Origin of the sequence: Rhodococcus sp. IC4_135, from assembly GCF_011602025.1 — a bacterium.
GTDB classification, from domain to species: domain Bacteria; phylum Actinomycetota; class Actinomycetes; order Mycobacteriales; family Mycobacteriaceae; genus Rhodococcus_F; species Rhodococcus_F baikonurensis.
Genome location: NZ_JAAOLG010000001.1, coordinates 225,736 through 282,130 on the forward strand (window position 1 = coordinate 225,736; position 56,395 = coordinate 282,130).

The window sequence follows — 56,395 nt, forward strand, 5'->3', positions numbered from 1 at the left end:
ACGGACGTACGCTGTTCGTCTGCGCCGCACCGGACTTCAACGAGCACGCTCGTAAGGTCGCCAACGAAGGAAAGCTGTTGTCGATTCGCCTGGAGCCGTTGGGCTGACATGGAATTGGTGACCTCGCTACCTGCCGACACTCCGCTGCGGCAGATAGCTCAGCACGTCGAACGCATCGAGAAACTCGGTTTCGACACGGTGCACATCTCCGAGACCGTCCGCGATCCTTTTGCGGTGGCAGCACTCGCCGTCGAACACAGCACCACCCTCACCGTCCGGACGTCGATGGTTGTCGCATTTGCGCGCAGTCCCATGGTGACGGCTTTGGCCGCGTGGGATCTGGCGGACTTCTCCGGTGGACGATTCCAATTGGGGCTTGCGACGCAGGTGCGGGGGAACATCGTCGGACGGTATTCGATGCCGTGGACGGATCCTGTTGCGCAACTGCGTGATTACGTCGGCGCTGTGCGTGAGATATTTCGCGTGTTCCAAACGGGCGGCAAACTCGACTATGCCGGTTCGCACTACACTTTCAACAGGCTGCAACCCTATTTCAGCCCGGGGCAGATCGGTGTTCCGGCTCCGGAGATCTGGACCGGGGGAGTGAACTCACGGATGTGCTCCCTCGCGGGCGACGTCGCCGATGGATTTGTGGCTCACCCCACGAGCTCCCATCCGAAGGTGCTCGCGGAGAGGATCATTCCGTCATTGACGGGCGGTGGGAGGAAGCCGAGACTGATTGTCGTTCCGAAGACGATCACCGGCAAAGATCGGGCCGCGATCATCGCGCAGCGAGAAGCGGTGCGCAGCGAACTCGCCTTTCTCTACTCCACTCCGGCGTACCGAGTCGCGCTGGAGGTCCTCGGATTGTCCGAGATCGGGGAGGAGCTGACAGTGATGGCGCGGGCAGGTGACTGGGCCCAGTTACCTGCCGTCCTCACCGACGATGTTCTCGACATCTTGATCACACAATGCACTTATGCGGAACTCCCCGACGTGGTGAGTTCGAAGTACGCGGGCCTCTGCGACGGGATTGCACTGTCGGTGCCGACGGATCCTGCAGACGACGGTGCCTTCACGGCGATGTGTGAGGAGCTTCGAGCTGCAGCGTCTGCCGAATGACCTCCGTCGAGTGAGGTCTGCTCGATGTGATCTGCCTGCTCTCCGGGGGTTCAGTTGCCATCTCACCTGTGACGGGTGATGCGCGAATTCCGTGTGGCCACCAGATTGGCTGCAGAGGGTTCCGCGTGAGGTCACGTCCGATGGCGTCGCGTGCTTGCGTGGGCGAGAAGACGAGAATCGGAGGAAAGTGCTCATGGGTGCTGAGACCAAGCCTGCAACGCCGTTCACGGTCGAGGTCAACCGCGCGGCAGTAGATGACTATCCGATGTCGGACCGAGCAGATTTCGGCGATGCCGACCGCGGATTCATCGCCGGGTGGGACAACGACCAGGTCTTCAACGACAACGGCGATTTGATCCACGACGGTCAACCGCTCGAATACATCGGCGATGACAAACAGGCTCCGGAGACGGTAAACCCGAGTCTGTGGAGGCAGTCGCAGTTGGTGAGGCGCTGTGGGCTCTACAAGGTGGTCGACGGTCTGTACCAGGTCAGGTTCGCAGTAAACCTCACCATCGTCGACGCTCCCGACGGACTCGTCGTCATCGACACCACCACCAGTGCCGATCTCGCCAAGGCGGGCCTTGCGTTGTTCCGTCGTGAACTGGGCAACAACAAGCCTGTCGTCGCGATCATCTACACCCACACGCATTTCGACCACTACGCCGGAGTCAAGGGCCTCGTCGACGAGGCAGACGTGGTTTCGGGCAAGATCCCGATCGTCGCGCCCGGAACCATCGAGTCGTTCAACAAGTTCGCGATCGGTGAAAACGTCATCACCGGCAATGCGATGTCGCGACGCATGGGGTATACCTTCGGTTTGATTCTGCCGCAATGTGATTGCGGTCTGGTGACAGTTGGTCTGGGTTCGGGTGCCGACAACATGAACATTCACATGACCTACATCCCGCCCACCGACGGCATCACCAAGACCGGTGAGGTGCGCAACCTCGGTGGGTGGGACTTCGAGTTCCTGTACGCCCCGGACACCGAGGCGCCGGAGGAGATGCACATCTGGATTCCCGCCATCAAGGCACTCACCTGTGCCGAGAACGCCAATCACTCGATGCACAACATCCAGACGATCCGTGGTGCGCGCACGCGAGATGCACGAAATTTCGCGCGGTACCTGGACGAGACATTGGTGCGGTGGGGCGACGACGTGGAAGTGCACCACGGCCCGCACACGTGGCCGGTGTGGGGGAACGCCACGGTAGTGGAATTCCTTGAATCACAACGAGACATGTACAAGTTCATCCACGACCAGGCGCTCCGATTCGCGAACCAGGGTTACACGCCGCTCGAAGCTGCAGAGGTAGTGCGACTTCCGGAAGCCATCGGCCAGAAGTGGTACAACCGTTACTACCACGGCGGACTACACCACAACGTGCGCGCGGTTTTCCACAAGGAACTCGGTTTCTGGGACGGCGATCCTGCGACGATCTTGCCGTTGTTGCCCGAGGATCACGCCAAGCGGCACGTCGACTTGATCGGGCGGGACAAGATACTTGCCGAGGGCCGCAACGCCTTCGACGCGGGTGACTATCGTTGGGCTGTACAACTTCTGCATCATCTGGTCTTCGCCGACCCGGCTGACGACGAGGCGAAGAATCTACAAGCCGATGCCTACGAACAACTCGGGTATCAGCAGGAAGTACCGCAGTATCGGTCGATCTTCCTCGCCACTGCGATGGAACTGCGGAACGGGGTGACTGGCGCCGGTCAGGTCAATACCGACAGCACCGACACGATTCTGGCGATGCCGATCGATCTGCTCTTCGACTACGCGGGAGTACATCTCGTTGCGGAAAAGGCCGATGACGTCGACATTTCCGTCAATTTCAGTTTTGCCGACACCAAGCAGGACTGGAACATGTGGGTGCGTCGAGCGGTGCTGAACGCCCGCTCCGGACGTGCTCCCGACGCACAACTGACTCTCACCGGCCCGAAGGCGCTACTTGCCGGAATTCTGCTCCAACCAGGCAAAGCGTCCGCCATTCTCGACAGCGGGAAGGTCACGTACGACGGCGATGTCTCGACTCTGTCGCGTTTCGCCGACATCATGGACGTGTTCGACCCGAATTTCAACATCGCGACACCGTGAGAAGGAGAATGGGGCAACCGATTACCATTCGGCTGCCCCATCATCTGCTGCTCTACGATCTAGTGCGTCACTTCGCCATGTCCTGGGCTGCTCGGTAGGAGAAGACCATGGCAGTACCGAGCGGAACTCCGGGGCCGGGGTAGAAACGCCCGCTCAATGAAGCACTCGTGTTGCCGGCGGCGTACAGACCGTCGATGGCGCTGCCGTCGGCGCGCAGGACACGGCCGTCGACGTCAGTGACCAATCCGCCCTTGGTGCCGAGGTCACTGAGGACGATGCGGGCTGCGTAGAACGGACCGTTCTCGACGGCCGTCAGTGCCGCATTCGCGCCGCCGTTGGGTGGGCAGAAGAACGCGTCGTACGGGTCTTCGCCGCGGTGGAACTCTTCGTCGACGCCCAGTTTTGCCGCATCGTTGAACTTTTCGACGGTGCTGCGCAGCGCGTCGGCCGGCAGTCCGGTCTTGGCGGCGAGTTCTTCGAGCGTATCGGCGGCGACCCACGTCCCGGCTTCGAGATGCTTGGCGGGTGCGGTATTCGGGATACAAATGGCGGGCAGCCCGCCACCCTCGCGCGAGTCGAAGATCATGAACGACGGTACGGCCGAACCGTTGTCGTCGTGCGCATCCATCGCTCGCCCGAACTGGTCGTACGGAAGCGACTCGTTGAGGTAGCGCTCACCAGCGTTGTCGACGACAAGTCCGCCGCGAACGCCGACCATGAAGGCGGCACTGCCGTCCGGCTGCTCGACGCCGGGGCAGAACCACGCCTGATCGAGCAAAGCGGTTGCGCCACCGACAGCGATACCGGCAGAGATCGCATCGCCGGTGTTGGCGCCGAAGGGACCCATACTCCAGATCGCCTTGCCGGGGGTGCCGGCCTGCTCACGCATCTCGGCGTTGCCTTCGATGCCGCCCGCTGCCATCAGGACACCGCGGTTCGCCTTGATTCGCTGGGTTTCGCCGCCGGATTCGACCTCGGCCCCGACGACTCGTCCGTCCTCGACGATCAGGGACGTGAGAGTGGATTCGGTTCGAAGTTCTGCCTTGCCCGTGCTCTGGACTGCGGCCAGCAGACGGCCGATCAGTGCGCGCCCACCGATCATCGGGCCGGGCGCATGGCCTTGACCGGTCCGGTCTTGGTCGAGTTCGGGACGCACCTTGCCGGCGAGTTCACCGATGTCCGCCGGATCGAGATCCAGTGGGTTGATGGAGCGTCCCGTGTCCATCCTGCCTTCGGCTTTGTAGTAGTCGGGGAACGCGCGGAACTCGAATTCGATGTGCGGGTTCTGCTCGAGTAGGGCGACGACATCGGGAGCGGTCTCGACATAGGCGTTCTGGCGCTCGGACTCGGAATCGCCGAGCAATGCGCGTAGATAGGTGCGTGCGTTCTCCGTCGAGTCGGGGAGTCCCGCACGTTCCTGTACCTGGGTTCCCGGCAGCCAGATGGATGCGCCCGAGTACGCGGAAGTTCCGCCGAAGCGATCGGTTTTCTCAAGGACGATCGTCGTCAATCCTCGAGCTGCCGCGGTGTATGCGCCGGTCAGCGCGCCGCCGCCGGAGCCGACTACCAACACGTCGCACTCGGTGGTCCAGTCCTGCATCATTGCGTCCTTACTCCAAGAGGGTGGGGTGTCCACGGAATACCGCACGGCGAGAGAAGGCCATGCCAGGTCCCACTGAGCGGGCAATATGCCGAGATGGGTGGTCGAGATGAGAGAATTGGCGAGGTCGTTCGCGACCGGGACACAGAATCGATGATGGGGGCGACGTTGCCGAGAATTGCCGAGGTCAGGGACGCTGCAGAGCCCAGTTCGGACGAGCAGCGGGCGCGCCATGTGCGGATGCTGGAAGCGGCCGCCGAATTGGGGACCGAGAAGGAACTCTCACGGGTACAGATGCACGAGGTCGCCAAGCGGGCGGGCGTGGCCATCGGCACTCTTTATCGCTATTTCCCCTCGAAGACGCACCTCTTCGTCGCTGTGATGGTCGAGCAGATCGATCAGATCGGTGCCAGCTTTGCCAGGCATCAGGTTCAGTCGGACAATCCACAGGATGCGGTGTACGAGGTATTGGTTCGCGCCACTCGCGGGTTACTGCGTCGGCCGGCTCTCTCGACTGCGATGCTGCAGTCGTCCAGTACCGCCAACGTCGCGACGGTGCCGGACGTGGGCAAGATCGATCGCGGATTCCGGCAGATCATCCTCGATGCGGCTGGGATCGAGAACCCCACCGAAGAAGACAACACCGGGCTGCGTCTGCTGATGCAGCTGTGGTTCGGGGTTATCCAATCGTGCCTCAACGGTCGAATCTCCATCCCCGATGCGGAGTACGACATCCGCAAGGGATGCGACCTGCTCCTGGTGAATCTCTCACGACACTGACGTGACCTCGCCCCGCCTCGGGGTGGGTTCGTCATGTCTTCAAAATTGAAATCAATTCTATTTTTGGATCGGCACAGGTTCAGAGTTGATGTCAATCCGGACATTGCCCTGACATCATTAATAGAATAAATTACAGAAAATTGAACGGTGAGCCAGCTCACCGACCGAAAACTCCACGAAGGAGCGAACATCATGGGTCATGCAGTCATCGTCGAGGCCGCTCGGACACCGATCGGCCGTCGTCGCGGCGCCCTGGCGGGACTGCACCCCGCCGAAATTCTGGGAGCAGCGCAGCTCGGCGTTCTCGAGCGGGCAGGCGTCGCACCGGAAGACATCGGACAGATCATCGGTGGCTGTGTCACCCAGGCGGGTGAGCAGTCCAACAACGTCACGCGGCAGGCGTGGCTGCACGCCGGATTGCCGTACAGCACAGCGGCAACCACTATCGACTGCGCCTGTGGATCTGCCCAGCAGGCAGTGCATTTGATCTCCGGCCTGATTTCCTCCAATCAGATCTCGGCCGGTATCGGCTGCGGCGTCGAGGCCATGAGCCGTGTGTTCCTGGGCCAGGCAAATGCGCCCGGAACGGGGAACCCGTACCCGGACGACTGGACCATCGACATGGGTGATCAGTTCACCTCGGCGCAGCGCATCGCCGAAAAACGCGGCATCACGCGCGCCGACGTCGACGCCTTCGGTCTCGAGTCGCAGCGCCGCGCAGCCCAGGCCTGGGCGGAAGGCCGCTTCGACCGCGAGATCGTTCCTGTCAAGGCTCCGGTGGTGGACAAGGAAGGCGTGCCCACTGGTGAGATTGCCACTGTCACTCGCGACGGGGGACTGCGTAAGACGACGGCAGAAGCGCTCGCTGGGCTCAATCCGGTTATCGAGGGCCACATCCATACCGCCGGAAACTCGTCGCAGATCAGTGATGGCGCCGCTGCGGTACTGCTGATGAGCGAAGAGCGCGCACAGGAACTGGGATTGAAGCCCCGCGCGCGGATCATCGCGTCCGGCATGATCGGATCCGACCCGTTCTACCACCTCGACGGTCCCATCGAATCCACCCAGATGGTGCTCGACAAGGCCAAAATGACCTTGGACGACATCGATCTCGTCGAAATCAACGAAGCATTTGCATCCGTCGTGCTCTCCTGGGCGCAGGTTCACGGCGCCGACCTGTCCAAGGTCAACGTCAACGGTGGTGCGATCGCGCTCGGGCATCCCGTCGGCTCGACGGGTGCTCGTCTGATCACCACTGCGCTGCACGAACTCGAGCGCTCGAACAAGTCGACGGCTCTGGTCACGATGTGCGCCGGTGGCGCTCTCTCGACCGCCACCATCATCGAACGCATCTGACCCGTACTGACACTGTCGAATTGACGAGGTAGACATGACTATTGGATTGAGTGAAGAAGATCGTGACCTCCGCGACTCCGTACGGGGCTGGGCGGCGCGTCACGCAACACCCACCGTCATCCGTGAAGCGGTCGAGGCGAAGGTCGAAACCCGCCCCCAACTCTGGAACGGGCTTGCCGAGCAGGGACTTCTCGGACTGCACGTAGCCGAGGAATTCGGCGGTGCCGGATACGGATTGGTCGAACTCGCTATCGTCGTCGAGGAACTGGGACGCTCGATGGTTCCCGGACCGTTCCTGCCGACGGTAGTGGTCAGCGCCGTACTCAGCGATGCCGGGGTGACCGGCAGGCTACCGGCGCTCGTGGACGGCAGTACTCTCGGAGCTGTTGCACTGCAGCCGGGTTCACTGAAGATCACACGCGACGGTGGTGTCGCCACTCTGAGTGGTACGTCCAGCCACATTCTCGGCGGTCATGTCGGCGACGTGTTCCTGCTCGCGACCGACAGCGGATTCGTGTTGCTCGAACGCGATCGTCTCGAGGTCACGGACTTGGCCAGCTATGACGTCGTGCGTCGTAACTCCGAGGTCACCGTCGACGGCTTGGTCCTCGCTGATTCCGAGATCCTCGCCATCGATGCCCAGCGTGTACTCGACATTGCCGCAACACTGTTCGCGGCCGAGGCATCAGGCTTGGCCGACTGGGCAGTCACGACCTCGGCCGACTACGCGAAGGTGCGTCAGCAGTTCGGTCGCGCGATCGGCCAGTTCCAGGGAGTCAAGCACAAGGCCGCCCGCATGCTCGCTCTTGCCGAGCAGGCTCGTGTCTGTGCTTGGGACGCAGCGCGTGCGCTGACCCCCGCCAATGGCGTCGACGCCGAAGAGGCCTCTCTCGCAGCAGCAGTCGCCGGGGCCACGGCCCTGGAGGCAGGCTTTTCCGTCACGCGTGACTGCATCCAGGTGCTCGGCGGAATCGGTTACACGTGGGAGCATGACGCGCACCTGTACCTGCGCCGCGCGCAGTCCTTGCGAATTCTGCTGGGTTCCACGGCATCTTGGCGTCGTCGTGTTGCGGAGCTGACCATTGCCGGCACCCGTCGCGTGCTCAGCATCGAGTTGCCGCCCGAGGCCGAGGCGATCCGCGCCGACGTTCGCGCCGAGATCGCTCCTGCACTCGAACTCGAAGGTGCCGCGCAGAAGACGTATCTTGCGGAAAAGGGCTACACCGCACCGCACTTCACGGCTCCGTGGGGCAAGTCCGCCGATGCTGTCAGCCAGCTCGTGATCGCCGAGGAATTGCGCGCGGCGAAGATCAAGCCGCACGACATGATCATCGGCAACTGGGTCATCCCGACGCTCATCGCGCACGGCAACGAAGAGCAGCTTGCCAAGTTCGTCCCGCCGTCACTGCGCGGCGGCATAGTCTGGTGCCAGCTCTTCTCCGAGCCCGGCGCAGGTTCCGACCTCGCGGCCCTGAGTACCAAGGCCACCAAGGTCGACGGTGGCTGGAAGTTGCAGGGCCAGAAGGTATGGACGTCGATGGCACGCGACGCGCACTGGGGAATCTGCCTCGCGCGCACCGACGCTGACGCACCCAAGCACAAGGGCCTGTCCTACTTCCTCATCGACATCAAGAACAGTGGCCTCGACATTCGTCCGCTGCGCGAGATCACCGGTGAAGCACTGTTCAACGAAGTCTTCTTCGACGACGTCTTCGTTCCTGACGAGTGCCTGGTCGGCGAGCCAGGCGACGGCTGGAAGCTCGCTCGCACCACGCTGGCCAACGAGCGTGTCTCGTTGTCCAACGACTCCTCTCTCGGATCGGGTGGCGAGGCTCTTCTGAGCCTGGTCGACGGACTGCCCGGTGGCATCGACGACGAGCAGTTGACCGTTCTCGGAAAGGTGCTGTGCGACGCGCAATCCGGCGGTCTGCTCGGTCTGCGCACCACGCTGCGCTCGCTCACCGGCGCGCAGCCGGGCGCCGAGTCCTCGGTGGCAAAGTTGATCGGTGTCGAGCACATCCAGCAGGTCTGGGACGTGGCAATGGAGTGGGCCGGACCGAGTTCACTTCTGGGCGAACAGCATCGGATGTCTGCAACTCAGATGTTCTTGAACTCGCAGTGCATGTCCATCGCGGGTGGTACAACCAATGTTCAGCTCAACATCATCGGTGAGCGAATCCTGGGTCTGCCTCGCGACCCCGAACCGGGAAAGTGACCTGCACATGAGCAATCGCACCTTCGTCATCGGCGTGGGCATGACCAAGTTCGAGAAGATCGAGACCCGCGACTGGGAATACCCCGACATGGTGACCGAAGCCGTCTCGAATGCCCTGGCCGATGCCGGGATCGGCTACGACCAGATCCAGCGCGCTGCAGTCGGTTACGTGTTCAATGCGTCGACAGCAGGACAGCGAGCTCTCTACGAGACCGGTCTGACCGGCATTCCGATCTTCAACGTCAACAACAACTGCGCCACCGGCTCGACGGCACTGATGACCGCGCGAGAATGGGTCCAGGCCGGGCAAACCGAGTGCGCTTTGGCCGTCGGCTTCGAGAAGATGACCAAAACTGCACTGACCGGCACCGGTGAGATGCCCAAGGTCACGACTTTGGACTCGCAGCTGAAGATCATGGTCGAGGACTACGGCTTCGCGCGCTCACCCATGACTGCGCAGCTGTTCGGCAATGCTGCCGTCGAACACATGAAGAAGTACGGCACGACGGTCGAACAGATTGCAGCCGTGGCGGTCAAGAACCACAAGCACTCGGTCAACAACCCGTATGCGCAGTTCCGTGACGAGTACACCCTCGAACAGGTACTCGGTGACAAGATGATTCACGATCCACTGACACGTTCGCAGTGCTCGCCGACTTCGGACGGCGCCGGAGCCGCGATCGTCGTCAGTGAGAAGTTCGTCCGTGAGCACGGACTCGAGGGCCGAGCGATCGAGATCGTCGCTCAGGCCATGACCACCGACACCGAGGCAGCATTTGCCGAGAGGTCGATGATCGACGTTGTCGGCGCGCCGATGACGGCGGCGGCCGCCGAGCAGGTCTTTGCCGAAGCCGGCATCAGCATCGAAGACGTCGACGTCATCGAACTGCACGACTGCTTCGCGATCAACGAGATCATCACCTACGAGGGCCTGGGGATGTGCGCTGTCGGAGAGGGCGGAAAGCTCGTCGAATCCGGCGCGACCACGTACGGCGGCCAGTGGGTCGTCAACCCGTCGGGTGGTTTGATCTCGAAGGGACACCCGCTGGGCGCGACGGGGCTGGCCCAGTGCGCCGAACTCACGTGGCAGCTTCGCGGGACCGCGGACGCTCGCCAGGTCGAGGGCGCACGAATCGGATTGCAGCACAACCTCGGACTGGGCGGCGCGTGCGTCGTGACGGTCTACCGAGCCGGAACTTTGGAGAACTGATGGCTATCGATCTCGATGTGGCGTTGTCCGCCGAACCGACAGTGCGCGAAGCGTCGTGGACCGACCGCGACGTCATGCTCTACCAGTTGGGACTCGGAGCAGGAGCGAATGCTCTGGATCCCGCAGAACTCACCTGGGTGTACGAAAAGGGTCTGAAGGTACTTCCGACGTTTGCAATGGTTGCAGGCCAGGGAGTTTCGGCGGGTGTGCTGCCCGCACCGTCGATGAGTATGCCGGGAATCGACATCGACCTGCGCAAGATTCTGCACGGTGGGCAGTCGCTGACACTTCACGCGCCGATCCCGTCGACGGGTGCTGCTCGTATTTCCTCTCGGGTCGCCGACGTCTGGGACAAGGGAAAGGCAGCTGTGATCGTTCTCGAGACCGCGGCGCACGACCTTGACGGGAACCCGTTGTGGACCACCGGAATGCAGATCTGGGCGCGCGGCGAAGGTGGCTTCGGCGGCAGTGCCGGTCCCGAAGTTGTTGCCGGGGTGCCCGATCAGGCGCCCGACAAGGTACTGACGTCGAGCACGAGTCCCTCGCAGGCGCTGGTCTACCGACTCAGTGGAGACATGAACCCGCTGCACGCCGATCCTGCCTTCGCGAAGATGGCGGGCTTCGACGCTCCGATTCTGCACGGCCTGGCGTCGTACGGCATCGTCTGCAAGGCAGTGGTGGACGGAATCCTCGACGGAGATCCGACGAGGGTGAAGAACTACTCGGTGCGGTTTGCCGGTTCGCTGTTCCCCGGCGAATCCATCACCACCTCGGTATGGCAGGACGGCAACACGTTGACGTTGGCGGCGACCTGCCCCGAGCGCGAGAACTCCCCGGTTCTCACACACGCAACAATGGAGATCAACTGATGGACCTCGGTACACACCCCACGGCAGCCACACACCCGGGCGGCGCGATTCTGACGTCGCCGCCGCAAGACGCCCCGGTCGACCGGGCCACGGCAGCAGCCCGACGCGTTGTCGACGCGATGCTGCGGACCGACCGCGAAAACGCTAACCTGGACCGGGTTGCGGAGGAGCTCAACAGCATTGCCGAGCACCTCGAGCAGCACTCACCCGAGGTGGCTGAGCGTTTGATCGACATGTGGAACGGTGAGGGCGTGACTCGTCACGATCCGGTGACCGGCCCCGAGAATGCCATTGCGCCGCCGCTCGTTCTGGAAGGGCTCGCTGACGGGTCGGTGCAGGGAGTGGTCACGTTGACGCTGCCGTACCAGGGCCCTCCCGGCCATGTACACGGCGGTGTTTCGGCGCTGCTGCTCGATCACGTTCTCGGCGTCGCGAACGCCTGGGGCGGAACTTCCGGCATGACAGCACAATTGAGCACTCGGTACCATCGCCCGACTCCGCTGTTCGAGCCCCTCACGATCAGCGGCAAATTCCTTTCCAAGGACGGCCGCAAGATTCACACCGTCGGTGAGATCAAGACTGCGGACGGCGAATTGTGTGTGTCGGTAGAGGGCCTGTTCATCGACAAGACCGTGCCGCGCCCCAGGTAGGGGTTCTGACGAAGGAGGGCCCAGTGGGCAAGCTCGACGGACGTGTAGCAGTGGTCACCGGTGCCGGTATGGGCATCGGGCGCGGAGTGGCGGGCGCGTTCGCGCGTGAAGGCGCGTCGGTGTTGGTTGCCGAGATCGACGAGGCAGCGGGCCTCGAAACCACCCAGTGGTTGCGGGACGAATGGGGCGCGGAGGCTGAGTTCATCCGTACCGATGTCACCGACAAAGCGCAGGTTGTCGCCATGGTGGACCGGGCCGTCGAGCGGTTCGGGCGCCTCGACATCCTGGTCAACAATGCTTGGCGGACTTTCGGTTTCGCTCGGCTCGAGAACATGACCGACGAGCAGTTGCGCGGCGGTTTCGACATGGCAGTGATGGCCGCTTTCTGGGCCATGCAGGCCGCGTTGCCGGAACTCGAGCGTCACGGCACGGGCCGCGTGATCAACATGTGCAGCCTCAACGGGGTGAATGCTCACATGTACTCGGTGCAGTACAACGCGGCCAAGGAAGCATTGCGAACGCTGACTCGCACTGCTGCCCGCGAGTGGGCCCCCAAGCATGTGAACTGCAACGTCATGTGTCCCGGTGCGCAGAGTGCGGCGTACAAGCGTGTCGCCGAAGCCAATCCGGAGAACGTGGCAGTGATGGCCGCACAGAACCCGATGGGGCGGATCGGCGATCCCCTCGACGACATCGGCCCCGTTGCGGCCTTCCTGGCGAGTGACGACAGCCGCTACGTCACCGGCAACACCCTCTTCGTCGACGGCGGCGGGCACATCAACGGTGTGCAGTGGGCGCCGACCGTCGACTGATCGGCAGTTGTTCGGCTCGAGATTCCGGTGTCTATTTGGCCGTGAAGCCGGCGTCGACCGGCAACGCGATACCTGTGACGTATCGAGCCTGATCCGAAACCAACCAGGCTATCGCGTTGCTGACGTCGGCAGCCTCGATCAGCCCGACGTTCAAGAGGTTGCCCACGTCGGCTCCGCTCGATGTGGGGGAGTCCGCAAACAGTTTCGCGACGGCGTCGTTGACGACCATCGGTGTATTCGCGCCCGTCGGGTGCACGGAGTTGACACGAATATTGTGGGGAGCAAGCCAGTGCGACCACGTGCGACCAAGCCCCACGATGGCATGTTTACTCGCGCAGTAGCCGTCGGACCCGCCGGTGCCGTCACCTCCGCGACCGACAAGTCCCAGTGTCGATCCGGTCAGGACGATTGCGCCGCCTGTCCCTTGCTCGATCATCGGGGGCGCTGCGGCCTGGACGGTATTCCAGACACCGAAGAGATTGACCTCCATCTGGTCGCGGAAGGCGCGAGCATCGTCGACGTCCGGAGACATCATGCCGATACCGGCGTTGGCCAGGACGATGTCGAGGCTGCCCAACTCCGCAATTCCTTCGGATACTGCAGCTTCTAGCGCAGGTAAATCGCGAACGTCGACTTCTCGCGCGACGACATGTCGCCCGAGGGCCTCGACCATTGCCGTTGTCTGCCTCAAATCGTCGTCGGTTCCCATCGGGTAGGCCACCGATTCGATCTGACGGCAGATGTCGAGCGCAATGATGTTCGCGCCCTCCTGCGCCAGTCGCACGGCGTGGCTTCGGCCCTGACCTCGGGCGGCTCCGGTGATCAGTGCGGTTTTGCCTTCCAACTGTCCGGGCATGGGTGCTCCGTCCGTCGAGATACATGATTACTCGGTCATGAGTAATGACTCGAGCGGAAGGCGAAACTCGTCGCCGGCGACGTAGTCTGAGTTCAGATACAGCGGGAACTCGCTTCGGAAGAGAAGGGGCTCGGTATGTCCGATTGGGAGAAGAAGTTCGAAGCTGAAGCCAAGGGCCTCCTGGCAGAGGTTGAAGAAGAGCTGACCGTCCTCGAAGGTGTCGACACCATCGATCCGTTTGGTGAAGACGATCCGTCAGCGGGAGATGACGACACCAAGCCGACGTCAGATTGACCCCGGCGACACGTCGACGCACCTCGGCACCTCAGAACGGTGGCGGGTCGTCTCCGTAATCGATGGGTTCTCGATGGGTTCGCGGTGATTTCCGCCGCTTGCATTGAACGTGCTCCTCAGCTCGTTTCTGTATCCGTCGGCGTTGACGATTGCGTTCGGACTGGATACGGGCGGCCTTGTTCTCCGCCTGGGTCCGCCGATCTCGACCGCACTGCGGCGGTATCGGGCCGTGCGGCCCGGCCATCAACCCTGCGGGGCGTGTTCGGTAGCAATGCCCAGTCGGCGATGTCAGCGACATGGTCCGATCCTGGTTCGACGCGAATCGCCACCGGTCGGAATGCTTGAGGCGATGGTGGTTGCGGCAGAACGCACTCATATTCGATTCGACTGTCTTGCCGCCGCGTTCGGGGTCGCCATGATGGAACGGTTCATTGTGGTCCAGATCGGAATTCCAGGCCGGGACATCACAATGCAGCCATTGGCAGCTGCCCGCGATGATCCGCAACCAGGTATCGAGAACTGAACCAGGCCGGTAGACGTACGCCGAACCGGGCACCGATTCGGTGGCGGTATCAGCGGGTACTCGGACGTTTCGAATTACGGCGTCTTGGGCGATGTCGCGAGCATGCTCAGCGCTGATCACCCCGTACCCGTCGAGGTGAGCGGGCTCGCCGCCTCCGCGCAGAGTGGAATCAGTCATCACGACGTGAACCACGGGCCGACGAACGACAACACCACCGCTACGATCCTGCGGGCAATCAGCTCGGCCACAGTTGCACGGCAAGAACGGTGATCCGTTGGTCAACTCGAAGAGCGCGTCGGCTCGTCGCTGCTCGTACGTTCGGGAGTCGTTTCGGCATACCGACATTGCCAACTCGCGTAGTCGGCCGTCGAATGCCCGAGCCTGCTCTGCCGGAATGCTGCCCAAGATCTTTGCCATCCCGTCCTCGGCAGCGCTGACCCCGACAAACCGATCGGTGAGCGCACGACGTCGGCGTTCTCGCATACCTTCTGGGTCCACCATCGCCACGATCCGATCGATCGCCGCTGTAAGTCGTCTGCCCGTCAGGCCCGTTCCGCCGGCTACCGGTGGGGCGAGAACTTGTTCGAGCAGTTGTCGTTCCACCTCGTCGATCAGCTCGTCTTTCACGTTCGCGGTCGCGGAATCGATCAAACCGACTCGGTACAGATCCAACTCGCCACGCGCCATCGCTGCTCGAGTGCGGTGCAGCCGAGTCTTCAACGAGAACCCCAACCCGATCAACTTCCCGGCTGCAGCGCGACCCATCGTGAGCGTCGCGCCGACTTCCGATTCCGCCAACTCGTGTGCGGTCGACGACCACGCACCACCGGCGACATGCTCTGAGCTTCGCCGCGAAAAGAACTCGGCAATCACAGCGAGCTTGCGTTCGACCGGCATCGCCTCGCACGCATGCAGATCTGTCATGAGATCAACCAGCGCACAATCAGTTTCGGTACCGGTCAGCTGTGCCGAGATACCGAAAAGCTCTGTCGCGGGGTTGAACATGCATCAACCATATTCGAATGCATGTTCGAGTGAAGCTGAATCTTCAAATCAGTCGGAATAGTCCGAATCGTGAACCTCAAAGCATTTCAAGGGTTTGGCGTAGTGCTGTCAGCGGATCCGAGGCATCTCGACGCCCACGCGGGCCAGGCCCTTCGGGGTTGACGAAGCGACCCTCGTCCGAGCGGGTCCACTCTCGTACGGCCCATCGCTCCTTGATCGCCCAACGACCGTCGCGTCGCTCCATGTGGTCGATGAATCGCGCACCGCTGGTGAAGTTGACCATCCCGATGCCTTCGGGACCGCCCCAATGTGTGGACATCGAATACGCCTCGCTGATCGCCTGGTCGCCGTGTAGTTCGACCAGGTGGTTGCCGATGTGATGCATCGTGCCGCCGATCGCCGAGAGTTTCGGTGTGACCCAGGCGATGTACTCGTCTATGTTGCCGTCGAAACCGGTGTGGTGGTCGATCGCGTCCGGATGGTAGGCGCTGCGGACGAGATCGAAGTCGAGGCGGTCGATGCCGCGACAGTACGTCAGAACTACCTCACGGATTGCCTGCTTGTCGATGAGATCTTGCAGTGCCCGGTCCATGTCACGCCTCCTTGATGCTGCTCATCCAGTCGAGTAGTTCTGGTAGTTCTTCTGCTGCGCAGTCGAATACGGCAGGTCGAAAGACGACGACGGACGCGCCGCGGTCGAACCAGTCCCGGGCTTTGTCTGCCGTTGCCGAGAGGTCGACGGACCCGTTGTCGCGTCGAATCGGTGCTGCAGATACTTGCACACGTGCGGTATCCGGGTCACGGTCGTGGGCCTCGAACGTGTTGCGCAGCAATGTGACACTGTCGGAGAACGTTCCCAGATCGGTCGGGTTCACGGTCCAACCGTCGGCGACGCGTGCGATGCGGTCGAAGTTCCGCTGACTTGGTCCGAACCCGAAGAGCACTGGTACTCGGGGCTGGATCGGCAGTGGGAGGCTGTGGTAGTTCTCGAAGGCGAAGTCGCGTCCCTTGAAGTTGGCCGGGGCATTGGTCCACAGTTCGCGACACGCTGCGACAGTCTCCTCCATGCGCCCGAATCGCGCATCGAAAGGCATGTTGGTGGCAGTGTATTCGGCTTCTTGCCAACCGACGCCGAAGCCCATCACAGTTCGACCTTCGGACAGTGAGTCGAGTGTGGCAACCTGTTTGGCGAGCAGAGCCGCCGGACGAACAGTGGCGATCAGAACCGACACCCCGAGGCGAGCACGTTCCGTCACTGCAGCGATCGAGGACAGCAATGAAATCGGTTCGTACCAAGGGTGATCCAAGGGGAACAAGAAGTTGTGTTCGACTACCCGCCGAGCGTGTGCGTCGGCATTGAAGCCGAGGTGATCGCCGGTGCAGATCAGATCGACTCCGGCACGGTCAGCGCGCGCGGCGAAGTCCAGAACCGGGCGAATCTTGCCGTCGAACAGGGCCTCGAGGCCCAGAATGTTGACGCCGATTTCCACAGTCGTTCCTCTACAGCGCACGCTTGGCATGAGCGGACATGTCGCCCATGTTGTCCATACAGAAGAGTCTCGAGCTGAACTGCCACGATCCGTCGACGCAGCTGAAACGATCGAAGTAACGCCCCGACAGGATGGGTTGCAGGGCAAGTGTTTCAGTGCCTTGTATGACCGTGATGTACGAGAGCGCCGACGCCGATTCGCCGTCGACTGCGATCCGCGTGTTTGTCAGCAGGTGCTTGGTTCGTGGAATCGGAGGATCGCCGTACATGCGAATGAAGCCACTGCAGGCTGCGAACACGGCATCGGCGTCGGATGAAATGAGCGTGGTGGCAATCCCGTCCGGCCCGCACTGCCCGTAGTCGGACCGGGCGAACAATGCGGCGACTTCACGCAATCTGCCCTGATCGATCAGATGCGTGTACTCGCAGAGCAGGTCACGGATCGCCGACTCGGCGACGATCCGTGACAGCTCCGTGGTCATACGGTGATCTCGCGCCGAACCATCTTGCCGGTTGCGTTGCGAGGCAACAGATCATTGGTGATGCGCCACTTCGACGGCACCTTGAAGTAGGACAGGCGCTCGGCGGCGTAGTCGCGCAACTCGGCCTCCGTGGTGTCCGCTCCGGGACGCAGGACCACCACGGCGGACACTTCCTGGCCGAGGTCGGGGTGCGGCATGCCGATGACAGCGCACTCGATCACGTCGGGGTGTTCGTCGAGCGTCTGCTCGATCTCGGTGGGGTAGACGTTCTCGCCGCCACGCAGGATCAGGTCGGAACGACGGCCCGTGAGACGGAGACGACCGTTCTCGATGACGCCGAAATCGCCGGTGCGGAGCCAGCGTCCGGGTGCGATTGCAGACTCGGTGGCCTCGTCGTTCTCCCAATATCCGAGCATGACGAACGGACTGCGTACGCACACTTCACCTTCGATGCCGTCCGGCAGCCACTCGCCGAAGGGATCGCGAATCTCCATCGAGACGGTGATGATCGGACGTCCGAGAGTGCCTGGGAACTCTTCGAGTTCGGCGCCGACGGCGACTGCGATGGCGGTGCTGCATTCGGTGAGACCGTAGCTGTCGACCAGAGCATTGCGTGCGAACGGCACCTGCTCCTTGAGTCGTTCCTTGAAAGCGGGTGACGACGGCGCCGACGCCAGCGAGAATGCAGTCAGCGAGGAGACGTCGTACTTGGCGATGTTGCCGTGTTCGAGTAGACGCGACGCCATCGTCGGCACCGCACCCCAGTTGGTGACGCGCTCGCGTTCGACCAATCCGAGAACCTTGTCGACGTCGAAGCCGCCCTCGGTCAGGATGACGGCACTGCCCGTCGCGAGACGGGGGACCACCAGGTTGTGCAGGCTGGCGATGTGGAAGAGCGGGGAGGTGAGTAGATAACGCAGTGGGCTCGGCTTGGAAGCGTCGTACTCACGGCCGGTGAATGCTGCGCCGATCGCGTCGCTGTACTTGTGGTAGTCGACGACGGCCATCACGTTGCGGTGCGAGTGGAGTGCGCCCTTGGGGCGGCCGCTGGTACCACTGGTGAACAGGATGACGGCGGGATCGTCCTCGTCGATGTCGGTGCTCGGCACGTCGGAGCCTGCATATTCCGCGATGAGCGCGGGCAGATCCTCCTCCATGGTGAGGACCGTGATGTCTGCCGGCAGTTCGGGGAGGGCGGCGCCGCGCTTGGCGTCCACGACCAGAACCTTCGGACGTGAGAGCTCGATCCCGTGGGCGACCTCGCGCGGAACCCACCAACCGTTGAGACCGACAGCGATCGCGCCGAGCGCCTGCGTCGCGAAGAACGTCATGACCCATTCGGGAGTGTTGGCAGCGAGGATGCCCACACGGTCGCCCTTGCGGACGCCGTACTTGTCCCGCAGAGCAGTTGCCAGCGCGGCGACGGAATCGGCGTGCTCGGTGAACGAGATTCGACGATCGCTGGTGACGAGATAGTCGCCGTCGCCCCAGGCGCGAGATGCCGAGATGAGTTCACCGATGGCGTGACCACGGTTCTTCATCACGGGCATGACGGTGCCGAGAACCTCTTCTTCGACGATCTCGAATGGCCCACCTGGACCGGTGAGGCGTGAGACCGCCTGGTCCAGAAGCAACTGCGGATCTGCGGGGGCAGTCATGGAATGGCCTTTCGTATTGTGGCGCTTTTCACGTCACAAAATCTCACGAGAAAATCATATCTGTGGCGGCGGTTACCACTGAGCGAGACTGAGACGGTTCCGGCTTTGAGGCGTCGATACGTTCGAGTCGTATCGCAGTTGGAGTAATCGACATTCCGATATCGACTAGGACACAGGACACGATGACGAACACCGCCACCGAAGCATCTTCGAATGCAGCTCTTGCAGCTCCTCAGCGCGAGGACGTCGCGCAGATGTTGATCGACCGTCTTGGTGATCAGCACCTGGGTCTGCGGACGCGGACGCAGGACTGGAGCTGGGACGAAGTGGTGCGCGAGAGCGCAGCGCGTGGCTCGCTTGCGAAGTCGCTTCGCGCGCCTGGACCGTTTCACATCGGAGTCCTTCTCGAGAACGATCCCGAGTTCCTGTTCTGGCTCGGCGGCGCGGCCCTGACCGGAGCCACGATCGTCGGCATCAATCCGACCAGGCGTGGAGCCGAGCTCGAGGCAGAGGTCCGGTACGTCGACTGCCAGCTGATCGTCACCGACAAAGCGGGCTACGAGAAGTTGTCCGGCCTTGACCTCGGACTGACCGAAGACCGTTTCGTGCTCGTCGACGACGCGTCCTACCCGGACAAGATTGCAACGCATCACGTCGAATCGCCTCAGATCGACCTCGGCGTCGACGCGTCGACCCTGTTCCTGCTTCTCTTCACCTCGGGTACCACCGGAATGTCCAAGGCAGTGCGGTGCAGCCAGGGGCGTCTGACACGGTTGGCCTACGCGAACTGCGCCAAGTACGACATCGACCGCGACGATGTCTGCTATTGCTGCATGCCGCTCTTCCACGGCAACGCGCTGATGGCCCTGTGGGCGCCAGCCCTTTCACAAGGAGCCACCGTCTGCCTCGTCCGCAAGTTCACCGCTTCGGGCTTCATGCCGGACGTTCGGTTCTACGGCGCAACCTATTTCACCTACGTCGGTAAGGCCTTGGGGTATCTCATGGCGACGGCAGAACAACCGGACGACATCGAGAACACCCTCACACACGGATTCGGGACCGAGGCCTCACCGGGGGACAAGGCAGAATTCATCCGCCGTTTCGGTGCACAACTTTTCGAGGGATACGGCTCGAGTGAAGGTGCCGGTTCGGTGGTGCTCGATCCGAACCAACCGGCCGGAGCGCTGGGCCGACCCGCGAACGAGAACATCGTCATCGTCGATCCCGACACCCGCGAAGAGCGCCCCCGCGCGATCCTCGACGAGCACGGTCACGTGCTCAACCCCGACGAATCGATCGGCGAGATGGTCGACAAGGCCGGATCGAAGAAGTTCGAGGGGTACTACAAGAACGAAGACGCCATCGCGGAGAAGATTCGCCACGGTTGGTATTGGACAGGCGATCTCGGCTACGTCGACGAGGCCGGCTTCATCTACTTCGCCGGACGCAAGGGTGACTGGATCCGGGTCGACGGTGAGAACACCTCGGCGCTGATGATCGAGCACATCCTGCGTCGTCATCCCAAGGTGATTGCCACGGGTGTCTTCGCGGTGCCGGATCCGCGTTCGGGTGATCAGGTGATGGCTGCGATCGAGGTTGCCGATCTCGCCGATTTCGATCCGGTCGAGTTCGCTGACTACCTTGCCGCGCAGGCGGATTTGGGTACCAAGGCGGCGCCACGATTTGTTCGCGTTTCGACCGACCTGCCCGTCACGGGCTCCAACAAGGTTCTCAAACGTGAGCTTCAGGCCGATCGCTGGCGTACCGACGAGCCGGTGTTCCACTGGGTGGGCCGCGGCACTCCCGAATACACGTTGATGACCGAAACTGACGTGGTGAATCTGGAGAAGGAGTTCGAGACACACGGCCGTTCGCGGTTCCTGTGAGTGGAGTTGCGCTGGTCACCGGCGCTTCCCGGGGGATCGGCCGAGAGTGCGCGCTTGCATTCGCGCGCGCCGGATTCGACGTAGCAATCACTGCTCGCACCGTTCGTGAAGGAGAGGGGCGGGCAGCCCCGCGAACCAGGCAAGGCGAGCAAGTGATTCCGGTGCCCGGCAGCCTGGAGACGACGGTTGCCGAGATCGAGTCCTTCGGTGTGCGCGCATTGGCCGTTCCGATGAACCTGCTCGATCTGACATCCGTCCGCGGCGCCGGTGAACGGGTGCTGGCAGAGTGGGGACATGTCGACGTGCTGGTGAACAACGCCTACGCGCAGACGGTCGGGAACATGGACCGGGTGCTCGACATCGAGATCGACGACGCTCAGGCGATGGTGATCGGAAATTATCTGCACCAACTCGCTCTGGTTCAGGTGATACTCCCGTCGATGATCAAGCGGGGCAACGGCGTAGTGGTCAACCTGGCATCGGGTTCGGCGACCATGGATCCGCCTGCGCCGCCCGGCGAGGGTGGTTGGGGTTTGTCGTACGCCGCGTCGAAGGCGTCGTTCGGACGTATCGCCGGAGCGATCAACTCCGAGTATCGAAACGCCGGAATCAAAGCGTTCAACCTGAGTCCGGGATTTGTCATCACGGAATCAGGTAAAGCCCGCGGTGGCGCGGAAGCAATAGTGGAAGCCGGATTTGCGGCCACACCGGCATCCGTACCCGCTGCAGCGGCGGTGTGGCTTGCAACAGATCCCGATGCGGACCGGTTCGTCGGTCGCGTCGTGGACGGTCCGAAATTGATGGCGACACTGGAGGAAACGGTATGAAGCTCGGCGTGGTCGTTCCGGTCGAACTGGGTCGAAGCGGAGACCCTGATTGGATTCTGCAATTCGCCCGTGCGGCTGAATCGCTGGGTTTCGACGAGATCTCGGCAGTGGAGCACTCGGTGGTCATCGCCGACACCGAGAGTGAATACCCCTATTCTCCGACCGGCAAATCGCATCTTCCCGATGACTGCGACATCCCGGATCCGCTTGAACTGCTCTCGTTCGTGGCGGGTGCGACAACCACGTTGGGCTTGTCCACTGGAGTTCTGGTGCTGCCAAATCACAATCCGGTAGTGCTCGCCAAGCGATTGGCGACGCTCGATCGCCTTTCGGGTGGGCGATTGCGCATCTGCCTCGGTCTGGGGTGGATGAAGGAAGAGATCGAAGCGTGCGGCGGTGACTTCGAGCGCCGCGGCAAGGTAGCCGATGAGGCCATCGCGGTGATGCGTGCACTCTGGGTGGGCAAGGAAGCAGTCGATTTCGACGGCGATTACTTCTCGTTCAAGGGTGCGTACAGCTGGCCGAAACCTCATCGCGAGTCCGGAGTTCCGCTCTACATCGGTGGACACAGTCTTGCTGCTGCTCGGCGTGCCGGCCGGTTGGGTGATGGTTTCCAGCCGCTGGGACTCGCCGGTGAAGATCTCGACAAGGCCATTGCAGCGATGAAAGCTGCTGCGGTGAAGGCAGATCGAGATTCTGCCGACGTCTCTCTGGTACTCGGTGCGAGCCTGCCCAGGCTCGACGAAGCGAAACTCGAGTGGGCACGCGGGTTGGGAGCCGATCGAATCGTGTTGTCCGCGAGCCGTCGTGGCACGTCGCTGGAACTGATCATCGACGAAATGGCCGAATGCTCGAAGCGGCTGGGGCTCGTAGCGTAATTCGCCCCGTCTGATCAGGGATGGGCCAGCCCGTTCAGGAGCATCGCGCCGACGAAGGCTGCGTTGTCGGCCGGGCTGTCGGCTCGGCGGGTGAAGCACCGCAATAGGAGGGTGTTGGTTATTCCCGCGGCGATGTCCATCGGAGCACTGATGGTCGACAAGACTCCGTTGTCCTGGCCCCGCTGCACAATCGGCGCGATGATCGAGGGAATGTTGAGTTTCTCTTTGAGTGACAGCAGGCTCTCGGGCTCGCCGTAGGTGTCGTGGGCAACGGCAACCAACAGTGCATCCATGAACTCTGTTTCGTCAGAGGCTAGTTGAGCGCAGCGGAGTAGGAAGTTCTCGATGATCGCGACGTCGCCGAGACCGATCAGGATGTCGTCGGCAACGGTTTCTCGCAGTGAGTCCACTCGGCTCTGAAGGGCTGCCACCAGGATGTGGGGCTTGGTGGGAAACAGTTTGTTCGCAGCGGCGCGGGGGACTGCCGCAGTGTCGGCGATGTCGTTGATCTGCGTCATGAAGTATCCGCGTTTGCCGAATTCGCTACGGGCGGCGGCGAGAAACGCCGCTCGCGGATCACGCGGCAGCGGACGCGTCTCAGCGGGCTGGTCGATGGGACTGACAACGTCATCGAGGTGTTGGTGAAGGCCAGACGTGTCGACGACGGCACCCAATATCGCGAGCAGCGCGTCGGACATGATGTCGGGTGAGACGGAGCGGGAATCGATGCGGCTACGAATGCGGAAGCCGTCGATCACCGCATTGACCGTGACAGCGAAGGTCTTGGTGGTGAACGGCCTTCGGAGTGTTGCGTCGGTTTTCTCGAAGAGGGCCTCGTAGGCCGCGGACACGAGCTCGTCGCGTCGACGATATTCGTTTCCCAGAGCGGTGGAGGTTCGCCGGTGTGAGCCCGCAAAAATGTGTGAGAGAAGACTTCTTGCAGTCGACGCGTCGTTGACGATTGCGTCGAATGCCTCTTTGACGAGAGTGGTGACCGTCGGACGAAGCGCGTCGTCGTTTGCTACCAACTGTGCGCGCACGGTCTGCTTCACTTTGTCGGCGCTGTGCAAGGTCGATTCGGTGAGGCTGGTGATCACGGCCTCGATGAATTCGGATTTGGTTCGGAACTTGCGAAAGAACGTGGCCTGCGATGCACCGGCTTGGTTGACGACCTGTTCGCTCCGAAGTCCGCGTTCGAGAATGTCTCGAGGGGCCTCGACGAGCGTCGTCACGCCTGCATCGACGAATTGCATGGTGGACGCGTCGCGGTCAGTCATCGTCGGTCCTTCGCTCGTTCGACAGGCTCTCCCCGCGCATTACGGGCAAACAAGACTCTACCGAGGTCAAGGCCTGCTCGAGTGGTGTTCTGAGAGTGTTCACTCTCGCTCGAGAGTTATCCCAGTCAACAAACGGAGTGACCCCGCGACCACGCTCCGTTTCCATGGGAGTTCGACCGCGCTGAAAGCCTGGAAGTAAGGGACACCACCGATGAAGACTGCCGACTCACCCAGCCTCAGTAGGCGTGAAGTACAGGTGCTGTTGACCTGGATTCGCTGCGACTCGAAAGCCGAAGTCTCCCGTGAGTTGTACATCGCGGAGGGAACGGTGAATACGCACCTCGCCCGTATTCGAGGGAAGTACGACGGAGTTGGCCGGACAGCCCCGACGAAGATGGCACTGCTTGCACGCGCCCTTCAGGACGGGCTGATCGGTATCGACGAACTCTGATCGAAGCGCGAGCGATCGGGTGCGTCGATCCTGAAAGTCAGTCGAGGGCGGTGGCGTCGGTTGTCGGTGTCTTGGTGCCGGGAGTCGCTTCGATGTCGAGAACGACCTGGCTGTCGGTGGCTTCTTCGGGGAAGACGTACCGACGCATGGCCCACCAGCGGAAGGCCGTGGCCAGCAGGGTTCCGATGATCGATCCGCTGATGAAGTCCGCGAAGTTCTCCATGAAGAGGGAGACGTTGGGCTGGCGCAGGTGGAACACGTAGCTGGAGATCCACAGCGGAACCTGGTTGATGGCCAAACCGATACCCGCGACGATGAAGAACAGCGCGGCCTCGTGATGGCGCTGTCTACCACCACGCTGAGCAAACGACCATTCGCGGTTGAGCACGTAGGACAGAACCGTCGCGATGAGGACTGCGAGGATGTTGGCCGTCACCGGGTGCTGAGGCAGGACCGTCCACTTGATACCGAAGAACAGAACCGTGGTGACGATGAAGGCGATGCCGCCGACCACCAGGAACTTGAGCATTTCTGCGTGCGGCAGGACGCGCACGAGGACCCGCTCAGGAAGCCTATTGACCATCTTTCCGACAAACGCCATTGTTCGAGGCTAACCCTGAATACGGCCGACGGCACAAATCGTCCACCCACGTGTCGGCAAGATCATCAGAATCCGTACCCGAGAATTGCGGGCTTCTGCGCGTTGAAAGCGAAGTCGAAATTCCGGATCTCCTGCGGATCGGACGCGTGGAGCCGGTGCGCCGCCGCGAAGGACTTGGCCTGGTGCTCGCCCAGGTACAAGCTGCTCAGAACATCAGAGGGCATCGTGATCGCAGGCTCCGCGTCAGTGACCGTACAGGTGGCCTTGCCGCCCTTGACCTGAAGCGCGAAAGTTCCGCCGGCCTTCAGGAACGGATCGTCGACCTTGATGACTGTGTCCAGGTCAGCAGCATATTCACGAGCCTCGAGAGCCGCGGGCACGTTCATGATGCGCAGCCACAGTCGATCGGAGCGCGTCGTCGTCCGGGCAAGGCGGTAGTCCGTGAGCATCAGCCGGAGTGGATCGGCAGGATGCTGGCGTGTCTCGATCCGGGTAACGAGGTCGAGGCCGCAGATCGTTCGCCACAGCGCCGCGTGCGCATCTTCGGTGATCGTCACGAACTCGTCGATCCGGGCGATGCTGTCGCGGCCCTCGCTCGTGTGCCGGTAAGCGATGTATCCGTCCGCGTGTGTCAGAAAGAACAGTCCGGAGGCGCCGTCACGATCCTCGGACGGGTCGGCGAACATATGGTCCCAGAGCGGTTGCGGACGCACTTGAGCGCCGGGTGTCTGCAGCCGCCAGCGGTCGTAGATCTCGGGTAGAAGCGTCGAGGCAGCTTTGATGTCGACGATGGACACGCCACCGTTGTCGGGCACCTCGGGGCGGAACCGCGCGAAGCGGCGATCGAGGGTGATGCCCTCGCTGAAGGTGGCGGGGCCGTATCCGAAGCGGTTGTAGATGCCGGCTTCGCTGGCCGTCAGGGCGGCCAGTGGTGCTCCGGTCGACTCGATGTGGGCGTGAAGTGCAGTGAACATCGAGCGTAGGACGCCACGACGACGGTGAGTCGGGGCGACGGATACCCAGGTGATTCCGCGCGTGGGGAGTTGGCGTCCGCCGGGCACGGTGAATTCCATGTCGATTTCGATGGCCACGCCGACGGGTAGGTCACCGTCGACGGCGAGGATGATGTCCTCGGGCTTGTAGAGAGCCTTCGTCAGTTCGCTGACCGCGGGAGACGGGTGAAAACCGAACCCCACCGAGTCGAGTAGTTGGAGAGCCGGCCAGTCACTCTCGGTAGCGGTGCGGATGGTGATCTTGTTTTCGGGGCTCACGTATATCGACTCTGGCATAGATTGCGTGAAGACGCACATGAATATCGGGGCTGACGTTTCCTCACCGGCTCCCAGGGGTACCGCCCGACGGACCAGTCCTGCGGCACGGAGAAAACCGATACGGAGAAACACTGTGGCGATCACCGACATCAAGGAATATGCCCATCTGACCGAGGAAGACGTCGAGGCGCTCGGGCGCGAGCTGGATGCCATTCGGCTCGACATCGAGGAGAAGCGCGGCGCGCACGATGCTCGATACATCCAGCGAACGATCGCGTTTCAACGCTCATTGATGGTGGCCGGCCGCATCGTCTTGTTCGCCAGCAAGAAGAAGCCTGCCTGGATTCTGGGGACTGCGCTCCTGGGGGCCGGCAAGATCATCGAGAACATGGAACTCGGCCACAACATCATCCACGGTCAGTGGGACTGGATGAACGATCCCGAGATTCACTCGAGCAGCTGGGAGTGGGACAACACCTGCCCGTCCTCGGGATGGAAGCACTCGCACAACTTCACTCATCACAAGTTCACCAACATCGTCGGCCTCGACAACGACGTGGGTTACGGAATCATGCGCGTCACCCGTGATCAGAAGTGGCACGCCGACTATCTCTTTCAACCGATCACGAATTTCGTTCTCGCGACACTGTTCGAGTGGGGCGTGGCACTGCATCACCTGGAAACGGACAAACTCCGCAAGGGTGAGGTGAAGTGGTCCGAGAAATCGGAGATGGCCAAGGACGTCGGAAAGAAGATCGCGCGGCAGGTGACGAAGGATTACATCCTGTTCCCCGCTCTGACCGGTCCGGCGTGGAAGACCACGTTGACGGCCAACGTCGTTGCAAATCTCATCCGCAACTATTGGAGTTACGCCGTCATCTTCTGCGGGCACTTCCCAGACGGTGCCGAGAAGTTCACGCTCGAGGAATTCGAGAACGAATCGCGCGCTCAGTGGTATCTGCGACAGATGCTGGGGTCAGCCAACTTTCACGCCGGTCCGGTCATGGCATTCATGAGCGGCAACCTCTGCTACCAGATCGAGCACCACTGCTTCCCCGACTTGCCGAGCAACCGGTACTCGGAAATCGCTGTGCCGCTGCGCGACCTGTGCGACAAGTACGACCTCCCGTACACCACCGGCCCGTTGTGGAAGCAGTACGGATTGACGCTGCGGACAATCTGGAAGTTGTCTCTGCCCAACAGGTTTCTCTCCGCGTCTCAGGACGATGCTCCGGAGACGCATTCGGAGTTGAAGTTCCGCATCCGCGGCGGAATCAAGGAAGTCTTCGGTGTCGATCCGCAGACAGGTAAGCGGCGCGGCCTGCGAACTGCGATCGCGATGGTCTCGAGCTGAACGGTTACCGCTTGTGCGCCATTGAACGAACTACGAGATCGCCGGTCGACTGGATTGCCTGGACCAGCACGATCAAGATCACGACTGCGACGAACAGCACCGGGGTGTTGAATCGTTGGTAGCCGTACTTGATCGCGAAGTCGCCGAGACCACCGGCGCCGATGGCGCCTGCCATGGCCGAGAAACCGATCAGCATCACCGCCGTCAGGGTTGCTCCGGCTACCAAGCCCGGAACCGATTCGGGCAGTAGTACTTTGACGACGATGTCCTTGTCGGTAGCGCCCATGGACCGTGCGGCCTCGACGCGTCCGGAATCGACTTCACGCAGAGCGTTCTCGACGACGCGCGCGAAGAATGGCACCGAGCCGATGGTCAGCGGCACGATAGCTGCCGTGGCACCGAGCGCTGTCCCGACGATCGCCCTCGTCGCCGGGATGAGCAGAACCAACAAGATGACGAACGGCAGCGAACGGCCGATGTTCACCACGGTGCCCAGTACCGAATTGAGGACGCGGTTGGGACGGATTCCGTCGGGCGCGCTCGCGTGCAACAGAACGCCGAGGGCGATACCGATGATCACGGTGAGCACGAACGAGACGCCGACCATGTAGAGCGTGTCGAGTAGGGCTTCCCACGCTTCGCCGAGGGAATCCTGCCAGGACGTCTTGTTCATGAGAACGTCACCTTCACTCCGCGCTGCGAAAGATGTTCTTCGACAGCCTTTCTTGTCTCTTCGTCGCTGACGAGTCCCGTGTGCGAGGCGAACTCCACGCGAAGACGGCCGACCTGATGGGCTCCGATGTCCTCGATCCCGCCGGAGATCACGGTGACGTCGACGTCGAGATCCCGTGAGAGTTGGGAAATCACGGGCGAGGTCGACAGTGAATCGACAAAGGTGAGGAGCGCCGGAATTCCGGTCCGGGATGTTCGCACCGTTCCGGTCGGCAGCAGTGCTTCACCGAGAGGCGAGTCCGGGTCCGCGACCAGTTCGGTGAGAGTTCCCTCGTCGACGATGCGTCCCTGATCGATCAGAGCAGCGCGATGGCAGATCCGTCGAACCACGTTGAGCTCGTGGGTGATCAGAACAATGGTGACACCGAGTCGTCGATTGAGGTCGGCGAGCAGGTCGAGGATCGAGTCGGTCGTGTCCGAGTCGAGGGCGCTCGTGGCCTCGTCGCACAGGAGGACATCGGGTGAAGCCGCCAAGGCTCTCGCGATGCCGACGCGTTGTTTCTGGCCACCGGACAGTTGCGAAGGGAACGCGTCGCGTCGGTCTTCCAGACCGACCAGCTCGATCAGTTCGTCGACGCGGGCACGTCGATCTGCCCGCGAATACCCCGCCACTTCGAGAGGAAACGCGATGTTGGCGGCGACGGAGCGGGAATGCAGCAGATTGAAATGCTGGAACACGACACCGATCCGCTTGCGTGCATCGCGCAATTGCGCCGGGCTCAGCGCAGTCAGATCGGTGTCGCCCAGCAGAATCCGGCCGCTGGTGGGGCGTTCGAGCAGGTTGAGGCAGCGCAGCAGAGTGGACTTGCCGGCGCCGCTCTTGCCGATAATGCCGAAGATTTCGCCGTCTTCGATTTTCAGGGACACGGAATCGAGTGCATGCAGAACTTTCGTGCCGCTGCGGTATTCCTTGGAGACCGATTCGATCGAGAAGACCATGACGGGTCTCGATCAGGTGGCGCTGGCCGGAATGACCGAGCCCTGGTAGGTCTGCTCGATGAATGTCGCGACGTCGGTGGACGTCAATGCCTCAGCCAACTTCTGCACTCGCGCATCGTTTTCGAGGGAGGTACGAACCGTCAGGACGTTGGCGTACGGGTTGCCTTCGGCCTTCTCGAGCACCAGTGCGTCCTTGGCCGGATTGAGCCCGCCTTCGATTGCGTAGTTGCCGTTGATGATTGCGAGATCGACGTTTCCGTCATCGAGCGTGCGCGGAAGCTGCGGGGGATCGACCTGGGTGAACGTGAGCCCCTTGGGGTTGTCGATGATGTTCTTCTCGCTGATCTGGGTGATGTCGGTGCCGGGGGCACCCAACTGCTGATCGAGCTTGATCAATCCGGCCTGCTGCAACAGGTACAACCCACGGGCGAAGTTCGTCACGTTGTTGGACAAAGCGACCGTTGCGCCCTGGCGTAGGTCGGCCACGTTGGTGACCTTCTTGGAATATGCACCGAGGGGCTCGACGTGGACCTTCGCCACGGCGACCAGGTCGTCGACACCCTTCTCCTTCGACCACGATTCCTGGTACGGCACGTGCTGGAAGAAGTTGGCGTCGGTGTCTCCGGCTTCGAGCACCTCGTTGGCGTCGAGATCGCCGGTGATCTCGCTGACCTCGATCTTGGTGTCGCCGAGCAGGCCCTTTTCTTCGACGAACTTCAGGATCTCGGCATGCGGAACAGAAGAAGCGACGATGCGAAGGGGTGCGTTCTCGTCGGAGGAGTTGTCGCTCGAGCACGCTGCGACGGTTCCGACTGCGACGGCGGCCACTGCGAAGGCAGCGAGGAATCTTCTGGTGCGCGAGCGTGACATGTGAATCTCCAAGACATAGCCGAACGCCACGCCGAGATGGCGTGACAGTTCGTGAACGCTAGCCCGGTAATCCTCCTGTGAGGAGATACAGAATCACCGCGATTTTTTCATCTACCTATTGTCCGAGGAGGATGACCGGAACGTCCTCCGCGAAATCGACCACCAATTCGCGACGCGAGAACAGCCAGGTGCCGTCGACCTTTTCGAAGCTGTCCTGATAACGGATCTCGATCCGGTTGTCCCGGTGGCCCTCGCCCCGCGGATAGATGTGGTGGGCGGAGCAGTAGGCCTCACCGTGCGCGGTGGTGGGGCTGTCGAGGTCGAGGATCTGCTGCTCGACGATGTGCCGGGTCGAGTGCAGATGTGAGACGGCATCGACCACTGAACTGCTGACAACGGAGTTCCCACGTATCTCCGTCGGTGCATCCGTTCCGTTCAATGCCGGCGGCAAGACGAATGCCACGTCGTCGGTGAAGAGAGCCGCAAGTGCGGTGGTGTTTCGGCGGTCGACGGCCTGTGCGTACCTGGCGGCCAAGTCGGTGAGAGCGACGCGATCCGATGAGTCCATGCGCATATCTCACCTTATGTGACGCCGCTCATGTTTCGGCTTCCCGCTCAACGAGACATTCACAGCGCCCACCTGGGCATCTGGTTAGCGTCCAGGCCAAGAGTTGCCAGCCATGAATGCCATAGGAGAAACAGCGATGGATCTGAGGGAATCGCCCGAGCAGCAGGAGCTCCGCAAGGAGTTGCGCGCGTATTTCGCGGCGCTGCTGCCGGAAGAGAAGCGTCGCGCGGCCGGCGAGCAAGGTGTGGGCGGCGAGTACTTCCGCGAGATCGTGAAGTTGCTGGGTAAGGACGGCTGGCTCGGCATCGGCTGGCCCAAGGAATTCGGTGGCCAGGGACGCTCCATCGAAGAGCAGTTCGTGTTCTTCGACGAGGTTCAGCGCGCAGGTCTGCCGTTCCCCTTCGTGACGGTCAATACCGTCGGACCGACGTTGATGAAGTACGGCACCGAAGAGCAGAAGGAACGATTCCTGCCCGGCATTCTGGCCGGCGACATCGTTTTCGCCATCGGATACACCGAGCCCGAGGCCGGAACGGACTTGGCTTCGCTCAAGACCCGTGCGGTCCTCGACGGTGACGAGTGGATCGTCGACGGCAACAAGATCTTCACCAGTGGCGCCAACACCGCCGACTACGTGTGGCTGGCGTGCCGCACCGACGCGGATGCCCCAAAGCACAAGGGCATCTCGATCCTGATCGTCCCCACCGAGGACGCAGGCTTCGAGTGGTCACCGATCAACACCGTCGGCGGCTTGATGGTGACGTCCACGTACTACTCCGGCATTCGTGTTCCGTCGAAAGACGTCGTCGGCGAGGTCAACGGCGGCTGGCAGCTCATCACGGCTCAGCTCAATCACGAGCGAATCGGCTTGGCAGCGATCGGTGGGCGTACTTACGGTCTGTGGAACCTGGTCCTGGACTGGGCCAAGGAAAATGGCGCCATCGACATCCCATGGGTGCAGCAGGACTTCGCTCGTACACACGCCAAGCTCGAGGCCATGCGACTGCTGAACTGGAAGATGACGGCAGCCGTCGCGCAGGACACGCTCTCCGGAGCCGACGCCGGTGCCACCAAGACGTACGGCACCGAAACTCACGTCGACGTCTATCGCACCCTCCTCGGAATTCTCGGCTCCGCCGGGCGCATTCGCCCGGAGTCCCCAGGTGCGCTGCTTGCCGGTCAGATCGAACAGATCTCGCGTCAGGGTGTCGTGAACACCTTCGGTGGCGGCGTCAACGAAGTTCTGCGTGACATGGTCGGCACCATCGGCTTGGGACTCGTTCGCGAAAAGAGGGTCAAGTGAGCGACATTTCGGCGCAACTAGACGCCTTTGTCGGCCAGACTCTGGTCCCCACCACCTGGGGGCCCGACGAGGTCAACATCCCCATGATCAGGCATTGGGCCGAGACCATGGGCGATACCAACCCCGTCTACCTCGACGACGAAGCTGCCCGCGCCACCGGACGTGACGGCGTCGTCGCTCCCGCTCAGATGCTCCAGGTCTGGATCATGCGGACGTTCACCGACAAGATGGCGGGCAACGACCCGTCGCAGGTGTGGACCGATCTGATCGCCACTCTCGACGCAGCCGGTTACAGCTCCGTTGTGGCAACCGATTCCGATCAGGAGTTCTTCGCCGAACTGCGGCCAGGAGATCGCGTGAACTACACCGAGGTCATCGAGTCGATTTCGCCGGAGAAGAAGACCGGACTCGGTGTCGGACACTTTGTCACGACGCTCAAGACCTACCGCAACGGTGACGGCGAGGTGGTCGGCACCCAGCGGTGGCGGACGCTGCGGTTCAAGCCTCAAGAAGCTGCTGCACCGGAGGCGCCGCGCGCTCTGCGTCCGCGTCCGGCTCTCAACGCGGACAACGCTTTCTGGTTCGAAGCCGCCAAGGAGCACCGTCTGGTGATCCAGCGCTGCACGTCCTGCAAGACGCTGCGTCATCCCACCGGCCCGATGTGCGGGGAGTGCCAGTCACTCGAGTGGGACACGATCGACGCGTCGGGGCGCGGCACGGTGTACAGCTTCGTGGTCAATCATCATCCCAAGATCGACGCGTTCGACTACCCGCTCGTCGTTGCGGTAATCGAACTCGAAGAGGGAACACGATTGATCGCCAACATGGTGGGTATCGCGCCCGAAGATGTCGTGGTCGACATGCCCGTGGAACTTGACTGGATCGACGCCGACCCGGATCTGACGCTTCCCGCGTTCCGGCCGGCCGTACGCGAGGAGCACTGATGGACTTCAATTTCAGCGAAGAGCAGGAAGCAATTCGCGCACTGGCCGACGAGGTCTTCACCAGCAAGGCAACGATCGAGCGCACCAAGGAGATCGAACTCTCGGCCGAGCGCGTCGACCGTGAACTGTGGCGTGAACTCGCGAGCACCGGGCTGCTCGGCATCGCACTGCCGGAGGAGTTCGGCGGCGGCGGCCTCGGATTGTCGGAGCTGTACGCACTGCTCGAACAGCAGGGACGTCACGTTGCGGCCGTGCCGATCTGGGAGACGACCCTTGCAGCATCGGCTGTCAATGAATTCGGCTCCGATTCCCTTCGCGCCGAGATCCTTCCGAGTGTTGCCGACGGCAGTCGATTCCTGACCATCGGTCTCGAAGAGTTCGGTCCGTACACGGGCGGCGACCCACTGACCACGGCTGAGCAGGACGCCGACGGCAACTGGACCGTGACGGGTGAGAAGGCCGTAGTGCCGATGACTCACGTCGCGAACCTTGCTCTCGTTTCGGCAACCGCTTCCACCGGTACGGCACTGCTGCTGGTGGATCTGAATGCCGAAGGAGTGACGCTCGAACAGACGCAGTCCACCAACTGGGAGATCTGTGCCAACGTCACCTTCGCCGGTGCGCCGGCGCAGCTCATCGGTGCGGCCGACGGTACGACGGTTCCGTGGCTGATCGACCGAGTTCAGCTGGCGTTGGCAGCAATCCAATGGGGTGTCGGATCGGGCGCAGTCGCGCAGGCCGTCACGTACCTGAACGGCCGAAAGCAGTTCGGCCGTCCGCTCGCGACCTTCCAGGCTGTCAATCATCAACTCGCTGACTGCTACATCGATCTCGAAGCGATGCGCGTGACACTGTGGCAGGCCGCCTGGCGCATCTCCGAGGGCCTGGATCTCGGCACCTCGGTACTGGTCGCCAAGTGGTGGGCAACCGACGGCGGACAGCGCGTCGTGCATCGCACCACGCATGTCCACGGCGGCATGGGCGTCGACACCGACTATCCGGTTCACCGTCACCTGCTGTGGGGCAAGCAGATTGCTGCCACCCTCGGCGGTTCCAGCTCCGACCTCGCGCGTCTGGGTGCGCAGCTCGCATCCGGTGTGGAGGTGCTCGCATGACCGTTCTTGCCGGTCGCAGTTGCGCGGACATCATGGTCGGAGAGGCACTGCCCGAGTTGGCGATCCCGCTGACCCGTACGTTGATCGTCGCCACCGCGATCGCCACCCGCGATTTCCAGGACGTGCACCACGACCCGAGCCTGGCTCAGGAGCGCGGCTCCAAGGATGTCTTCATGAACATCCTCACGAGCAACGGTCTCGTCGGCCGGTACGTCACCGACTGGGCTGGATCTGCATCGACCTTGCGCCGCATCGCCATTCGTCTCGGGGCGCCCAACTACCCGGGCGACACCATGACGATGACCGGTGAAGTCGTCTCCAAGGAAGACGGAGTGGTCGTGGTCAAGGTGCAGGGCGCGAACAGCCTGGGGAATCACGCATCCGGCACCGTCGCAGTCGCTTTCAATGAAGAGGGGAGGCCCTGATGGCGATCAGCCCGCTCTCGGGTGCCGCTGCCATCGTCGGCATCGGATCCACCGAGTTCTCGAAGAACTCCGGCCGCACCGAACTGCAGTTGGCGTGTGAGGCCATCATCGCGGCGCTCGCTGACGCCGGTATCGATCCCTCCGAGGTCGACGGTCTGTCCACCTACACGTCGGAGACGAACGGCGAAGCGATCGTGGCTCGCAACTGCGGCCTCGGTGAGCTGAAGTTCTTCTCGCGTATTCACTACGGTGGCGGCGCTGCGTGTGCCACGGTGCAACAGGCTGCTATGGCAGTTGCGACGGGTGTTGCCGACGTCGTGGTCTGCTACCGAGCCTTCAACGAGCGCTCCGGTGTGCGATACGGCCTGGGGCAGCACGATCGACCCATGGACAGCACGGCGGACCGAGCGGCATATGCGTGGATGACTCCTCAGGGATTGTCGACTCCCGCTCAGTGGGTCGCCATGTTCGCCCGTCGATACATGCACCAGTACGGTGCGACGAGTGAGGACTTCGGACGAGTTGCAGTGGTGGCGCGCAAGCACGCCGCCAACAACCCGGCTGCGTGGTTCTACCAGCGCCCGATCACGCTCGAAGATCATCAGAACTCACGCTGGATCGCCGAGCCGCTGCACCTGCTCGACTGCTGCCAAGAGACCGACGGCGGCCAGGCGCTGGTCATCGTCTCTGCCGAGCGCGCAAAGGATCTGGCCAACAAGCCCGTCGTCATCAAGGGCGCCGCTCAGGGCAGTAGCAAGGATCAGCACATGATGACCAGCTACTACCGCCCCGACATCTCCGGTATCCCCGAGATGGGCCTGGTTGCTCGTCAGCTGTACGGCCAGAGCGGCCTGAGCCCCGATGACATCAACGCAGCGATCCTGTACGACCACTTCACCCCGTTGGTGCTTCCGCAGCTCGAAGAACTGGGCTTCTGCAAGCCCGGTGAGGCCAAGGACTTCATCCGTGAAGGCAACCTGGAGATCGGCGGACGCCTGCCGTCCAACACGCACGGTGGTCAGGTGGGCGAGGCATACCTGCACGGCGTCAACGGAATTGCCGAAGGTGTGCGTCTGGTCCGAGGCACATCGACCAATCAACCGGCGGGCGTCGAAAACGTGCTGGTCACAGCCGGAACGGCAGTACCCACCAGCGGTCTCGTTCTCGGCGCTGTTTGAGAGAGGAAATGACAGTGACAACTTCGGAAGCTGCGAAGACCGCCGGTGATTGGCGCGGAGCCGATCTCGGCACCCGTACCGTGTCGTACACCGAGCGCGATGCGATCTTGTACGCACTTGCCGTGGGCGCCAAGGCAACCGAACTGGACCTCGTCTTCGAGGATCAGCTTCGGGTATTGCCGACTTTTGCGCTGACGCTGGCGCAGTGGGCTCCCGACGCTCTGGGCTCGGCTGGCGCCTTCGACACCTCGACGGCATTGCACGGCTCGCAGGAACTGAAAGTACTTGCCCCGCTGCCGCGTAGCGGGGACGTGAGCTTGAAGGCTTCGGTCGGCGAGGTGTGGGACAAGGGTGCAGCAGCGGTGTTCGAGGTGAAGGTCGAGTGCGAATACTTCGTCGCAACCTGGTCACTGTTCGCTCCCGGTGCCGGTGGATTCGGCGGAGAACGTGGACCCTCACGTCCGGCGGAGCCGACTGGCGAGCCCTCGCTCACCGGTGTGCTGACCACCGCGGAGAACCAGACGGCGATGTACCGGCTGCTGGGCGACAAACACCACATCCACATCGATCCCGAGGCTGCGGCGCGGATCAACCAGCCGCGTCCGATCATGCACGGGTTGTGCACGCTGGCCGCCAGCACACTCGAGCTTGCTCGGGTCGCCGGAGTGCATCCGGCTGATCTCGTCAGCCTCGAGGGCCGATTCGCTGCGGCAATCCATCCGGGTGAAGCGCCGTCCATCGTTGCGTGGGGAACTCCCGACGACCTTGCGTTCCAGGTCGTCAAGGGTGATCAGGTGGCGATTTCCGGTGCACGAGTGAGCTTCTCCACTCACTAGCCCCTCCATACTCAACTGCGGGGTGCTTGACCCCTCGTCGCGCCCCGCAGTTGTTCGCACGAAAAAGCAGCCCCTGAGCACATTCGCTCAGGGGCTGCTTTGCGAGTGATTCAGTCCTGATGGGTCGCCATGTAGCGAGCCGGGTATTCGCCGCCGCCGTGAACGGCGATGTCGGCGCCGTTCACGTACGAGGAGAGTGGGCTCGCCAGGAACAGGCAGGAGTTGGCTATATCGGCCGGTACGGCCATACGCTCCATCGGAATGGTCTTGGTGACCGCAGCGCCGCCGTCGGCACCGTAGACCTCGGCGGCAGCCTCCGTACGGATCAAGCCGGTGGTGATGTGGTTGATCCGGACCTTGGGCGCCCATTCGAGGGCCAACGCCTTGGTCAGAACGAGGAGGCCCGCCTTGGCCGCGCTGTACGCCGCGGTTCCGGGCTGCGGGTCGATTGCCGAGACGCTGCCGATGTTGATGATGGCGCCGCCGTCGTCCTGCGTCTGCATGACTGAGTTGGCAGCCTGGGCAACGTTGAAGGGAGCCAACAAGTTCAGTGCCACGATCTTCTCGACGAAGCGGGGCGACACCGTCGCAGCATCGGCGTCAGGGGAGCCGCCGGCGTTGTTGACGAGGACGTCCAGACGGCCGAAGCGCTCGACGGCATCCTGGACGAGGGCTGCGGCGTCGGCGGGATCGCGGACGTCAGTGGCGCGAAAGGCGGCGCTACGACCGTCGGCGGTGGGGAGAGACTCGGGCTCGTTACGGCCACAGACCAGCACGTTCGCGCCCGCGGCGAGGAAGGTTTCGGCGATCACGTAGCCGATGCCTTTGGTGCCACCGGTGACGATCACCGAGCGTCCGCTGAAATCGACGGGGTTGGGCAGTGTCACGGGGGAGCCTTCCTGGTGCGGTGCCGAGCTGAATTGCCGCCCAATGTGATTGACGCGACGTGGTCGCACACCTTAGGGTCAAGCAAGTGCTTGGTTGTTTTGTAGGTCGAGTGTAGACGACAAACGGCGGCAGTCACCAGAATCGACCGGTCCTTCCCGCAAAAGGGACCTCTGCGTCGACAGACATTGGAGTAGTCACATGGGCAAGCTCGAAGGCAAAGTTGCACTCATCACGGGTGCGGGTCAGGGAATCGGGCAGGGGATTGCCCTGGCCTTGGCCAAAGAGGGCGCCGTGATCGCCGTTGCCGGTCGCACCGAATCCAAGTTGCACACCACCTGCGGACTACTCGCTGACATCGGTGCGCGCGGTGAGGCCGTGGTCTGCGACGTCAGCAAGAAGGACGACATCGCGGCGGCCGTGGACAGTACCGTCGAACTGTTCGGCGGAATCGACATCCTGGTCAACAACGCCAACGACTGCAAGCCAGGCCCGCTCTTGAGCGTGCTCGACGAAGACTTCGAGCGTTCCTTCGCGACGGGCCCACTCGCCACCCTGCGCATGATGCAGGCGTCGTACCCGCACATGAACAGTCGTGGTGGTGGCGTCATGATCAACATGGTCACCTCGGCGGCCGTGCGCTGGGATGCCAGCAACTACGGCGCCTACGGTTCTATCAAGGAAGGAATGCGCTCGTTGACCCGCGCCGCGGCCTGCGAGTGGGGCAAGGACAACATTCGAGTTCTCAACGTCGCCCCGCACGCCAAGACTCCCGCGTTGCAGTGGTGGATGGACAAGAATCCGGAAGAGGCGGCGGCATTTGTCGCGGGTATTCCGCTGGGACGAGTCGGAGATCCCGAGACCGACATCGGGCGTGCCGTCGTTTTCCTCGTCAGTGAAGACGCCGGTTACCTCACGGGTGCCACGATCCCACTCGACGGCGGCCAGTCACGCTGGGGCTGACCGCCATCTACCCGATCAGGTCATCACGGCGCCGCCGTCGACGGCAATCGTCTGCCCGGTGACGTTGCGAGCCTTGTCGCTGAGCAAGAACGCGACCATCTCGGCGATGTCTCCGGGTGTCTGAGCTCGACCCATCGGAACCATCTGGGCGACAAAAGAATCGAAGACGTCGGAATCGGAGACATCTGCGAGCGAGGGATCGCGTCGACGCAGTTCCTTGATGGTCCGCAACCACATGTCGGTGAGGATCAGTCCGGGCATGACGGTGTTCGAACGGAGTCCTCGGGTCGCGCCGATCCGGGCGACACTGTGACTCATCTCGATCACCGCGGCCTTCGACGGTCCGTAGTGCGCGAGCATGTCACCGCCCAAGCGGGCGCCGATCGACGCGATGTTGACGATCGCTGCGGGACCCTCGGTTCTACTCACGAATTCTCGGCACATCAGGAAGCTGCCCTTGGTGTTCACCGCAAAGGTGTTGTCCCACTGGTCTTCGGTGATTTCGAGAAACGGAGTGAAGACGCCGATACCGGCACCGTTGACGAGTGCTGCCGGTCTGCCGATCGACGCAGCCACGTCGAACGCGTTCTTGACGTCGCCTTCACGTCGAACGTCGCATCGTGCCGTGTGAACCTCTACGCCAAGGCTTTCCAGGCGTGCTGCGGTGTCGGCGAGCGCCGCCTCTTCGATGTCGAGGAGAAGCAGGGTGCCGAAGTCCTCGGCAAGGCGCTCGGCAATGGCGGCACCCAACCCGGCTGCGGCGCCGGTGACGATCGCTACCGGCGCGCTCACGGCAGATGCGTTTCGAGCAGTGGTGCAAGCAGTTCGGCCGCGCGCGCTGCCGTGATGACTTCGCTCGGGTCCACCTTGGTCACCACTTTCGAGGCAGAATCTTCGTAGACGTGCTCACCGATGAGTCGACCCTGCTCGTCATATGGCCAGACGAATGCCAAGGTCCGACGTACGAGGTACCAACCGTCGGGGTCGATGTCCGACGACTGTTCGAGGACGGTGGGCGTGGATCCACCCGATTCGTGCACAGCGCCGAACACCCCGTCTCCGAGGATCGAACCGGGGACGAACTGACTGAAGAGGGTCTCGCCGGAGAACCCACTGTCGGATACGGCGAAGTCGGACTTGCCGGTCCACATGACAAGGGTGTCCGTCTCGGCGAGCGACTGGTAGAAGGTGGTGACGGCGTCCATGCCGTCCAGAACAATCGACTGCCCGTCTTCGAACAACCGGTAAACGGGTTCTTCGACGGTCATGTCGGGCGAGAGGATTTCCTTGTAACGACCGGAGACCTCGAGCAACGCGTGGCGTCGGTAGTTGCGGAGGATCTTCTGGTGCCGTGGATTGTCGATGGTTTCCAATTGCTTTTCGACGCCATCCATCATGTGCACGAATTCGTGCTCGTACTTGCTCATCACATCTCCTGGTTTCGCAGATTCGGCGGGCTGTCCGGATCTGCGACAACTGTGACCCGGCGAGGCATTCGTTGTACATGTAGAACTTCGTTCGAAAATTGCCAGTTTGCTTAACGTCGCTGTTCAGATACCGTGATGGTCATCACTTCGTGGGGCTACAGCGGCCGTAAACAACCGAATGGACGGTAATGAAAAAGGCGCGAAGAGGTGAGGATCTGAACCTGCGGTTGGTGTCCTCGTTGCTCGTCGTCGTGGCGGAAGGGCACTTCGGACGAGCGGCAGACCGGTTGTTCGTCACGGCGCCTGCTCTCAGTCAGCAGATTCGTCGACTCGAGGAGCAGGTGGGAGTCGAGTTGGTCGATCGCAGTTCGCACCCGGTGGTGCTCACCGCCGCGGGTGAGGTGTTCGTCGCGGATGCGCGGCCCGCGCTCGAGTTCGCCGTTCGCGCGATGAACGGGCTCGATGCACTCGAGCGTCGGCGGGCCAGGCGGTTGCGGATCGGATTCATCAACGGGGCTGCCGGAAGTTTGGGGCGTGCGGTGATCGATTCGTTGCATGCGGAGGTGGAGCTGGTCCAATTGGATTGGTCCCAACAGGTTTCCGCGGTGGCGAGCGCGACCGTCGATGCCGCCTTCGTGCGGCCGCCACTGCCGGTGCTCGACGGTGTGGTGCTCGAACGGATAGGCGTCGAACCGCGGGTGGCGGCGTTGCCTCGAGGACACCGACTGGCGGGTCGTACGAGCATCGAGATTTCTGAAATAGATGGGATGGTGCAGGTTTCGAGTGACGGTGCACCACTCGAATGGGTGAAATGGTGGTCGGTGGACCCGCGCCCGAGTGGTGTACCCGTCCGGTACGGTCCCTCGGTCCGCACGATGGACGAAGCGCTCGAGGTCGTCGCCAACGGTCGAGCGGTGGTCATAACGGCAGCAACCATTGCCGAGTACTACACCCGCTCGGATGTCAGTTTCGTGCGAATCTCCGACATCGAGCAGTGTTCGATCGATCTGTGTACTCGTGAGGGGGACACTGGTCCGGCGGTGTTCGAGCTACGCAAAGCCGTAGCCGCCCTGGGCCTCGGCAGGACGACGAGCGAGTGACCGAAAGGTGGAGTGATCAGCGAAACCGTTCGCGATACTGGTTCGGGCTGCACTGCCACCGGGATCGGAACCTACGCGCTGCGTGGCCGGGATCGTGCCATCCGACGGCGCGGGCAGCCCCGGAAATGCTGAGTTCTGTTGTGCGCAAGAGAGATGCGAGACGTTCGACGCGCAATGTCTGCAGATAGGACATCGGACTGGAGCCGGTGTCGGCAACGAACACGCGGCTCAATTGTGAAGGCGAGAGGGCGACCTCCGCGGCCAGCGAACCCAGAGTCCAGGGATGATCGAGGTTATTGCTCATCAACTCCACAGCCAGTTCGACCGTTGCACGGTAGCCGCGTTCTTCACGGCTATTCACCGTGTCGGAGACGAGAGGCTCGAGCACGGAGAACGCTGCGAACAGCAGGGCATACTGCTCGAAAATTCCGATCCCGAGATCTCGGGATCGGCCCGTGCCTGCTGCGAGTTCGTCGAAGAGTTCGGCCAGTTGCGCGGTGCGGTCGTCGGCATCGAGGATGAGAACAGGGCGAGGCGCGCGCGACTGCGGAGAAAACGCGGCACCCCAGCCCGGAACTCTCGTGATCCAGGACAACTCGTCGACGAACAGCGTCGGATCCAGGAAAACATTGGTGGTCAGCAGGCATTTCAATTCGAGGCTGTGGCGTGTGCCGGGAGTGAGGATCAACACGTGACCTGAACGAATATCCGTCACATCGTCTGCGCTGCGCTGGACTGCTCGGCCATCTCGTACGAGAGCCAATTCCACCACGTCGTGGCTGTGTACTTCCACGTCGTTGTCGAGGCGAAGATGCTCGGCGCGCACTCGGCGACGGGAACGCTCCGTGGTGTTCGTCGGCGTGACGCCCACGTTTCCCTCCTCCCTTGCAGTTCACGGCTTCGTCGATAGGAACTCCACATCGTCGACTGTCAGTTCGTCCAGTTCCTGAGGCGTCAGGTTCCGGCCTTCGGCGACCGCCGCGTGCATACGGGCGAAGACGTCGTCGGCCACCTCGTCGGCGTCGGCTTTGCGTTTCCAGTATCCAACGATATGCGAGTTCATCGGGGAGTAGCCGATGTCCACGCGGAGGAGGTGACGGACTCCGCGGAGCGAGCTGGCTTCTCCCGCGGCCCAGACGTAGTCAGGCTGATGTGCCGACAACGCCTGACGGAGCTCTTCGATCATCGTCTCTTCGTCGGACCCGTGGATCCACCGAGCGCGACCGTCGGCGGCCGCTTCCAACGGAATCTCATTCTCCGGGCTGTCGGTGATCAGGAGCGTGATCGCTTCCTGATCGGTAGTGAGAGACTCCAAGATCGTCATGATCGCGGGGAGCGCGGACACGTCACCGAGCAGCAGCAGGGAACGCGCCAGCTCCGGGAGTGGTTGGTTCCCTACAGCATTGGTCAGTCCGACAACGTCGCCGGGAACGGCGTTCGTGACCCACCTGCCTGCCGGCCCGTCGCTGTGGACGACGAAATCGATGTCGACCTCACACAGTTCCCGGCGGTGTGCGCGGATCGTGTACGTCCGCACTATCGGCTTGGGTGCGTCGTCGGGGTACTCGAAACCGTGTACCCCGACGGTCGGAATCGTCAGTTCTCGGGCGGCTGCGGAATGGTCGGCGTCATCGGGCAGAAAGACCTTCACCTTCGGAGCGATGCCGACGCAGTCGTAATCGCGGAGTTCGCCGAACGTCACTCGAACGAAATGAGGCCCTATCTCTCTTTTCCTTGTGACGACAGCGCGATGGGTGGTGAATCGGGGGCGGATGGCCGTTTGCGTGTCCTGCATGTGATGCTCCTTGGAAGCAATCGAAGTTAGGTATACCTATCTTCAAGCGAGACCGGTCTCGATGGTGAGGATGCAATGCGCATCTACCGGGATGAAATACGCATTGTTGCCGCATTCGTTTTAGTCAGTTAGACTAAAACCATGAAAACGACGCGCACTGCACTCGAAACGGTCGAGACGGCAAAGGTTTCGGCTGATGTGTTCGGGGGAGTCCCCAGTGATCTCGACTCCCGCCGCGCTGCAAAGCGCCGTTTTCATCGGCTCGCCTCTGCCATCCATCCGGACCGGGCGAAGCCCGAAGATCGGGTGCGGTACTCGGCGGCAACATCTCGGTTGAACGAGCTCTACCGGAGTTGGTCGGCAGAGTTCGAGTCCGCAGATTCTCGTCCCGTATATGTAGGCGAGCGGGGAGAGTATTCGTTAGGTGGATTGGTAGCCCGCGGCTCGGTCGCCAACCTGTACCGGTCCGATGCCGGTGTCGTACTCAAGATTCCGCGAAACCCTCGGGCGAACTCGATGATCGAGGCCGAACGGAATGTGTTGACGGACATCGAGAATTCATGCGAAGCCGGTTGGGCAGCGCCGTACTTCCCGCGGTTGATCGACCGAATCACTCATGTGGACGCCGGCGCGCAACGCCAGATCGACGTGCTGGACGATCTGACCGAAGGTTTCGTGAGCCTCGCCGACGTTCGTGAGGCGTATCCAGGGGGCCTCGATCCACGTGACTGGGCGTGGATGCATCGACGGCTGCTTCGGGCTCTGGCAGCGGCGCATGCGACTGGTTGGGTGCACACCGCGATCACTGCGGAGAACGTGCTGATCGAGCCTGATCGGCACGGGGTGGTGCTGGTCGGGTGGTCCTTTGCCACCCGCACCGGCAGCCGCCCGGTGGCGACGATCGGTTCCGATCGCGATTCCTACCCAAGGGAAGTCGGCGAAACAGCGTCTCCCGCGTGGGACGTTTACATGGCTCATCGCTTGATGCTGCGAATGCTGGGCGAGCAGGCTCACGAGAGAATGAAGGCTTTTGCTCGGGGCTGCCTGCAGGGCAACCCGAGACTGCGTCCCGACGCGGTCGACCTACTTGACGAGTTCGACGAACTCCTCGATCTTCTCTACGGCCGGCGGATATTTCGTCCGTTCGCCGTCCCCTCCACGAAAGGACAGTGATCATCATGGGCTACGGATACTGGGATGACAACACCTATTTGGCGGGCAAGACTTTCCGTGCCGCGCGCGGTGTCGACGACTTCGGCTACACCGATTCGCTTCGGTCGCGTCCGCGAAGCAGTTGGAAAGCGGACCCGACCCTCGACCCCTTCGGCGTCGACAAGCGTGAATGCCGAGATTCGGACGGACACCCCGATTCTCTGCCGATAGCAGTGCTTTTCGATGTCACCGGTTCGATGGGTGCTGTCCCCCGCATCATGCAGGACAAGCTCGGGAAGCTGCACGGCCTGCTCCAACGGAAGGGATATGCGGATGATCCGCAGATTCTGTTCGGCGGTATCGGCGACGCAGATTCCGACCGGGTGCCGCTTCAAGTCGGACAGTTCGAGTCGGGAAACGCGATGGACGAACAGTTACGCACCATTTTTCTCGAAGGTAACGGAGGCGGTCAGAAATCGGAAAGCTATGAATTGGCGGCATATTTCATGGCGCGTCACACGAGTACCGACGCCTGGGAGAAGCGGGGACGGAAAGGCTACCTCTTCATCATCGGCGACGAGTTGAACAAGCCGAGACTCTCGGCTCGTCATATCCGTTCAGTGATCGGTGACAAGGTTCGTCAGGACGTATCGGTGCCGTCGATCTACCGTGAACTCGAAGAACGGTGGAATGTCTACTACGTGTTGCCCGATCAGTCGTCGTACTTCAATGATCCGGAAATCGCCGATCACTGGAGGGAGTTGCTCGGTGAGCGGTTCGTGAAACTCGACAACCCTGCTGCAGTATGCGAACTGATAGCGCTGACGGTCGGAATCGGCGAGGACCGTATCGACCTGCGTGACGGGCTGGCGGATCTCCGCGACATCGGTTCCAGGGCTGAAGCCGAGACCGTCGGAAAGGCTCTGGCTTGGATTCCGAGTCGCAATCCTGCAACGGTGGCCGGGTTGCCCCGCGACCTCGGAACGAGCACTGACGATGTCGATTTCACTTGAGAGGAGAACATGATGGAGCCGTTCGAAGACCGCGACATCGTCGTCGTAGACCTCGGGTTCGGAGATGCAGGGAAGGGAGCAACCGTCGATTGGCTGTGCTCCGATCAAGCCGACCTGGATGTGGCCGCAGTGGTCCGCTTCAACGGTGGGGCACAGGCAGCGCACAACGTAACGGTCGGCGAGCGGCACCACACGTTTTCGCAGTTCGGTTCGGGCACGCTGTCCGGCGTCCCGACGTTTCTCTCGAGATTCGTGTTGGTCGAGCCCATCGCGCTCGCCCGGGAGGCGCGTGCTCTGGAAGCGCTCGGAGTTCGAAACCCGTTCGATCTGATACGGATCGACGCGCGCGCATTGTTGACGACACCGATTCACGTGGCCGCCAACAGGGCCCGCGAGGATGCTCGCGGCGGTAACCGACACGGCTCGTGTGGAAAGGGGATCGGTGAGACTGCGGCGTATGCGCTCGAAGTTGCGAATGCGCCTACGGTGGGGGACTGCCTTCGGCCGGACTCCTTGCGTCGTAAGTTGTCGGCGTTGGCCACATTCCACGATCCGATGATCGCGGAGAGTCGCCACGGTTTTCCGCCGATCGACGACATGGTTGACATGTATACGGAATTCGCTGCGGTCGTGGACATCACCGGTCCGGATGCTTTGGGTGCGATCGGTGCTGATGGCCGATTGGTGTTCGAGGGGGCACAAGGTGTCCTTCTCGACGAGTGGCGGGGCTTTCACCCACACACCACATGGTCGACGGTCGAGCCGTCGAATGCGCGAGCAATGATCGACCAGTTGGGCCGGGGCAGTTACATACTCGGTGTCACCCGCACCTACATGACACGGCACGGAGCTGGGCCCTTCCCGACCGAGGATCCAGCGCTGGCGAAGGTCTTGCCCGAGGAGCACAACGGCACCGGCGAGTATCAAGGTGAGTTTCGGATCGGGCACCTCGACGAGTTGTTGTTGCGCTACGCAATCGAGGTCAGCGGTGGCGTCGACGGATTGGCGCTGACGCACCTCGATGCGATGGATCGTGGCCTGACGGCAGGCATCCCGATCCACGGGGTGCAGGAATACGAGGGGTGGCGATCCCTCCCGGTCGGACAGTGGAAGGATCTCGATCACCAACAGGCACTGACAGATGCCTTGCAGGCCGTAGCGGTTGTGCCGAAGGGTATTCCGACTGACAGGGAGGGCTTCGCCGGTTACCTGGGTCAGGAAATGGGAGTTCCGGTGGTTCTGACTGCCGACGGCCCTGACCGGGCCGATCGTCGTGAGTGGAGCCCTGTGCCTGCATGATGGATGGTGTGGACCAGTCTCTCGTCTCGATCGACGTCATCGCTCTGCGGTTCGGTAACCCGGAGCCGGGGCAACTGCGATTTGCCGTCACGCCGCGGCAAGCAGAGCCGTACACCGGGCAGTTGGCGCTGCCCGGTGTACTTCTCGGTGCCGGTGAGAGATTGCAGGATGCCGCCAGGCGAGCGGTGACCACCAAACTCGGAATTCCCGAAGAGAAGATCCTGGCCGGTGGACAACTGACCGTGTTCGACGAGCCCAATCGCGACCCTCGTGGTCCGACGCTCTCGGTGACCATGTGGGCAGTGATCTCGTCTGACGAGGTGCCGGGTTCAGCCGAATGGGTGAGCTGGGACAACCCGGGGGACCTTGCGTTCGACCACAATCGGATAGTCGCCGATACTCGCCCCATCCTTGCGGACACCCTCTTGTGGCGAGATCAGGCATTCACACGAGCGCTGCTGGGACCGTCGTTTCCGGCGTCGTACGCCTTGGCCGTGGCGGAGGAGCTTTCCGGTGTGCGTCCGGATCCGGGCAACTTGAACCGCACACTCAAATCGCTGCCCGGACTGGAACGAACCGACGAACGAGTCCGGGTCAGCGCCACCGGGCGACCCGCGGTGGTCTGGGCTTGGACCGAAAACAGCTGACCTACCTCAGAAGTTGCCCCGCGCAGCCTGCTCACGCTCGATCGCTTCGAACAGGGCCTTGAAGTTTCCCAGCCCGAATCCCAGCGATCCGTGGCGCTCGATGATCTCGAAGAACACGGTGGGCCGATCACCGATCGGCTTGGTGAAGATCTGTAGAAGATAGCCGTCTTCGTCGCGGTCGACCAAGATGCCTCGCTTCTGCAATTCCTCGATCGGGACTCGAACCTCGCCGATGCGCGCTCGGAGTTCGGGATCCTCGTAATACGAAGCAGGAGTGGAGAGAAACTCGATTCCTTCGTCGACCAGAGCGTCCACCGCTGCGAGAATGTCGTTGGTCGCAAGTGCAAGATGCTGAGCGCCTGGGCCTTGGTAGAACTCGAGGTATTCGTCGATCTGTGACCGCTTCTTCGCGACAGCAGGTTCGTTGAGCGGGAACTTGACTCGGTGATTTCCGCTCGAGACGACCTTGCTCATCAGTGCCGAGTAGTCGGTCGCGATGTCGCCGCCTACGAACTCGGCCATGTTGGTGAATCCCATGACTCGGTTGTAGAAGTCGACCCACTGGTCCATCTTGCCCAGTTCGACGTTTCCGACGACGTGGTCGAGGGCCTGGAAGATTCGTTTCGGTGCGCCGTCACGCTTGCGGTACGACGACGTCCGTTCGACATAGCCCGGGAGGTAAGGGCCGGTGTAGCGGGAACGGTCGACGAGGGTGTGCCGAGTCTCGCCGTACGTCGCGATGGTGGCCAGGCGGACGGTGCCGTGCTCGTCGGTGATGTCGTGCGGTTCACTCAACACCGTCGCACCTTGGGTGATGGCGTGCCCGATGCACTTGTCCACGTCGGGGACGCTGAGCGCGATGTCGCGAATGCCGTCACCGTGACGGCTGTGATGTTCGATCAGCGGACTAGCCGGATCCACAGCGCCCTTGACGACAAACCGGACTGCCCCGCTCTTGAGTACAAACGCGTGGTGGTCGCGGTTTCCGGTCGACGGACCTGAATAGGCCACCAATTCCATGCCGAACGCAGACTGGAAGAAATGCGAAGTCTGCGTGGCGTTTCCGACGATCCATTCGAGTCCGTCCCACCCGCTCACGGGGAAGGGATCGTGATCGCTGTCGTACTCGACCAAGCCGACCAACTGGCGCAATTGCTCCAGATCCAGGCCGGCCAACTGTTCGTCGTCGGTGAGAGTCTGTTCGACGGTCATGATGAGTCCCCTCTGAGTGCGATGTACACAGCGCGGTGCTCGAGTTATGTTCGGCACTGCCAGTACAAACAGATAAGTCCTTCCAAGGTTGGGTAGTCAACGGAGGTAGTTGAAAGTAGACACAGCGCCGGAATCCGAAGACAGCGGCATGGTTTTGTAGGCAGTTTGCATAGTTGATTGGCGAGTGGAGCAGACGTGAATCTCGACGCAGTGGATCTGGCTCTGTTGGACGCGATGAACAAGCACCCGAGAGCCGGTGCGTTGGAGCTTTCGCGTCAGGTCAAGGTTGCCCGGGCGACGGTGCAGGCGAGATTGAAAAGGATGGAAGACGCGGGCGTCATCGCCGGATACGCGCCGCACGTCAATTTGGCTGCAGCGGGTTTCGGAGTGCAAGCATTCGTGACTCTGCAGATCGCCCAAGGGGCGCTCGACACCGTCACAGCGGAACTCGAGGCAATCCCCGGTGTGCTCGAAGCCTTTGCCACTACCGGTTCCGGCGACGTGCTGTGCAGGATTGCCGCTGCGTCGCACGAGGATTTGCAAGCGACGCTGCTCGAACTGAATCGGTCGGGGATAGCCACCCGGTCGACCAGCGTCATGGTTCTCTCGGTGGTGGTACCGCTCCGGTCGATGCCCCTGCTGCAGACGTTGCAGTCCAAGCAGGCGACCAAGGCTCCGGCGTATCGACGCGACGGTCAGTCTCGCTGACGACCCGGAGCCCAGAATCCCAGAACGATCGCGGATACCCACATGATCGCGGCGAGCGTGAGTGCTCCTTGATCCATGCCCTTGATGAAGGCTTCACGGGCGAATTCGGCCAACTGGGCACCCTGCGGCCCGGCTGCTTCGGCAACGTGGAGAGCAGCGGCCAGAGAGCCGGATACCGGTTCCTTGGCAGGTTCGGGTAGCAATTCGACCGCGGGTCGAACATGATTGCCGTAGCCGGCGGCGAGGATACTTCCCGCCAGTGCAACGCCGATGGCAGAGCCGATTTCACGGGTTGCGTCGTTGACTGCTGATGCAACACCCTGTTTGGAGTCCGGTGCGTTGGAGACGATGGCAGCAGTGGCGGGGGTTGTCGACAAGCCCAATCCAATAGCGGCTACTACCAAGGGGGCACAGACTTCGGCATAGGTCGAACTGGCGTCCAAGCGCGTCAAGAGTGCAATTCCGGTTCCGAGGAAGGCGACGCCGGTTGCGGTGAGGGCGCGAAGGCCGATGCGCGGAATCAGTAGGGGCGCAACCACGGACAGCGCCATCACCGGCACGGCGATCGGCATGAGGGCGAGCGCCGATTGCAGTGGGGAGTAGTCGAGCACCAGTTGGAGATACTGCACGATCAGGAAGAACAAGCCGAAAGTCGCGAGGAATTGCAGGGTCAGTGACGCTGCGCCGCTGCCGAATGCGCGATTGGCGAACAGTCTCACGTCCAGAAGTGGATGGCGAGTACGTAATTCGACCCAGCTGAATACCGCGGCCATGGCAATTCCGCCGACCAGCAACGCGAGAACCACCGGATCGAGCCAACCGCGGGCGGGTGCCTCGATCATCCCCAGGACGAACAGTCCGATCGAGCCGGCGATCAGCGCTGTACCAGGTAGATCGAGGGGAGCTGCCTCCGCGTCTTTCGATGTCACGATCGTGAACGACACCACGAGGATCAGGACGGAGACGACGGCCAGGCTGACGAAAATCGAATGCCAGGACCACTTTTCGAGGAGCAGTCCGGAGACGACGAGTCCGGCGATTGCACCGGACCCTGCGACGCCGGACCAGACTCCGACGGCGCGGGCACGCTGCGCCGGCGGGAAACCTGCAGTGAGCAGAGACAACGTCGCCGGCATGACAAACGCGGCGCCGACGCCGGAGATCACGCGGGAGACGATGATCCACGACGGCTCGTCCGCGAAGACCGGAATCGACGAACCGGCAGCGAAAACAAGTAGTCCGAACATGAGCAGTTCGCGTCGACCGTAGCGATCGCCGAGTGCGCCCGCCGGCAACAGGAGGCAAGCCAGTGTGAGCGTGTACCCGTCCACGATCCACGTGAGCTGGCTCTGTGTTGCTCCGGTATCGCGGGCCAGGTCGGGAAGGGCCGTGTTGAGTGCGGCCATTGCCGCGACGACCAGTGCGACAGCGCAGCATGCGACCGTCAGCATCCAGATCTGTCGGATGGTCCACGTCGACTGTTCGAGCGTCGTATCGCTACTCACGAAACCTCCCGATAGAAACAAGACCATCAGTATCGTTACAAGAACGGCAGTTCCACAACCCCCAAGTGGGTATAACTGAAGTTGTGACGGTGGGAATCGACAAGCAGGGAATCGACAAGCAGGGAATCGATCAGCAGGGAAACGACGAGGACCCGCGCAAACAGCGCTCCAGGTCGAGGTTGCTCGACGCAGCGACCACGCTGCTGGCAGAAGGCGGCGTCGACGCCGTGACGATCGATGCCGTCACCAAGTTGGCCAACGTCGCGCGTGCGACGTTGTATCGGCATTTCGACAGCGGCACGGAGTTACTCGCCGCGGCATTTGCACGTCTACTACCGCCGGTGCCGGAGATGTCCGGTGAAGGCGATCTCCGCGCGCAATTGCGCGAGTTGTTGACCAGTCAGGCCAAGGCCATCGAAAGCGCACCGATCCAGGTGACGGCGATGTGCTGGCTCGGCTTGGGACCGGAGCTGAAGGGTTACTCGAGCGTCGATGCCCTGTCCACGGACAAGCCCGAATTGCGATCGCTGCGCCAGACGGTTTTCGAGCAGTACCGTCACGCGTTCGATCGGATCCTGCGCTCGCCGGACGCGATCGACGCGTTGGGGGAGTACGACTACGACGTCGCACTTGCTCAGTTGGTGGGACCTTTGGTGCTCACCAAGCTGGCCACGCTGACGCCTCTCGGGGAGGCTGCGTGTGAGCAGATCGTGGATGACTTTCTGGCTGCACGCGGAGTGTCGAGCTGACGCTCACGGCTCCAGATTGCGTCGAAGGACGTACTGTTCGAGCCTGTCGATTCCGCGTACTCGTCGCGGACGGAGGTGTCGCAGTTTGAAATTGGCGTCCGAGCCGAGCTGGGTGGCCAGCTCGGAGTCGATCAGCACAGTGCCGGGGCGAGCGGAGCTGGTGAGGCGCGCGGCCTTGTTGACCACCGAACCGTAGAGATCTCCGAAGCGAACCAACGTCGGCCCCATGGCCAGACCCACCCGAAGCTGTGGATCGTCGTGATCGGCGAGGACCGCCTGCTGGATCTGCAAGGCGATCTCGGCGGCGTAGTGGGGGCTCTCGGCGGCGAACATGACCTCGTCACCGACGGTCTTGACCACCCATCCGTAGTTGCGACCGATGATTTCGGTGGACGCGGACTCGAACCGCTCGAGCAGATCGTTGAGTTCGGCGGAGTCGAGGCCGCGGGTCAGCGAGGTGTACCCGACGATGTCGGCGAAACCCACTACCAGAACACGACTCGCTACTTCTTCGCCCGGGTTTCCGACGTTGCGGCCCGTCGAGGACGCGACGTGGCGCTTCCAGACGTACGTCTGCAGAGATTCGACAGCGGGAATGATCTCGGCGCCGAGGCGCAGAACGATCTTCCGGATCGCTTCGGGCTCGTGATCTGCCGAGTCGGCGAGCTGGTCGATGATGTGTGTGCTGATCAGCGAGACCTGCCACTCGGCCAACCTCGACATCGACTGCCCGAGTGAGCGTGCGGCAGCCACCTCACTGCTCTGCGAGATGACTCCTCGATTGACCATGTCGATAATCGTCTTGAGGGCGTCGGCGTCTTGCTGGGTGAACATGACGGCGTCGGGATCCTCGTCGACGGCAAAGCCCATCGCGACCCACAAACGATCGGCACGCTCGCGTGTCACACCGGCGAATTCTGCGATCTGTGACTGAGTGAAACAACGGGGCCCGCCGAGGAGAGACTCTTCGATGTCGGCTTGAATCCGGCTGAGCAGATGAGCATCGACGTCGACCGGATCAGCAGTGTGATGTTCGGCAGCGTGAGATTCAGCAGGGGCGGGTTCGGTGACCTCGTCGATCCACTCTGACTCCGAACTGCTCACCGTGCTCCTTCTTGCCGCAACGAATTTCTGTCCACCATCTTCCACGCGGTGCCCCGAGAACAGTACTGAATTGGCCGAACCGCCTACGGATCCTCGGGGTCAGGCGGGCGGTGAGAGTCAACACGTCGGTGGCTTGTGCAAGAGTTGCCCCGAGAAATGCACTGTCGATACTGAAAATGCACTGTCGACACTGAAATGCACCACGTACTTCTGAAAGGACCTGCGCATGCCACCCCGTAGACGTTCCGGCGCCGCCGCATCAACGCCGGATCACCTCACTGCGGAAAATCTGGCAGCGCTCGCCACGGCTGTCGCCGAAGGTAAGCGCGCCACCGTCTATCTGCGCGAGGCGACTCCCAGCCTGGGGATCGAAGCCGGTACCTCGGCGAAAGTCGTGTCGGTGGACGGCAACACAGTGCTGATTCGCCCCAAGGGCGTCAACGACGAATTGCCTTTCGAGGCAGAGGAATTGCGCATCAACCGCGTCTCCGCGGCACCGGCCAAACCGGCGTCACGGCCCAAACCAGTTGTGGAGTCCGAACCCCTGATGGAGCCACTCGTAGAGCCTGTTCGACCGAAGCCGCGGGCGCAGCCTGCACCCGCTCCGGTACCGACTACCACTGCTGCCCCTGCCGCGACACCTCGTCCGGCCGTCAAGCGTGCGAAGAAACTGCCGGCCGGAATCAGCGTCACGATCCATGCGGGCGCGGACAACGACTGGAGCGTGACGGTCACACAGGGCGCGAAGCGTCCGGGCAAAGCAGTTCCGGTCGCACCCGATGCAGTCGAGCGAGCTGTCCGCGAGTTGGGTGAGCCCACCGCCATCGAAGCCGTCGAGTCCATCATCGTCGCTGCGCGAGACATGGCTGCGGCTCGAGTCGACGAGTTGAGCCGCCAGCTCGAAGAGGCGCGCAAGATGCTCGAGGCGCTCGGAGCCACCGACTAGAACCGCTGCGTAAGTCCGCACTTTCCGGGGTATGCGTTTTTTGCAGCGGGGAGATTACCGGCGGAGAGATTGTGATGTTGCAGCGAATTGTTTCGGCTCTGGCAGCGTTGGTCTTGGCACTCGGACTCGGCTTCATCGTCAGCAGCAATGCGGTTGCTGCACCCACGCCCATGGGTGGTGGCTCGGGCATCATCATCGACAACCAGTTGGTGTGTACGTTGACCACAATCGGTCACGACAACGGCGGCAGACTCGTGGGTATCACCGCAGGTCACTGCGGCGGTCCTGGGTCGTTCGTGATCCCGGAAAGCAACGAGGACGCCGGCGTGGTCGGCACCTTCGTCGAGTCGAACCCCGACCTGGACTACGGGGTCATCCAGTTCGATCCGGGCAAGGTCACACCAGTGCGCACAGTGGGCGCGGCGACCATCACCTCGATCGGCGCACCGGCCAGTTTCCCGGCCACAGCCTGCAAGGAAGGCCGTACAACGGGCACCACCTGCGGCGTCGTCTGGGGAGACCTGAGCGCCGACGCATCCACCTGGACTCAGATCTGCGTCGACCACGGTGATTCGGGAGCCCCGGTCACGGTCGGGACGACGCTGGTCGCGATGGTCAACGCTTATCTCTGGGTGCCGTGCCTGGGGCCGGAACTCGGCACCAACATGACCTCCATCGTGGACACGATCAATGCCCACGGAGGCGTCGGCGCCGGGTACCGGCCCATCTAGCAGCGAGCTGGGATCAGCCGCACACCGCTCCACCCGATGCTGATCCCACGAGCTTGGAGTACTTGGCCAACACGCCACGTGTGTAGCGAGGCGGCAACGGCTCCCAGCCCTCCTTGCGAGCTTCCAGTTCGGAATCGTCGACCAACAATTCGAGTTGTCCGGTACCCACGTCGAGCCGGATCTGGTCGCCGTCGCGAACGAACGCGATGGGACCGCCGTCGACGGCCTCGGGCGCAACGTGTCCGACACACAGGCCGGTGGTGCCGCCCGAGAATCGTCCGTCCGTCAGCAGCAGGACGTCCTTGCCGAGACCCGCACCCTTGATCGCGCCGGTGATGGCCAGCATCTCGCGCATGCCGGGACCACCCTTTGGGCCCTCGTAGCGGATGACGACAACGTCACCGCCGGTGATGGTTCCGTCCTCGAGAGCATCCATCGCGGCGCGCTCGCGTTCGAAAACTCGTGCAGTGCCGACGAATACATCCGACTCGAATCCTGCCGACTTGACCACCGCGCCGCCGGGAGCGAGCGACCCCTTCAAGATCGTGATGCCTCCGGTCGGGTGGATGGGCTTGTTCATCGCCCGCAAGACCTTGCCGTCCGGATCGGGCGGGGTGATGTGCGCCAGATTCTCCGCAACAGTCTTGCCGGTGACGGTCAGACAATCTCCGTGCATGAGTCCCGCGTCGAGCAATGCCTTCATGATGACGGGGACGCCGCCGATACGGTCGACGTCCGTCATGACGTGCTTTCCGAAAGGCTTGACGTCGGCGAGGTGCGGGACCTTCGCGCCGACGCGGGCGAAATCGTCGAGCGTCAACGGGACGTACGCCTCGTGCGCGATCGCGAGGAGATGGAGCACCGCATTGGTGGAACCACCGAATGCCATGACTACTGCGATGGCGTTCTCGAACGCTTCCTTGGTGAGGATGTCCCTCGCGGTGATTCCGCGGCGCAGCAGTTCGACCACGGCTTTGCCGCTCTCGCGCGCGAATCCGTCGCGGCGACGATCCGGTGCGGGCGGTGAAGCGCTGCCGGGCAGCGACATTCCCATGGCCTCGGCGGCGCTGGCCATCGTGTTCGCGGTGTACATACCGCCGCACGCGCCTTCGCCCGGGCAGATCGCCCGTTCGATGGTGTCTACGTCGGCGCGGCTCATCAGCCCACGCGAGCAGGCGCCCACGGCCTCGAACGCGTCGATGACGGTGACTTCCCGCTCGCTGCCGTCGGACAGCTTGGCGACGCCGGGGAGAGTCGACCCGGCGTAGAGGAACACACTGGCGAGGTCGAGGCGGGCCGCCGCCATCATCATGCCGGGCAAGGATTTGTCACAGCCGGCGAGAAGAACCGATCCGTCGAGGCGCTCGGCCTGCATGACGGTCTCGACGCTGTCCGCGATCACTTCACGGGAGACGAGGGAGAAGTGCATGCCCTCGTGACCCATCGAAATGCCGTCGGAAACGGAGATAGTGCCGAATTCGAGGGGGAACCCGCCGGCCTCTCGGACGCCCTCCTTGACGGCCTTGGCCAGGCGATCGAGGGACAGGTTGCACGGGGTGATCTCGTTCCAGGACGAGGCGACGCCGATCTGCGACTTGACCCAGTCGTCGTCACCCATTCCTACTGCACGCAACATGCCGCGCGCTGCGGTCTTTTCGAGTCCGTCGGTGACGTCACGACTTCTGGGCTTGATGTCGGGTTCGGTCATTTTCCAAGCATAGGCGTCGGCGGGGTGTGTTTCCGGCAGACGAGCGACTCGAGTTGCCACGAAACGCCGGCCGTCTTGAATAGACTCATTGCATCGCAGTTGGGGCTGGGTGCGCAGGTGCTTCGAATACGGGGGGATTCAAGTGGAGTCGGAGCTGATGTCAGCTTTCGGGTTTGCAGTTCTGTCGGCGGTCTTGACCGGTGGTGGTGTCTTCCTGGTTGTTCTGACGGTCCTGCACGAGATTGCCCGGTGGAAGGGTCGATTCGTATCGGTGTGGTTGACGTTCTTTGCCGCACTGCTGATTCTGCCCGTGCTGTTCGGTGCGTTGATCGTCGGCTACGCCGCGTTCACCCAGGTCGACGGGTCCGAGACTCTGATTCCGTCGGTGTTCTGGATCCTGATTGCGACCGGGGGTGCACTCGGCGGCTACATCGGAGTCAAGGTCGGTGTGGTTCGGGGCTCGGCCCTCGACTACCGGTTGTAATCCGGATCGACTCGATCAAACTTGCAGAGAAGCGCAGGCGAAGCCTGGGTGAACATCCCGAAGCTCTCTTGAACGGCTGTTCAGGTGCGGGTTCACTCCTAGCGTGCACACGAATGCCTTCGATCGAATATCCAGACGTGGCCTGCTGCAGGGATCGGCGGCACTCGCCGGCGCAGTAGGCCTCGGTGTCGCTTCGGCGAGCCACGCCGGTGCCGAGGTTCCGGGTGGCAGCCCGGGCTTCGCGCACGGCGTGGCATCCGGTGACCCGTTGCCGGATGCGGTGATCATCTGGACCCGCATCACCCCGACGGCAGAGGCGACGCCCGGTTCCGGCGTCGGGCCGGCGGTGACGCTCAACTGGCAGGTCGCGACCGATGAGGGGTTCGCGAGCGTCGTGGCGTCCGGAAGTGTTGCTGCTTCGGCAGATTCCGATCACACCGCGAAGGTCGACGTCACCGGACTCGATCCGTCGACGACGTACTGGTAC

Annotated in this window: 57 protein-coding genes (2 of these 57 running past the window's edge); 34 read left to right on the top strand and 23 right to left on the bottom strand. The window is 62.3% G+C overall.

All coding sequences use genetic code 11. The features are described from left to right. The 3 genes from G8767_RS01140 to G8767_RS01150 all read left to right on the top strand — a co-directional run. Positions 1-107, top strand: the 3' end of a protein-coding gene (locus tag G8767_RS01140) for an SMP-30/gluconolactonase/LRE family protein (RefSeq protein ID WP_166809107.1). The gene continues 772 nt to the left of window position 1, outside the view; 107 of the gene's 879 nt are visible here — the last part of the coding sequence; the start codon falls outside the window, past its left edge; the stop codon is at positions 105-107. A 1-nt stretch (position 108) separates the two neighbouring features. After that, a complete protein-coding gene (locus tag G8767_RS01145) occupies positions 109-1,122 on the top strand; it encodes a TIGR03617 family F420-dependent LLM class oxidoreductase (RefSeq protein ID WP_166809108.1) in 1,014 nt (337 codons plus the stop codon). Between the two features lie 193 nt (positions 1,123-1,315). Further along, on the top strand, positions 1,316-3,226 hold the full coding sequence (locus G8767_RS01150) for an alkyl sulfatase dimerization domain-containing protein (RefSeq protein WP_166809109.1): 1,911 nt from the start codon (positions 1,316-1,318) through the stop codon (positions 3,224-3,226). Between the two features lie 67 nt (positions 3,227-3,293). On the opposite strand, the gene G8767_RS01155 is transcribed toward G8767_RS01150, so the two are convergent. Then, positions 3,294-4,826: an FAD-dependent oxidoreductase gene (locus G8767_RS01155; protein WP_206028791.1), complete on the bottom strand. Its 1,533-nt coding sequence runs from the start codon at positions 4,824-4,826 to the stop codon at positions 3,294-3,296. Positions 4,827-4,979: 153 nt separating this feature from the next. Between G8767_RS01155 and G8767_RS01160 the strand changes: the two genes are divergently transcribed. From G8767_RS01160 to G8767_RS01190, 7 genes are all read left to right on the top strand, one after another. Further along, positions 4,980-5,606 (top strand): TetR family transcriptional regulator, encoded by a 627-nt coding sequence (locus G8767_RS01160; RefSeq protein WP_095968846.1) that lies wholly within the window; start codon positions 4,980-4,982, stop codon positions 5,604-5,606. A 192-nt stretch (positions 5,607-5,798) separates the two neighbouring features. Beyond that, entirely contained in the window at positions 5,799-6,962 is a 1,164-nt protein-coding gene (locus G8767_RS01165; protein ID WP_166809469.1) for a steroid 3-ketoacyl-CoA thiolase, read from the top strand. 34 nt (positions 6,963-6,996) lie between these two features. After that, positions 6,997-9,177 (top strand): acyl-CoA dehydrogenase, encoded by a 2,181-nt coding sequence (locus tag G8767_RS01170; RefSeq protein ID WP_166809111.1) that lies wholly within the window; start codon positions 6,997-6,999, stop codon positions 9,175-9,177. A gap of 7 nt (positions 9,178-9,184) precedes the next feature. Continuing rightward, complete coding sequence (locus tag G8767_RS01175) at positions 9,185-10,387, top strand: lipid-transfer protein (protein ID WP_166809112.1); 1,203 nt, start codon at positions 9,185-9,187, stop codon at positions 10,385-10,387. Next, positions 10,387-11,256, top strand: a complete 870-nt coding sequence (locus G8767_RS01180; RefSeq protein ID WP_124569630.1) for a MaoC/PaaZ C-terminal domain-containing protein — start codon at positions 10,387-10,389, stop codon at positions 11,254-11,256. The genes G8767_RS01175 and G8767_RS01180 overlap by 1 nt, the downstream gene beginning before the upstream one ends. Next, complete coding sequence (locus G8767_RS01185) at positions 11,256-11,906, top strand: PaaI family thioesterase (protein ID WP_166809113.1); 651 nt, start codon at positions 11,256-11,258, stop codon at positions 11,904-11,906. Before G8767_RS01180 ends, G8767_RS01185 begins: the two co-directional genes overlap by 1 nt. Before the next feature lie 23 nt (positions 11,907-11,929). Next, a complete protein-coding gene (locus G8767_RS01190) occupies positions 11,930-12,718 on the top strand; it encodes an SDR family oxidoreductase (protein ID WP_166809114.1) in 789 nt (262 codons plus the stop codon). A 31-nt stretch (positions 12,719-12,749) separates the two neighbouring features. On the opposite strand, the gene G8767_RS01195 is transcribed toward G8767_RS01190, so the two are convergent. Beyond that, a complete protein-coding gene (locus tag G8767_RS01195; RefSeq protein ID WP_124569632.1) occupies positions 12,750-13,574 on the bottom strand; it encodes a mycofactocin-coupled SDR family oxidoreductase in 825 nt (274 codons plus the stop codon). A 135-nt stretch (positions 13,575-13,709) separates the two neighbouring features. On the opposite strand from G8767_RS01195, the gene G8767_RS01200 reads away from it, so the two are divergent. Then, on the top strand, positions 13,710-13,868 hold the full coding sequence (locus G8767_RS01200; protein WP_166809115.1) for a hypothetical protein: 159 nt from the start codon (positions 13,710-13,712) through the stop codon (positions 13,866-13,868). A 31-nt stretch (positions 13,869-13,899) separates the two neighbouring features. On the opposite strand, the gene G8767_RS01205 is transcribed toward G8767_RS01200, so the two are convergent. The 5 genes from G8767_RS01205 to G8767_RS01225 all read right to left on the bottom strand — a co-directional run bounded on the left by G8767_RS01205 (position 13,900) and on the right by G8767_RS01225 (position 19,025). Then, on the bottom strand, positions 13,900-15,396 hold the full coding sequence (locus tag G8767_RS01205; RefSeq protein WP_166809116.1) for a DUF222 domain-containing protein: 1,497 nt from the start codon (positions 15,394-15,396) through the stop codon (positions 13,900-13,902). A gap of 76 nt (positions 15,397-15,472) precedes the next feature. Continuing rightward, positions 15,473-15,988, bottom strand: a complete 516-nt coding sequence (locus tag G8767_RS01210) for a nuclear transport factor 2 family protein (RefSeq protein ID WP_166809117.1) — start codon at positions 15,986-15,988, stop codon at positions 15,473-15,475. A 1-nt stretch (position 15,989) separates the two neighbouring features. Beyond that, positions 15,990-16,886 (bottom strand): TIGR03619 family F420-dependent LLM class oxidoreductase, encoded by an 897-nt coding sequence (locus G8767_RS01215; protein WP_166809118.1) that lies wholly within the window; start codon positions 16,884-16,886, stop codon positions 15,990-15,992. A 10-nt stretch (positions 16,887-16,896) separates the two neighbouring features. Then, complete coding sequence (locus G8767_RS01220) at positions 16,897-17,367, bottom strand: nuclear transport factor 2 family protein (protein WP_166809119.1); 471 nt, start codon at positions 17,365-17,367, stop codon at positions 16,897-16,899. Then, the gene (locus G8767_RS01225) at positions 17,364-19,025 is read right to left on the bottom strand and encodes a class I adenylate-forming enzyme family protein (RefSeq protein WP_166809120.1); all 1,662 of its coding nucleotides are present in this window, start codon (positions 19,023-19,025) and stop codon (positions 17,364-17,366) included. The genes G8767_RS01220 and G8767_RS01225 overlap by 4 nt, the downstream gene beginning before the upstream one ends. Positions 19,026-19,207: 182 nt before the next feature. Here G8767_RS01225 and G8767_RS01230 point away from each other — a divergent pair, with 182 nt between their 5' ends. Genes G8767_RS01230 through G8767_RS01240 form a run of 3 tightly spaced genes read left to right on the top strand, consistent with a single transcriptional unit; the run spans position 19,208 to position 22,616 of the window. Further along, positions 19,208-20,911 (top strand): AMP-binding protein, encoded by a 1,704-nt coding sequence (locus tag G8767_RS01230; RefSeq protein WP_124569637.1) that lies wholly within the window; start codon positions 19,208-19,210, stop codon positions 20,909-20,911. Continuing rightward, entirely contained in the window at positions 20,908-21,738 is an 831-nt protein-coding gene (locus G8767_RS01235; RefSeq protein ID WP_095968479.1) for an SDR family oxidoreductase, read from the top strand. Before G8767_RS01230 ends, G8767_RS01235 begins: the two co-directional genes overlap by 4 nt. Further along, the gene (locus tag G8767_RS01240) at positions 21,735-22,616 is read left to right on the top strand and encodes an LLM class F420-dependent oxidoreductase (protein WP_095968480.1); all 882 of its coding nucleotides are present in this window, start codon (positions 21,735-21,737) and stop codon (positions 22,614-22,616) included. Before G8767_RS01235 ends, G8767_RS01240 begins: the two co-directional genes overlap by 4 nt. Positions 22,617-22,630: 14 nt before the next feature. On the opposite strand, the gene G8767_RS01245 is transcribed toward G8767_RS01240, so the two are convergent. Continuing rightward, entirely contained in the window at positions 22,631-23,893 is a 1,263-nt protein-coding gene (locus G8767_RS01245; protein WP_095968481.1) for a TetR/AcrR family transcriptional regulator, read from the bottom strand. 211 nt (positions 23,894-24,104) lie between these two features. Between G8767_RS01245 and G8767_RS01250 the strand changes: the two genes are divergently transcribed. After that, the gene (locus tag G8767_RS01250; protein WP_095968482.1) at positions 24,105-24,344 is read left to right on the top strand and encodes a LuxR C-terminal-related transcriptional regulator; all 240 of its coding nucleotides are present in this window, start codon (positions 24,105-24,107) and stop codon (positions 24,342-24,344) included. Between the two features lie 37 nt (positions 24,345-24,381). On the opposite strand, the gene G8767_RS01255 is transcribed toward G8767_RS01250, so the two are convergent. Both G8767_RS01255 and G8767_RS01260 read right to left on the bottom strand, forming a co-directional pair. Next, positions 24,382-24,945: a GtrA family protein gene (locus G8767_RS01255; protein WP_095968483.1), complete on the bottom strand. Its 564-nt coding sequence runs from the start codon at positions 24,943-24,945 to the stop codon at positions 24,382-24,384. A 65-nt stretch (positions 24,946-25,010) separates the two neighbouring features. Next, the gene (locus tag G8767_RS01260) at positions 25,011-26,366 is read right to left on the bottom strand and encodes an enhanced intracellular survival protein Eis (protein WP_124569639.1); all 1,356 of its coding nucleotides are present in this window, start codon (positions 26,364-26,366) and stop codon (positions 25,011-25,013) included. Between G8767_RS01260 and G8767_RS01265 the strand changes: the two genes are divergently transcribed. Next, positions 26,350-27,570 (top strand): fatty acid desaturase, encoded by a 1,221-nt coding sequence (locus G8767_RS01265; protein WP_166809121.1) that lies wholly within the window; start codon positions 26,350-26,352, stop codon positions 27,568-27,570. The two genes, G8767_RS01260 and G8767_RS01265, sit on opposite strands and share 17 nt — an antisense overlap. Positions 27,571-27,574: 4 nt before the next feature. On the opposite strand, the gene G8767_RS01270 is transcribed toward G8767_RS01265, so the two are convergent. The 4 genes from G8767_RS01270 to G8767_RS01285 form a co-directional block, all read right to left on the bottom strand. Further along, complete coding sequence (locus G8767_RS01270) at positions 27,575-28,243, bottom strand: methionine ABC transporter permease (protein WP_166809122.1); 669 nt, start codon at positions 28,241-28,243, stop codon at positions 27,575-27,577. Beyond that, a complete protein-coding gene (locus tag G8767_RS01275) occupies positions 28,240-29,241 on the bottom strand; it encodes an ATP-binding cassette domain-containing protein (RefSeq protein ID WP_124569641.1) in 1,002 nt (333 codons plus the stop codon). Before G8767_RS01275 ends, G8767_RS01270 begins: the two co-directional genes overlap by 4 nt. A 12-nt stretch (positions 29,242-29,253) precedes the next feature. Next, positions 29,254-30,111 carry a MetQ/NlpA family ABC transporter substrate-binding protein gene (locus tag G8767_RS01280; RefSeq protein WP_042952942.1) on the bottom strand — a complete coding sequence of 286 codons (858 nt, stop codon included), beginning with the start codon at positions 30,109-30,111 and terminating at the stop codon, positions 29,254-29,256. A 115-nt stretch (positions 30,112-30,226) separates the two neighbouring features. Continuing rightward, positions 30,227-30,685, bottom strand: coding sequence for a nuclear transport factor 2 family protein (locus G8767_RS01285; protein WP_095968488.1), 459 nt, complete (start codon positions 30,683-30,685; stop codon positions 30,227-30,229). A gap of 130 nt (positions 30,686-30,815) precedes the next feature. On the opposite strand from G8767_RS01285, the gene G8767_RS01290 reads away from it, so the two are divergent. The 6 genes from G8767_RS01290 to G8767_RS01315 are packed head-to-tail and all read left to right on the top strand — an operon-like array spanning position 30,816 to position 36,480. Then, a complete protein-coding gene (locus tag G8767_RS01290; RefSeq protein WP_003940442.1) occupies positions 30,816-31,982 on the top strand; it encodes an acyl-CoA dehydrogenase family protein in 1,167 nt (388 codons plus the stop codon). After that, a complete protein-coding gene (locus G8767_RS01295; protein ID WP_095968489.1) occupies positions 31,979-32,926 on the top strand; it encodes a MaoC family dehydratase N-terminal domain-containing protein in 948 nt (315 codons plus the stop codon). Before G8767_RS01290 ends, G8767_RS01295 begins: the two co-directional genes overlap by 4 nt. After that, positions 32,926-34,041, top strand: a complete 1,116-nt coding sequence (locus G8767_RS01300; protein ID WP_124569644.1) for an acyl-CoA dehydrogenase family protein — start codon at positions 32,926-32,928, stop codon at positions 34,039-34,041. Before G8767_RS01295 ends, G8767_RS01300 begins: the two co-directional genes overlap by 1 nt. Then, a complete protein-coding gene (locus G8767_RS01305) occupies positions 34,038-34,466 on the top strand; it encodes a MaoC family dehydratase (RefSeq protein ID WP_166809123.1) in 429 nt (142 codons plus the stop codon). Before G8767_RS01300 ends, G8767_RS01305 begins: the two co-directional genes overlap by 4 nt. Beyond that, positions 34,466-35,644, top strand: coding sequence for a lipid-transfer protein (locus G8767_RS01310; RefSeq protein ID WP_124569645.1), 1,179 nt, complete (start codon positions 34,466-34,468; stop codon positions 35,642-35,644). The genes G8767_RS01305 and G8767_RS01310 overlap by 1 nt, the downstream gene beginning before the upstream one ends. Positions 35,645-35,658: 14 nt before the next feature. Next, a complete protein-coding gene (locus tag G8767_RS01315; RefSeq protein ID WP_166809124.1) occupies positions 35,659-36,480 on the top strand; it encodes a MaoC/PaaZ C-terminal domain-containing protein in 822 nt (273 codons plus the stop codon). Between the two features lie 110 nt (positions 36,481-36,590). On the opposite strand, the gene G8767_RS01320 is transcribed toward G8767_RS01315, so the two are convergent. Continuing rightward, positions 36,591-37,367, bottom strand: coding sequence for an SDR family oxidoreductase (locus G8767_RS01320; RefSeq protein WP_124569647.1), 777 nt, complete (start codon positions 37,365-37,367; stop codon positions 36,591-36,593). A gap of 199 nt (positions 37,368-37,566) precedes the next feature. Here G8767_RS01320 and G8767_RS01325 point away from each other — a divergent pair, with 199 nt between their 5' ends. Beyond that, on the top strand, positions 37,567-38,328 hold the full coding sequence (locus G8767_RS01325) for an SDR family oxidoreductase (protein WP_166809125.1): 762 nt from the start codon (positions 37,567-37,569) through the stop codon (positions 38,326-38,328). A 15-nt stretch (positions 38,329-38,343) separates the two neighbouring features. Here the strand turns inward: G8767_RS01325 and G8767_RS01330 are convergent, their stop codons facing one another. Further along, the gene (locus G8767_RS01330; protein ID WP_166809126.1) at positions 38,344-39,120 is read right to left on the bottom strand and encodes an SDR family NAD(P)-dependent oxidoreductase; all 777 of its coding nucleotides are present in this window, start codon (positions 39,118-39,120) and stop codon (positions 38,344-38,346) included. Further along, positions 39,117-39,755 (bottom strand): hypothetical protein, encoded by a 639-nt coding sequence (locus G8767_RS01335; protein ID WP_166809127.1) that lies wholly within the window; start codon positions 39,753-39,755, stop codon positions 39,117-39,119. Before G8767_RS01335 ends, G8767_RS01330 begins: the two co-directional genes overlap by 4 nt. A 188-nt stretch (positions 39,756-39,943) precedes the next feature. Between G8767_RS01335 and G8767_RS01340 the strand changes: the two genes are divergently transcribed. Further along, the gene (locus G8767_RS01340) at positions 39,944-40,855 is read left to right on the top strand and encodes a LysR family transcriptional regulator (protein ID WP_166809128.1); all 912 of its coding nucleotides are present in this window, start codon (positions 39,944-39,946) and stop codon (positions 40,853-40,855) included. 16 nt (positions 40,856-40,871) lie between these two features. Here the strand turns inward: G8767_RS01340 and G8767_RS36500 are convergent, their stop codons facing one another. Together G8767_RS36500 and G8767_RS01350 are read right to left on the bottom strand one after the other, a co-directional pair. Beyond that, positions 40,872-41,726 carry an AraC family transcriptional regulator gene (locus G8767_RS36500; RefSeq protein ID WP_166809129.1) on the bottom strand — a complete coding sequence of 285 codons (855 nt, stop codon included), beginning with the start codon at positions 41,724-41,726 and terminating at the stop codon, positions 40,872-40,874. Positions 41,727-41,747: 21 nt separating this feature from the next. After that, positions 41,748-42,650, bottom strand: a complete 903-nt coding sequence (locus G8767_RS01350) for a siderophore-interacting protein (protein ID WP_166809130.1) — start codon at positions 42,648-42,650, stop codon at positions 41,748-41,750. Positions 42,651-42,791: 141 nt separating this feature from the next. Between G8767_RS01350 and G8767_RS01355 the strand changes: the two genes are divergently transcribed. The 4 genes from G8767_RS01355 to G8767_RS01370 are packed head-to-tail and all read left to right on the top strand — an operon-like array spanning position 42,792 to position 46,761. Further along, positions 42,792-43,823, top strand: coding sequence for a hypothetical protein (locus tag G8767_RS01355; protein WP_166809131.1), 1,032 nt, complete (start codon positions 42,792-42,794; stop codon positions 43,821-43,823). Positions 43,824-43,828: 5 nt separating this feature from the next. Next, a complete protein-coding gene (locus G8767_RS01360) occupies positions 43,829-44,815 on the top strand; it encodes a hypothetical protein (protein WP_166809132.1) in 987 nt (328 codons plus the stop codon). A 12-nt stretch (positions 44,816-44,827) separates the two neighbouring features. Beyond that, on the top strand, positions 44,828-46,114 hold the full coding sequence (locus tag G8767_RS01365) for an adenylosuccinate synthetase (RefSeq protein ID WP_166809133.1): 1,287 nt from the start codon (positions 44,828-44,830) through the stop codon (positions 46,112-46,114). Then, entirely contained in the window at positions 46,111-46,761 is a 651-nt protein-coding gene (locus tag G8767_RS01370; protein WP_166809134.1) for an NUDIX hydrolase, read from the top strand. The genes G8767_RS01365 and G8767_RS01370 overlap by 4 nt, the downstream gene beginning before the upstream one ends. 6 nt (positions 46,762-46,767) lie before the next feature. Here the strand turns inward: G8767_RS01370 and hppD are convergent, their stop codons facing one another. Next, a complete protein-coding gene (hppD, locus tag G8767_RS01375; protein WP_166809135.1) occupies positions 46,768-47,973 on the bottom strand; it encodes a 4-hydroxyphenylpyruvate dioxygenase in 1,206 nt (401 codons plus the stop codon). 195 nt (positions 47,974-48,168) lie between these two features. Between hppD and G8767_RS01380 the strand changes: the two genes are divergently transcribed. Next, a complete protein-coding gene (locus G8767_RS01380) occupies positions 48,169-48,681 on the top strand; it encodes an Lrp/AsnC family transcriptional regulator (protein WP_124567838.1) in 513 nt (170 codons plus the stop codon). Here G8767_RS01380 and G8767_RS01385 read toward each other — a convergent pair. Beyond that, on the bottom strand, positions 48,669-50,213 hold the full coding sequence (locus G8767_RS01385; RefSeq protein ID WP_166809136.1) for an MFS transporter: 1,545 nt from the start codon (positions 50,211-50,213) through the stop codon (positions 48,669-48,671). The two genes, G8767_RS01380 and G8767_RS01385, sit on opposite strands and share 13 nt — an antisense overlap. Before the next feature lie 68 nt (positions 50,214-50,281). On the opposite strand from G8767_RS01385, the gene G8767_RS01390 reads away from it, so the two are divergent. Then, positions 50,282-50,935: a TetR/AcrR family transcriptional regulator gene (locus G8767_RS01390; RefSeq protein WP_166809470.1), complete on the top strand. Its 654-nt coding sequence runs from the start codon at positions 50,282-50,284 to the stop codon at positions 50,933-50,935. 3 nt (positions 50,936-50,938) lie between these two features. Here G8767_RS01390 and G8767_RS01395 read toward each other — a convergent pair whose 3' ends face one another. Then, positions 50,939-52,084 (bottom strand): adenylate/guanylate cyclase domain-containing protein, encoded by a 1,146-nt coding sequence (locus G8767_RS01395; RefSeq protein WP_095968505.1) that lies wholly within the window; start codon positions 52,082-52,084, stop codon positions 50,939-50,941. Positions 52,085-52,265: 181 nt separating this feature from the next. Here G8767_RS01395 and G8767_RS01400 point away from each other — a divergent pair, with 181 nt between their 5' ends. Next, entirely contained in the window at positions 52,266-52,985 is a 720-nt protein-coding gene (locus tag G8767_RS01400; RefSeq protein ID WP_166809137.1) for a DUF6319 family protein, read from the top strand. A gap of 74 nt (positions 52,986-53,059) precedes the next feature. Beyond that, complete coding sequence (locus G8767_RS01405) at positions 53,060-53,716, top strand: S1 family peptidase (protein WP_007732621.1); 657 nt, start codon at positions 53,060-53,062, stop codon at positions 53,714-53,716. Between the two features lie 13 nt (positions 53,717-53,729). Here G8767_RS01405 and ilvD read toward each other — a convergent pair whose 3' ends face one another. Continuing rightward, positions 53,730-55,424 (bottom strand): dihydroxy-acid dehydratase, encoded by a 1,695-nt coding sequence (gene ilvD / locus G8767_RS01410; RefSeq protein WP_095968507.1) that lies wholly within the window; start codon positions 55,422-55,424, stop codon positions 53,730-53,732. A gap of 157 nt (positions 55,425-55,581) precedes the next feature. On the opposite strand from ilvD, the gene G8767_RS01415 reads away from it, so the two are divergent. Both G8767_RS01415 and G8767_RS01420 read left to right on the top strand, forming a co-directional pair. Continuing rightward, on the top strand, positions 55,582-55,908 hold the full coding sequence (locus tag G8767_RS01415; protein ID WP_206028794.1) for a hypothetical protein: 327 nt from the start codon (positions 55,582-55,584) through the stop codon (positions 55,906-55,908). A 103-nt stretch (positions 55,909-56,011) separates the two neighbouring features. Further along, on the top strand, positions 56,012-56,395 hold the 5' portion of the coding sequence (locus tag G8767_RS01420) for an alkaline phosphatase D family protein (RefSeq protein WP_166809138.1). Its footprint extends 1,305 nt past the window's final position; only the first 384 of its 1,689 coding nucleotides appear in the window; the start codon lies at positions 56,012-56,014; its stop codon lies beyond the right edge, outside the window.

Bases quoted from the DNA above. Each gene is read 5' to 3' on its own strand.
- G8767_RS01145 (WP_166809108.1), top strand. From the start codon at position 109: ATGGAATTGGTGACCTCGCTACCTGCCGACACTCCGCTGCGGCAGATA.
- G8767_RS01150 (WP_166809109.1), top strand. From the start codon at position 1,316: ATGGGTGCTGAGACCAAGCCTGCAACGCCGTTCACGGTCGAGGTCAAC.
- G8767_RS01155 (WP_206028791.1), bottom strand. From the start codon at position 4,826: ATGCAGGACTGGACCACCGAGTGCGACGTGTTGGTAGTCGGCTCCGGC.
- G8767_RS01160 (WP_095968846.1), top strand. From the start codon at position 4,980: ATGATGGGGGCGACGTTGCCGAGAATTGCCGAGGTCAGGGACGCTGCA.
- G8767_RS01165 (WP_166809469.1), top strand. From the start codon at position 5,799: ATGGGTCATGCAGTCATCGTCGAGGCCGCTCGGACACCGATCGGCCGT.
- G8767_RS01170 (WP_166809111.1), top strand. From the start codon at position 6,997: ATGACTATTGGATTGAGTGAAGAAGATCGTGACCTCCGCGACTCCGTA.
- G8767_RS01175 (WP_166809112.1), top strand. From the start codon at position 9,185: ATGAGCAATCGCACCTTCGTCATCGGCGTGGGCATGACCAAGTTCGAG.
- G8767_RS01180 (WP_124569630.1), top strand. From the start codon at position 10,387: ATGGCTATCGATCTCGATGTGGCGTTGTCCGCCGAACCGACAGTGCGC.
- G8767_RS01185 (WP_166809113.1), top strand. From the start codon at position 11,256: ATGGACCTCGGTACACACCCCACGGCAGCCACACACCCGGGCGGCGCG.
- G8767_RS01195 (WP_124569632.1), bottom strand. From the start codon at position 13,574: ATGCCCGGACAGTTGGAAGGCAAAACCGCACTGATCACCGGAGCCGCC.
- G8767_RS01200 (WP_166809115.1), top strand. From the start codon at position 13,710: ATGTCCGATTGGGAGAAGAAGTTCGAAGCTGAAGCCAAGGGCCTCCTG.
- G8767_RS01205 (WP_166809116.1), bottom strand. From the start codon at position 15,396: ATGTTCAACCCCGCGACAGAGCTTTTCGGTATCTCGGCACAGCTGACC.
- G8767_RS01210 (WP_166809117.1), bottom strand. From the start codon at position 15,988: ATGGACCGGGCACTGCAAGATCTCATCGACAAGCAGGCAATCCGTGAG.
- G8767_RS01220 (WP_166809119.1), bottom strand. From the start codon at position 17,367: ATGACCACGGAGCTGTCACGGATCGTCGCCGAGTCGGCGATCCGTGAC.
- G8767_RS01225 (WP_166809120.1), bottom strand. From the start codon at position 19,025: ATGACTGCCCCCGCAGATCCGCAGTTGCTTCTGGACCAGGCGGTCTCA.
- G8767_RS01230 (WP_124569637.1), top strand. From the start codon at position 19,208: ATGACGAACACCGCCACCGAAGCATCTTCGAATGCAGCTCTTGCAGCT.
- G8767_RS01240 (WP_095968480.1), top strand. From the start codon at position 21,735: ATGAAGCTCGGCGTGGTCGTTCCGGTCGAACTGGGTCGAAGCGGAGAC.
- G8767_RS01245 (WP_095968481.1), bottom strand. From the start codon at position 23,893: ATGACTGACCGCGACGCGTCCACCATGCAATTCGTCGATGCAGGCGTG.
- G8767_RS01250 (WP_095968482.1), top strand. From the start codon at position 24,105: ATGAAGACTGCCGACTCACCCAGCCTCAGTAGGCGTGAAGTACAGGTG.
- G8767_RS01255 (WP_095968483.1), bottom strand. From the start codon at position 24,945: ATGGCGTTTGTCGGAAAGATGGTCAATAGGCTTCCTGAGCGGGTCCTC.
- G8767_RS01260 (WP_124569639.1), bottom strand. From the start codon at position 26,366: ATGTCGGTGATCGCCACAGTGTTTCTCCGTATCGGTTTTCTCCGTGCC.
- G8767_RS01270 (WP_166809122.1), bottom strand. From the start codon at position 28,243: ATGAACAAGACGTCCTGGCAGGATTCCCTCGGCGAAGCGTGGGAAGCC.
- G8767_RS01275 (WP_124569641.1), bottom strand. From the start codon at position 29,241: ATGGTCTTCTCGATCGAATCGGTCTCCAAGGAATACCGCAGCGGCACG.
- G8767_RS01280 (WP_042952942.1), bottom strand. From the start codon at position 30,111: ATGTCACGCTCGCGCACCAGAAGATTCCTCGCTGCCTTCGCAGTGGCC.
- G8767_RS01285 (WP_095968488.1), bottom strand. From the start codon at position 30,685: ATGCGCATGGACTCATCGGATCGCGTCGCTCTCACCGACTTGGCCGCC.
- G8767_RS01290 (WP_003940442.1), top strand. From the start codon at position 30,816: ATGGATCTGAGGGAATCGCCCGAGCAGCAGGAGCTCCGCAAGGAGTTG.
- G8767_RS01300 (WP_124569644.1), top strand. From the start codon at position 32,926: ATGGACTTCAATTTCAGCGAAGAGCAGGAAGCAATTCGCGCACTGGCC.
- G8767_RS01305 (WP_166809123.1), top strand. From the start codon at position 34,038: ATGACCGTTCTTGCCGGTCGCAGTTGCGCGGACATCATGGTCGGAGAG.
- G8767_RS01310 (WP_124569645.1), top strand. From the start codon at position 34,466: ATGGCGATCAGCCCGCTCTCGGGTGCCGCTGCCATCGTCGGCATCGGA.
- G8767_RS01325 (WP_166809125.1), top strand. From the start codon at position 37,567: ATGGGCAAGCTCGAAGGCAAAGTTGCACTCATCACGGGTGCGGGTCAG.
- G8767_RS01335 (WP_166809127.1), bottom strand. From the start codon at position 39,755: ATGAGCAAGTACGAGCACGAATTCGTGCACATGATGGATGGCGTCGAA.
- G8767_RS01340 (WP_166809128.1), top strand. From the start codon at position 39,944: ATGAAAAAGGCGCGAAGAGGTGAGGATCTGAACCTGCGGTTGGTGTCC.
- G8767_RS01350 (WP_166809130.1), bottom strand. From the start codon at position 42,650: ATGCAGGACACGCAAACGGCCATCCGCCCCCGATTCACCACCCATCGC.
- G8767_RS01355 (WP_166809131.1), top strand. From the start codon at position 42,792: ATGAAAACGACGCGCACTGCACTCGAAACGGTCGAGACGGCAAAGGTT.
- G8767_RS01360 (WP_166809132.1), top strand. From the start codon at position 43,829: ATGGGCTACGGATACTGGGATGACAACACCTATTTGGCGGGCAAGACT.
- G8767_RS01365 (WP_166809133.1), top strand. From the start codon at position 44,828: ATGGAGCCGTTCGAAGACCGCGACATCGTCGTCGTAGACCTCGGGTTC.
- G8767_RS01370 (WP_166809134.1), top strand. From the start codon at position 46,111: ATGATGGATGGTGTGGACCAGTCTCTCGTCTCGATCGACGTCATCGCT.
- hppD (WP_166809135.1), bottom strand. From the start codon at position 47,973: ATGACCGTCGAACAGACTCTCACCGACGACGAACAGTTGGCCGGCCTG.
- G8767_RS01385 (WP_166809136.1), bottom strand. From the start codon at position 50,213: ATGGTCTTGTTTCTATCGGGAGGTTTCGTGAGTAGCGATACGACGCTC.
- G8767_RS01400 (WP_166809137.1), top strand. From the start codon at position 52,266: ATGCCACCCCGTAGACGTTCCGGCGCCGCCGCATCAACGCCGGATCAC.
- G8767_RS01405 (WP_007732621.1), top strand. From the start codon at position 53,060: ATGTTGCAGCGAATTGTTTCGGCTCTGGCAGCGTTGGTCTTGGCACTC.
- ilvD (WP_095968507.1), bottom strand. From the start codon at position 55,424: ATGACCGAACCCGACATCAAGCCCAGAAGTCGTGACGTCACCGACGGA.
- G8767_RS01415 (WP_206028794.1), top strand. From the start codon at position 55,582: ATGTCAGCTTTCGGGTTTGCAGTTCTGTCGGCGGTCTTGACCGGTGGT.